This window comes from Pseudomonas akapageensis (genome assembly GCF_011355085.1).
In the GTDB taxonomy this organism is placed as follows: Bacteria; Pseudomonadota; Gammaproteobacteria; order Pseudomonadales; family Pseudomonadaceae; genus Aquipseudomonas; species Aquipseudomonas akapageensis.
Window position 1 is genome coordinate 1 of record NZ_VXCP01000010.1, and the last position, 48,974, is coordinate 48,974.

Annotated in this window: 44 protein-coding genes, 4 tRNA genes and 1 riboswitch; of the genes, 18 read left to right on the forward strand and 30 right to left on the reverse strand. The window is 59.4% G+C overall.

Annotated features, from left to right (window positions below; all coding sequences use genetic code 11):
* Window positions 1–165 precede the first annotated feature (165 nt).
* Window positions 166–242 (reverse strand) — tRNA-Arg (locus F2S13_RS07015).
* Between the two features lie 360 nt (window positions 243–602).
* Between F2S13_RS07015 and F2S13_RS07020 the strand changes: the two genes are divergently transcribed.
* Together F2S13_RS07020 and F2S13_RS29690 are read left to right on the forward strand one after the other, a co-directional pair.
* A complete protein-coding gene (locus F2S13_RS07020; RefSeq protein ID WP_166359750.1) occupies window positions 603–836 on the forward strand; it encodes a hypothetical protein in 234 nt (77 codons plus the stop codon).
* Between the two features lie 10 nt (window positions 837–846).
* Entirely contained in the window at window positions 847–1,032 is a 186-nt protein-coding gene (locus F2S13_RS29690; protein ID WP_343047360.1) for a PA3371 family protein, read from the forward strand.
* On the opposite strand, the gene phnN is transcribed toward F2S13_RS29690, so the two are convergent.
* Window positions 973–1,602, reverse strand: a complete 630-nt coding sequence (gene phnN, locus F2S13_RS07025) for a phosphonate metabolism protein/1,5-bisphosphokinase (PRPP-forming) PhnN (RefSeq protein ID WP_166359751.1) — start codon at window positions 1,600–1,602, stop codon at window positions 973–975. The genes F2S13_RS29690 and phnN overlap by 60 nt on opposite strands.
* 375 nt (window positions 1,603–1,977) lie before the next feature.
* On the opposite strand from phnN, the gene F2S13_RS07030 reads away from it, so the two are divergent.
* Window positions 1,978–2,304, forward strand: a complete 327-nt coding sequence (locus F2S13_RS07030) for an Arc family DNA-binding protein (RefSeq protein WP_166359752.1) — start codon at window positions 1,978–1,980, stop codon at window positions 2,302–2,304.
* 109 nt (window positions 2,305–2,413) lie between these two features.
* Here the strand turns inward: F2S13_RS07030 and mgtE are convergent, their stop codons facing one another.
* The 7 genes from mgtE to alaS form a co-directional block, all read right to left on the reverse strand.
* On the reverse strand, window positions 2,414–3,856 hold the full coding sequence (gene mgtE, locus F2S13_RS07035; RefSeq protein ID WP_166359753.1) for a magnesium transporter: 1,443 nt from the start codon (window positions 3,854–3,856) through the stop codon (window positions 2,414–2,416).
* 416 nt (window positions 3,857–4,272) lie between these two features.
* Window positions 4,273–4,349, reverse strand: a tRNA-Arg gene (locus F2S13_RS07040).
* A gap of 77 nt (window positions 4,350–4,426) precedes the next feature.
* Window positions 4,427–4,503, reverse strand: a tRNA-Arg gene (locus F2S13_RS07045).
* 107 nt (window positions 4,504–4,610) lie between these two features.
* Window positions 4,611–4,701: transfer RNA gene (locus F2S13_RS07050), tRNA-Ser, on the reverse strand.
* A gap of 72 nt (window positions 4,702–4,773) precedes the next feature.
* Window positions 4,774–4,962: a carbon storage regulator CsrA gene (csrA, locus tag F2S13_RS07055; protein ID WP_166359754.1), complete on the reverse strand. Its 189-nt coding sequence runs from the start codon at window positions 4,960–4,962 to the stop codon at window positions 4,774–4,776.
* A 176-nt stretch (window positions 4,963–5,138) separates the two neighbouring features.
* Window positions 5,139–6,374, reverse strand: coding sequence for an aspartate kinase (locus F2S13_RS07060; RefSeq protein WP_166359755.1), 1,236 nt, complete (start codon window positions 6,372–6,374; stop codon window positions 5,139–5,141).
* A gap of 98 nt (window positions 6,375–6,472) precedes the next feature.
* Window positions 6,473–9,097, reverse strand: coding sequence for an alanine--tRNA ligase (alaS, locus tag F2S13_RS07065; RefSeq protein ID WP_166359756.1), 2,625 nt, complete (start codon window positions 9,095–9,097; stop codon window positions 6,473–6,475).
* A gap of 246 nt (window positions 9,098–9,343) precedes the next feature.
* Window positions 9,344–9,497: riboswitch (FMN riboswitch) on the forward strand.
* Window positions 9,498–9,614: 117 nt separating this feature from the next.
* Between alaS and F2S13_RS07070 the strand changes: the two genes are divergently transcribed.
* Both F2S13_RS07070 and F2S13_RS07075 read left to right on the forward strand, forming a co-directional pair.
* Entirely contained in the window at window positions 9,615–10,121 is a 507-nt protein-coding gene (locus F2S13_RS07070; protein ID WP_166359757.1) for a 6,7-dimethyl-8-ribityllumazine synthase, read from the forward strand.
* Window positions 10,122–10,388: 267 nt separating this feature from the next.
* On the forward strand, window positions 10,389–11,162 hold the full coding sequence (locus tag F2S13_RS07075; protein WP_166359758.1) for a type III secretion system effector protein: 774 nt from the start codon (window positions 10,389–10,391) through the stop codon (window positions 11,160–11,162).
* Window positions 11,163–11,180: 18 nt separating this feature from the next.
* Here the strand turns inward: F2S13_RS07075 and astE are convergent, their stop codons facing one another.
* From astE to acs, 13 genes are all read right to left on the reverse strand, one after another.
* Window positions 11,181–12,188, reverse strand: coding sequence for a succinylglutamate desuccinylase (gene astE / locus F2S13_RS07080; RefSeq protein ID WP_166359759.1), 1,008 nt, complete (start codon window positions 12,186–12,188; stop codon window positions 11,181–11,183).
* Between the two features lie 12 nt (window positions 12,189–12,200).
* The gene (locus F2S13_RS07085; protein WP_166359760.1) at window positions 12,201–12,482 is read right to left on the reverse strand and encodes a topoisomerase II; all 282 of its coding nucleotides are present in this window, start codon (window positions 12,480–12,482) and stop codon (window positions 12,201–12,203) included.
* 13 nt (window positions 12,483–12,495) lie between these two features.
* On the reverse strand, window positions 12,496–13,845 hold the full coding sequence (gene astB / locus F2S13_RS07090) for an N-succinylarginine dihydrolase (RefSeq protein WP_166359761.1): 1,350 nt from the start codon (window positions 13,843–13,845) through the stop codon (window positions 12,496–12,498).
* A 24-nt stretch (window positions 13,846–13,869) separates the two neighbouring features.
* A complete protein-coding gene (gene astD, locus F2S13_RS07095) occupies window positions 13,870–15,336 on the reverse strand; it encodes a succinylglutamate-semialdehyde dehydrogenase (protein WP_166360167.1) in 1,467 nt (488 codons plus the stop codon).
* Window positions 15,333–16,358 carry an arginine N-succinyltransferase gene (astA, locus tag F2S13_RS07100; protein ID WP_166359762.1) on the reverse strand — a complete coding sequence of 342 codons (1,026 nt, stop codon included), beginning with the start codon at window positions 16,356–16,358 and terminating at the stop codon, window positions 15,333–15,335. The genes astD and astA overlap by 4 nt, the downstream gene beginning before the upstream one ends.
* 61 nt (window positions 16,359–16,419) lie before the next feature.
* Entirely contained in the window at window positions 16,420–17,439 is a 1,020-nt protein-coding gene (gene aruF / locus F2S13_RS07105) for an arginine/ornithine succinyltransferase subunit alpha (RefSeq protein WP_166359763.1), read from the reverse strand.
* 138 nt (window positions 17,440–17,577) lie between these two features.
* Window positions 17,578–18,798 carry an aspartate aminotransferase family protein gene (locus F2S13_RS07110; RefSeq protein ID WP_166359764.1) on the reverse strand — a complete coding sequence of 407 codons (1,221 nt, stop codon included), beginning with the start codon at window positions 18,796–18,798 and terminating at the stop codon, window positions 17,578–17,580.
* A gap of 247 nt (window positions 18,799–19,045) precedes the next feature.
* Window positions 19,046–20,026, reverse strand: a complete 981-nt coding sequence (gene argR, locus F2S13_RS07115) for a transcriptional regulator ArgR (RefSeq protein WP_166359765.1) — start codon at window positions 20,024–20,026, stop codon at window positions 19,046–19,048.
* A gap of 162 nt (window positions 20,027–20,188) precedes the next feature.
* Window positions 20,189–20,953, reverse strand: a complete 765-nt coding sequence (locus F2S13_RS07120; RefSeq protein WP_166359766.1) for an ABC transporter ATP-binding protein — start codon at window positions 20,951–20,953, stop codon at window positions 20,189–20,191.
* A gap of 67 nt (window positions 20,954–21,020) precedes the next feature.
* On the reverse strand, window positions 21,021–21,719 hold the full coding sequence (locus F2S13_RS07125) for an ABC transporter permease (RefSeq protein ID WP_166359767.1): 699 nt from the start codon (window positions 21,717–21,719) through the stop codon (window positions 21,021–21,023).
* A complete protein-coding gene (locus F2S13_RS07130) occupies window positions 21,716–22,405 on the reverse strand; it encodes an ABC transporter permease (RefSeq protein ID WP_166359768.1) in 690 nt (229 codons plus the stop codon). The genes F2S13_RS07125 and F2S13_RS07130 overlap by 4 nt, the downstream gene beginning before the upstream one ends.
* Before the next feature lie 90 nt (window positions 22,406–22,495).
* Window positions 22,496–23,272, reverse strand: a complete 777-nt coding sequence (locus F2S13_RS07135; RefSeq protein ID WP_166359769.1) for an ABC transporter substrate-binding protein — start codon at window positions 23,270–23,272, stop codon at window positions 22,496–22,498.
* 708 nt (window positions 23,273–23,980) lie between these two features.
* Entirely contained in the window at window positions 23,981–25,936 is a 1,956-nt protein-coding gene (gene acs, locus F2S13_RS07145) for an acetate--CoA ligase (protein WP_166359771.1), read from the reverse strand.
* A 429-nt stretch (window positions 25,937–26,365) separates the two neighbouring features.
* Between acs and F2S13_RS07150 the strand changes: the two genes are divergently transcribed.
* Entirely contained in the window at window positions 26,366–26,626 is a 261-nt protein-coding gene (locus tag F2S13_RS07150; RefSeq protein WP_166359772.1) for a DUF2790 domain-containing protein, read from the forward strand.
* A gap of 121 nt (window positions 26,627–26,747) precedes the next feature.
* Window positions 26,748–32,030, forward strand: coding sequence for a deaminase domain-containing protein (locus F2S13_RS07155; protein ID WP_166359773.1), 5,283 nt, complete (start codon window positions 26,748–26,750; stop codon window positions 32,028–32,030).
* Between the two features lie 25 nt (window positions 32,031–32,055).
* Here the strand turns inward: F2S13_RS07155 and F2S13_RS07160 are convergent, their stop codons facing one another.
* Window positions 32,056–33,612, reverse strand: a complete 1,557-nt coding sequence (locus tag F2S13_RS07160; protein ID WP_166359774.1) for a sigma-54-dependent transcriptional regulator — start codon at window positions 33,610–33,612, stop codon at window positions 32,056–32,058.
* Between the two features lie 284 nt (window positions 33,613–33,896).
* On the opposite strand from F2S13_RS07160, the gene phhA reads away from it, so the two are divergent.
* The 5 genes from phhA (at window position 33,897) to F2S13_RS07185 (ending at window position 38,000) form a co-directional block, all read left to right on the forward strand.
* Window positions 33,897–34,682, forward strand: coding sequence for a phenylalanine 4-monooxygenase (gene phhA, locus F2S13_RS07165; protein ID WP_166359775.1), 786 nt, complete (start codon window positions 33,897–33,899; stop codon window positions 34,680–34,682).
* 58 nt (window positions 34,683–34,740) lie between these two features.
* Complete coding sequence (locus tag F2S13_RS07170) at window positions 34,741–35,097, forward strand: 4a-hydroxytetrahydrobiopterin dehydratase (RefSeq protein ID WP_166359776.1); 357 nt, start codon at window positions 34,741–34,743, stop codon at window positions 35,095–35,097.
* Complete coding sequence (locus F2S13_RS07175; RefSeq protein WP_166359777.1) at window positions 35,097–36,293, forward strand: amino acid aminotransferase; 1,197 nt, start codon at window positions 35,097–35,099, stop codon at window positions 36,291–36,293. Before F2S13_RS07170 ends, F2S13_RS07175 begins: the two co-directional genes overlap by 1 nt.
* A 222-nt stretch (window positions 36,294–36,515) precedes the next feature.
* A complete protein-coding gene (locus F2S13_RS07180) occupies window positions 36,516–36,656 on the forward strand; it encodes a hypothetical protein (protein ID WP_166359778.1) in 141 nt (46 codons plus the stop codon).
* Between the two features lie 159 nt (window positions 36,657–36,815).
* On the forward strand, window positions 36,816–38,000 hold the full coding sequence (locus F2S13_RS07185; protein ID WP_166359779.1) for an MFS transporter: 1,185 nt from the start codon (window positions 36,816–36,818) through the stop codon (window positions 37,998–38,000).
* Here the strand turns inward: F2S13_RS07185 and arfB are convergent.
* The 7 genes from arfB to F2S13_RS07220 form a co-directional block, all read right to left on the reverse strand.
* Window positions 37,994–38,407 (reverse strand): alternative ribosome rescue aminoacyl-tRNA hydrolase ArfB, encoded by a 414-nt coding sequence (gene arfB, locus F2S13_RS07190; RefSeq protein ID WP_166359780.1) that lies wholly within the window; start codon window positions 38,405–38,407, stop codon window positions 37,994–37,996. The two genes, F2S13_RS07185 and arfB, sit on opposite strands and share 7 nt — an antisense overlap.
* Window positions 38,408–38,612: 205 nt before the next feature.
* Window positions 38,613–40,019, reverse strand: a complete 1,407-nt coding sequence (locus tag F2S13_RS07195) for an amino acid permease (RefSeq protein WP_166359781.1) — start codon at window positions 40,017–40,019, stop codon at window positions 38,613–38,615.
* A gap of 522 nt (window positions 40,020–40,541) precedes the next feature.
* Complete coding sequence (gene rluB / locus F2S13_RS07200; RefSeq protein ID WP_166359782.1) at window positions 40,542–41,753, reverse strand: 23S rRNA pseudouridine(2605) synthase RluB; 1,212 nt, start codon at window positions 41,751–41,753, stop codon at window positions 40,542–40,544.
* Window positions 41,754–41,923: 170 nt separating this feature from the next.
* Entirely contained in the window at window positions 41,924–42,700 is a 777-nt protein-coding gene (scpB, locus tag F2S13_RS07205) for an SMC-Scp complex subunit ScpB (RefSeq protein WP_166359783.1), read from the reverse strand.
* Window positions 42,701–42,705: 5 nt separating this feature from the next.
* On the reverse strand, window positions 42,706–43,404 hold the full coding sequence (locus tag F2S13_RS07210; protein WP_166360168.1) for a segregation and condensation protein A: 699 nt from the start codon (window positions 43,402–43,404) through the stop codon (window positions 42,706–42,708).
* A 131-nt stretch (window positions 43,405–43,535) separates the two neighbouring features.
* The gene (locus F2S13_RS07215; protein ID WP_166359784.1) at window positions 43,536–44,165 is read right to left on the reverse strand and encodes an L-threonylcarbamoyladenylate synthase; all 630 of its coding nucleotides are present in this window, start codon (window positions 44,163–44,165) and stop codon (window positions 43,536–43,538) included.
* A gap of 13 nt (window positions 44,166–44,178) precedes the next feature.
* The gene (locus tag F2S13_RS07220) at window positions 44,179–45,042 is read right to left on the reverse strand and encodes a PHP domain-containing protein (protein WP_166359785.1); all 864 of its coding nucleotides are present in this window, start codon (window positions 45,040–45,042) and stop codon (window positions 44,179–44,181) included.
* Window positions 45,043–45,108: 66 nt separating this feature from the next.
* On the opposite strand from F2S13_RS07220, the gene F2S13_RS07225 reads away from it, so the two are divergent.
* The 6 genes from F2S13_RS07225 to F2S13_RS07250 form a co-directional block, all read left to right on the forward strand.
* Window positions 45,109–45,705, forward strand: coding sequence for a septation protein A (locus F2S13_RS07225; RefSeq protein ID WP_166359786.1), 597 nt, complete (start codon window positions 45,109–45,111; stop codon window positions 45,703–45,705).
* A 1-nt stretch (window position 45,706) separates the two neighbouring features.
* Window positions 45,707–46,006 (forward strand): YciI family protein, encoded by a 300-nt coding sequence (locus tag F2S13_RS07230; protein ID WP_166359787.1) that lies wholly within the window; start codon window positions 45,707–45,709, stop codon window positions 46,004–46,006.
* Window positions 46,007–46,142: 136 nt separating this feature from the next.
* Window positions 46,143–46,553, forward strand: a complete 411-nt coding sequence (locus F2S13_RS07235) for an SH3 domain-containing protein (RefSeq protein WP_166359788.1) — start codon at window positions 46,143–46,145, stop codon at window positions 46,551–46,553.
* A gap of 7 nt (window positions 46,554–46,560) precedes the next feature.
* Complete coding sequence (locus tag F2S13_RS07240; RefSeq protein ID WP_166359789.1) at window positions 46,561–47,238, forward strand: response regulator transcription factor; 678 nt, start codon at window positions 46,561–46,563, stop codon at window positions 47,236–47,238.
* Between the two features lie 111 nt (window positions 47,239–47,349).
* The gene (locus F2S13_RS07245; RefSeq protein ID WP_166359790.1) at window positions 47,350–47,763 is read left to right on the forward strand and encodes a Spy/CpxP family protein refolding chaperone; all 414 of its coding nucleotides are present in this window, start codon (window positions 47,350–47,352) and stop codon (window positions 47,761–47,763) included.
* Between the two features lie 66 nt (window positions 47,764–47,829).
* On the forward strand, window positions 47,830–48,974 hold a 1,145-nt coding region (locus F2S13_RS07250; RefSeq protein ID WP_166359791.1), incomplete at its 3' end, for a sensor histidine kinase.

A 48,974-nucleotide genomic window follows, 5' to 3' on the forward strand; every position in this document is an offset into this window, starting at 1 on the left:
AACCGAGGCGCGCATTCTACAGATGCCATCTGACCCGTCAAGCGATTATTTCAAGATATTTGAAATTTTTTCTTTAGACTTCAAAAGCTTAACTTGTCGCCCCCTCACCCCGCGGCCTTGGTCGGCATCAAGAATCTTGCAGAGGATCGAAAAGCCAACAAAATATGGTGTCCCAGGGCAGGTTCGAACTGCCAACCTTCCCCTTAGGAGGGGGATGCTCTATCCAATTGAGCTACTGAGACACTGAAGGTGCGCGCAAATGTATCGCGCGGCGATGGACGGCGAGCATGTTAACCAGCGGGCCCGCATTTGTCATGTCGTCAATGGACTTTTTAACTGTAGCCGCAATCGGCACTGGAGCCCCTCACCCTCCCCCCTTCGCAGCACCTGCACAAGGTGCATTGCGAGGCGAGGGTCAAAACCATCGTGCATTTTGCAATCCATCAGAAGGCCATCATTGCAGTTTGCAATCGCCACCTCGTTCAGTGGCCTCGCATCCATTTGATCTTCATGTATTTTTCAGAACTTCGCATTTGGCATGAGGACTGCTCTCTCTACTCTACGAAATGGGTTTGGTTACCTCACCTTGTGGAGAACACCCAATGAACAGCGCCCTGTGCCTTCTCAATGCTCTTGCGATGGTTGCCCTGGTTTCCTTTCAGTTGCAGGCTGGCAACGACGAAGATATCGCCGTGATCTATCCTCATCATCAGGTCCTGGTGAAACCGCAGCTGGCGGTCATGAATCCGTCACCTGTTCAACGTCCAATACCGACCAACCAGCACATCTTTTCCAAAGCGCTGTACACCGAGCAAACCGAGCGCTTTATCTTTTGAAGGGGGTCTTATGTCGAAATCAGCTTTGGCGTTTCTTCTACTTGCCCTGACCAGTTTGCTAGTGGCCATAACCCCTCCCCTGGCTACGGGGGCCGCGGGCGATTTTCTGGGGACAGCCTGCGCGACGTTTGTCCTGCTATTTATCCTGGCGCTGATCAGGGGCCGCCGGATCAAGTTCAATCCGCTGCTGCGCTGAGTGCAGCCCCTCGGCCTCGAGCAAGGCGATCAGCCGCTCGACGGCCTGGCTCAATGTAGTGGAATTATCGAGCAGGCGTATTCTCATCCCCCCTTGCGCGGTGGCATCGTCCTGCTCGTCAAAATGCTGATTGCGGGCCAATCGGCGCTCGATGTCTTCCAGGCTCTCGCGCCCCCGGGCCAATAGCCGCTGGCGCAGAGCCGAATTATCGACGGTCAACAGGATGGGCAGCAGCTGTGGATAACGCTCCATTGCCTGCGCCAGGTAGGCACGCGAACCGTTGACTAGCACATGGCGCCCCTCGGCCAGCCAGTTATCGATTTGCACGGGAATTCCGTATTCAAGCCCGTTGGCTTTCCAGTGCATGGCAAACTCACCTTGCTGGCACATCTGCTCGAACCGTTCAGGGGAAACCCCGATAGCATCCTCACCCATGGCCTCGGCCGAACGGGTGATAACCCTGCGCACGATGGCCACGTTACGCTGCTGCAACGCATCACGCGCAGCAGCTATTACGCTGTCCTTGCCGGAGCCCGAAGGCCCCATCAGATAAACAAGACTGCCTGGCACAATGATGGCTCCTCCCCGCTTGCAGCGTGTCGGTCAGACACTATGCTGAACATAAGGTAGCTCGCGCGTTTCGTGCGTTTGACAGCACTCATACGGGTCAGGGCACCTCTCGAATCAACCCTGCGACAGCTCCGAATGGGTGACGGTGTTATAACTTTTCAAACCAGTGCACATTTCTGATAATTGGTGCTGGCAAATCGCCTTTATTCGGTTCAATATTTGTCACAGAATTGACGCCAAGGAACCGGCAACATTGAGGCATGATAAACACCTCTTTCACAATTCAGGTTGAACATTTAGTCGTAACGATGGTCGTAACCTCATCTTGCGGCCAATTTCGAGAACCGCTTCCCCTGAACTAAACCGGTCAATTATATGCGCCCAATGAAACAGGCAATTTATTCCAGCCGTACCGCTGACAAATTCGTCGTACGTCTTCCCGACGGAATGCGTGAGCGCATTGCCGAGGTCGCTCGCAACCATCATCGCAGCATGAACTCCGAGATCATCGCACGCCTGGAGCAAAGCCTCATTCAGGAAGGCGCTTTGGGCGACGAACTGAACATGCGTCTGGATAGCCCCGAGCTTTCCTTGCACGAGCGCGAACTGCTTCAGCGCTTTCGCCAACTCTCCCATCGCCAACAGAACGCGCTGGTCGCCCTGATCGCACACGATGTTGAAATGGCGGCTGACGCCTCCTGATTCTTCACGCCTTCAACTAAAAAGCCAGCTTAGCGCTGGCTTTTTTTTTGGCTGCGATCTCTATTGCTCCTCGTTCCCATGCTCCGCGTGGGAACGAGGAGACCCGTTTCTACAACAGGAAGATCGTCGCCAACCCCAGGAAGATGAAGAAGCCACCGCTGTCGGTGACCGCAGTGATCATCACACTCGAGCCCATGGCCGGGTCACGGCCAAGGCGCACCAGCGTCATCGGGATAAGTACCCCCATCAATGCCGCCAGCAACAGATTGAGCGTCATCGCCGCGGTCATGACCACGCCCAGTGACCAGCTGTGATACAGCATGTAAGCGACGACCCCGATCACACCGCCCCAGACCAGGCCATTGACCAGCCCCACCGCCAGCTCCTTGCGCATCAACCTGGCCGTGTTGCCCGGGCTTACCTGGTCGAGCGCCATGGCCCGCACGATCATGGTGATGGTCTGGTTGCCCGAGTTACCGCCGATACCCGCCACGATCGGCATCAGCGCCGCCAGGGCCACCAGCTTTTCGATGGAACCTTCGAACAGGCCGATTACCCGCGAAGCGACGAAGGCAGTAATCAGATTGATTGCCAACCACGCCCAGCGGTTGCGCAGTGAGCGCCAGACCGAGGCGAAGATATCTTCCTCTTCGCGCAGACCGGCCATGCTGAGTACTTCGCTTTCGCTTTCCTCACGAATCAGGTCGACCATCTCATCGATGGTCAGACGGCCGATCAGGCGGTCGTTCTTGTCCACTACCGGGGCGGAGATCAAGTCGTAACGCTCGAACGCCTGAGCAGCGTCGTAGGCGTCTTCTTCAGGGTGGAAACTGACCGGGTCGTTGGCCATGACCTCGGCCACCTGCTTTTCCGGATCGTTGACCAGCAAGCGCTTGATGGGCAGAACACCCTTGAGGATGCCGTCGTAGTCGACCACGAAGAGTTTATCGGTGTGCCCGGGCAACTCCTTGAGCCGGCGCAGGTAGCGCAATACGACTTCGAGGCTGACGTCCTCGCGGATGGTGACCATCTCGAAGTCCATCAAGGCACCGACCTGCTCCTCGTCATAACTCAGCGCCGAGCGCACACGCTCGCGTTGCTGGGCGTCAAGGGTTTCCATGAGTTCATGGACGACATCGCGGGGCAGCTCAGGGGCGAGGTCGGCAAGTTCGTCGGCATCCATTTCCTTGGCTGCCGCCAGGATCTCGTGATCGTCCATGTCGGCGATCAGGGTTTCCCGGACCGAGTCGGATACTTCGAGGAGGATGTCGCCGTCGCGCTCGGCCTTGACCAGTTGCCAGACGGTCAGACGGTCGTCCAGGGGCAAGGCTTCGAGGATATAGGCAACGTCGGCAGAGTGAAGGTCATCGAGCTTGCGTTGCAACTCGACGATGTTCTGCCGGTGAACCAGGTTTTCAACCAGGTCGTGGTGGTGACCTTCCTGGCGGTGTGTCAGGTCTTCGACGACGCGCTGACGCTGTAGCAGATCGACCACCTGAGCCAGGCGGTCCTGCAGGCTTTCCTGCGCTTTCTTTACTTCGATTTCAGTCATAGGCGAACTCCACTCCCAGCAGCGGAGCACGCCGGGAGGTTCAATCAGTCGGTTCTTGATTGTTGATACGAGCTATTGAGTAACTACTGGGTAAGTCCATGGAGGTATTCCAAAAGCCCCGGCGGGGCTGACGGGCGCAATGATACACCGCTTGGCGTATCTGGGCGCTGAAAATCTTGGCTGGATCAATTGCTTGCAACACATATCCCGGGATTCTCCGAGTACTTCAGTGCGACGACAGAGCCAGCAGAAAAAACACACATGCGCGTCAGAAATTTCAGCACAGTCATGAGACAAGCGTAGCAGCAGGAAGGTTTGGGACGGATGACATATCTTTCATCGTCCCCGCAGAACGCCAGGAAAATCCAAAATGCAGAAAGCAAAAAGCCCGCATTGGATGCGGGCTTTCTGTTGTATGGTGCACTCGACAGGATTCGAACCTGTGACCGCTCGGTTCGTAGCCGAGTACTCTATCCAGCTGAGCTACGAGTGCAGGGTTGGTATTTGATAAACCAGATCACCACTGGTTGAAGCCGAAGTTACTTACCTTACGATAAACAACCTCTTAAATGGTGCACTCGACAGGATTCGAACCTGTGACCGCTCGGTTCGTAGCCGAGTACTCTATCCAGCTGAGCTACGAGTGCATTTGTTGCCGCGCATTATAGTTCGTTAAATCTCTTTGTCAACCACTTTTTCGTTTATTTTCAACAGCTTAACGAAGAAGCTAGATTACAACGCCCTACAAAAATAATGGCGGAGAAGGGGGGATTCGAACCCCCGACACCCTTGTGAGGTGTACTCCCTTAGCAGGGGAGCGCCTTCGGCCACTCGGCCACCTCTCCGCAACACGGGGCGTATAATAACCAGCCTTTTCCCCGTTTGCAAACTAAAATTTGAAAAAAAATCGATAAAAATTAGTTACTTGGTTCCTGGTCCTTCTCTTTCTTGATGCGCAGGTAGATTTCCTCACGGTGTACGGCCACTTCTTTGGGGGCATTTACACCGATTCGCACTTGATTGCCTTTGACGCCAAGCACGGTCACGGTGATTTCTCCATCACCAATAATCAGGCTTTCTGCGCACCGACGAGTCAGTATCAGCATTACCTATCTCCTTCCGGATTGAGTTCAGGGATAACAGTCTGCAAAAAAAAGGGCATCGGCCTACAGCCGGACAGGCCGTAGGCTTACGCCTAAGTATTGACCAGGGTACGCAAAAGAACACCCTGCCCAAAAAAACGAAAAAGGCGCGGTCAGACCGCGCCCTGAAGCCAATGCGATTACTCGCCCTGGCGGGAAGGAGCATCCAGGTCGAAAGCGGTGTGCAGAGCGCGCACGGCCAGTTCCAGGTACTTCTCTTCGATGACGACCGACACTTTGATTTCCGAAGTGGAGATCATCTGGATGTTGATGCTTTCCTTGGCCAGCGCCTCGAACATGCGGCTGGCAACGCCAGCGTGGGAGCGCATGCCGACACCGACGATGGAGACCTTGGCGATCTTGGTGTCGCCAACGACTTCACGGGCACCGATTTCGCGCGCCGTGTTTTCCAGGACCGCTTGAGCGGCCGTGTAGTCATTGCGGTGCACGGTGAAGGTGAAGTCAGTGGTGTTATCGTGCGAGACGTTCTGCACGATCATGTCGACTTCGATGTTCGCGGCACTGATCGGGCCGAGGATCTTGAAGGCCACGCCGGGGGTGTCTGGCACGCCACGGATGGTCAGCTTGGCTTCATCGCGGTTAAAAGCGATGCCGGAAATGATCGGCTGTTCCATGGATTCCTCTTCATCAATGGTAATGAGGGTGCCCGGACCCTCCTGGAAGCTGTGCAATACGCGCAGCGGGACGTTGTATTTGCCGGCGAACTCGACCGCGCGGATCTGCAGCACCTTGGAACCGAGGCTGGCCATTTCCAGCATCTCTTCGAAGGTGATCTTGTCCAGGCGTTGAGCTTGCGAAACGACGCGAGGGTCAGTGGTGTAGACACCGTCGACATCGGTATAGATCTGGCATTCATCAGCCTTGAGTGCAGCGGCCAGCGCTACACCGGTGGTATCGGAGCCACCGCGACCCAGGGTGGTGATGTTGCCGTGCTCGTCGACACCCTGGAAGCCAGCCACGACCACGACACGACCGGCCTTGAGGTCGGCGCGAATCTTCTGGTCGTCGATCTGCAGAATCCGAGCCTTGTTGTGCGCGCTGTCCGTCAGGATCCGCACCTGGTTGCCGGTGTAGGACACCGCCGGTACGCCGCGCTTGATCAGCGCCATGGCCAGCAGTGCAATGGTCACCTGCTCACCGGTGGAAACAATGACATCAAGCTCGCGCGGCACCGGCTGGTCACTGACCTGTTTGGCCAGGTCGATCAGGCGATTGGTTTCGCCGCTCATGGCTGACAGCACAACCACCAGGTCATCGCCGGCTTCTCGGAATTTTTTAACCTTGTCGGCTACCTGCTCGATTCGCTCGACGGTGCCAACGGAGGTGCCTCCAAATTTCTGTACGATCAAAGCCATTTCAAAGCCGCCTCAGCCCGTGAAGGGCGCCCATTAAACAATCAACTCATGCAAAAACGCCAAGGCCCGTTACTAGACAACGGGCCTCGGTGGGTGAATCAGATGCCCTGCTCGACGAACGGCACGGTCAAGGCCAGCGCTGCATCCAGCGCACTCGCATCGACACCGCCGCCCTGCGCCATGTCAGGACGTCCACCACCTTTACCACCAACAGCCGCAGCTGCCTGTTTCATCAGATCGCCAGCCTTGAGCCTGGCGGTCAGATCCTTGGTCACGCCGGCAACCAGCACGACCTTCTCTTCGTGAACGCCACCGAGCAGGATCACGCCCTCCCCCAGCTTGTTCTTCAATTGGTCGACCAGCGCCAGCAGTGCCTTGCCGTCCATGCCATCGAGACGTGCCGCCAGGACTTTCACGCCCTTGACGTCGACTGCCGAAGCCGACAAGTCGTCACCCGCCGCGCTGGCAGCCTTGGCCTGCAATTGCTCGAGCTGCTTCTCCAGTTGGCGATTACGCTCGAGCACAGCCGACAGTTTGTCGATCAGGTTGTCGCGGCTGCCCTTGACCAGTTGCGCGGCTTCCTTGAGCTGATCTTCAGCTGCGTTCAGGTAAGCCAGCGCTGCTGCACCGGTGACCGCTTCGATACGGCGTACGCCAGAAGCGATGCCACCTTCGCTGATGATCTTGAACACGCCGATATCACCGGTGCGATCGACGTGGATACCACCACACAGCTCGACGGAGAAGTCACCACCCATGCTCAGCACGCGAACGCTGTCGCCGTATTTTTCGCCGAACAGCGCCATTGCGCCCTTGCGCTTGGCGGTCTCGATGTCGGTTTCTTCGGTTTCCACTTCAGTGTTCTTGCGCACCTCGGCGTTGACGATGTCTTCCAGCGCCTTGATCTGCTCAGGCTTGATGGCTTCGAAGTGGCTGAAGTCGAAACGCAGGCGTTGGCTGTCGACCAGCGAGCCCTTCTGCTGAACGTGCTCGCCCAGTACCTGACGCAATGCAGCGTGCAGCAAGTGGGTGGCCGAGTGGTTCAACGAAGTGGCGTGCTGGACCTCCGCGTCGACCTGGGCCTGCACTTGAACGCCGACACTCAGGCTACCGGTATCGACAACACCGTGATGCAGGAAAGCGCCGCCGGTCTTGGTGGTATCAAGCACGTCGAAACGTACCGCACCGGCTTGCAGGTAACCGGTATCACCGACCTGGCCACCGGACTCGGCATAGAATGGCGTCTGGTCGAGAATGACCACGCCCTCTTCGCCTTCGTTCAGCTGCTCGACGGCCTGCCCCTCTTTATAGAGAGCAACAACCTTGGCACTGCCAGCAGTGGCTACGTAACCGGTGAAGCGCGTGGCCTCATCGACCTTGACCAGGCTGTTGTAGTCCAGACCGAAAGCACTGGCCGAACGGGCACGCTCGCGCTGAGCCTGCATTTCACGCTCGAAGCCGGCTTCGTCGAGGGTCAGCTCGTGTTCACGGGCGATATCGCCGGTGAGGTCCATGGGGAAGCCGTAGGTGTCGTACAACTTGAACACCACTTCTCCCGGTATGACGTTGCCCTTGAGTTCGGCCAGGTCCTGCTCGAGGATCTTCAGGCCCTGCTCCAGGGTCTTGGCGAACTGCTCTTCTTCAGCCTTCAACACACGTTCGATATGCGCCTGCTGCGATTTCAATTCAGGGAATGCTTCGCCCATCTCGGCAACCAGCGCAGCGACGATCTGGTAGAAGAAGCTGCCCTTGGCGCCCAGCTTGTTACCGTGGCGGCAGGCGCGACGGATGATCCGACGCAGCACATAGCCACGACCTTCGTTGGACGGCAGTACGCCATCGGCAATCAGGAAGCCGCAGGAACGGATATGGTCGGCAACCACCTTGAGCGAGGCCTGGGCATCGTTGGTGCAACCGATGGCCTTGGCCGAGGCGGCCAGCAGGCTCTGGAACAGGTCGATCTCATAGTTGGAATGCACGTGCTGCAGCACCGCGCTGATCCGCTCCAGGCCCATGCCGGTATCCACCGACGGCGCTGGCAACGGATGCAACACGCCATCGGCGGTGCGGTTGAACTGCATGAACACGTTGTTCCAGATTTCGATGTAACGATCACCGTCTTCTTCCGGCGAGCCAGGTGGGCCGCCCCAGATGTCGGCGCCGTGATCGTAGAAAATCTCGGTGCATGGGCCGCATGGGCCGGTATCGCCCATGGTCCAGAAGTTGTCGGAGGCGTAAGGCGCGCCTTTGTTGTCGCCGATACGGACCATGCGCTCGGCCGGAACACCGACTTCCTTGGTCCAGATATCGTAAGCCTCGTCATCGCTGGCGTAGACCGTTACCCAGAGCTTTTCCTTGGGCAGGTTCAGCCACTTGTCCGAGGTCAGGAAGGTCCAGGCGTAGGTGATGGCATCACGCTTGAAATAGTCGCCGAAGCTGAAGTTGCCCAGCATTTCGAAGAAGGTGTGGTGACGCGCGGTGTAGCCGACGTTTTCCAGGTCGTTGTGTTTACCACCGGCGCGCACGCACTTCTGGCTGCTCACGGCGCGGGTGTAGGAACGCTTTTCCTGGCCCAGGAAGCAATCCTTGAACTGGTTCATCCCGGCGTTGGTAAACAGCAGGGTTGGGTCATTGCCCGGAATCAAAGAGCTGGAGGCGACACGGGTGTGGCCTTGCTCTTCGAAGAAGCGAAGGAAGGCTTCTCGGATTTCTGCGCTTTTCATAAGTTCTTCCACGGAGACGACGGCCTGCGTCAAATTGACGAAACGACGGCAAAGGGCCGCATTATATCGGGCCTGCGGCCGCGGTACAGTGTGTTTATACGTTGCAAACCGCCATTTGGAGGTTATGCGCGCAGTTTTATCAAGTGCGGCCTGATGAAATGGCATGCATTCGAGGCAATTTCGTTAGCGACCTATTCACATTGATGAAATCTATGGTAAAAACGCTGCGCTGCCATCACTTGGCGGCAACGTTCTCAGGGCGGGGTGCAATTCCCCACCGGCGGTAATTGCGCGCAACGCGCATAGCCCGCGAGCGCTTGCGGGGCAAGCCCCACAAGGTCAGCAGACCCGGTGTGATTCCGGGGCCGACGGTCATAGTCCGGATGAAGAGAGAACGGGATTGACGCCCAAGGGCCATGCCCGCAGCAAGTCGCTCAAGGTTTGCGCCGCAATACGCACCCTTGAATCCCATTCGATCCACATGCCCTGTTTTATACATAAACAGGAGTCAACGTAGATGCAACCCACAGCAATCGACAGCAAAAGCCACCCGAACGAGCGCATCGCCTTTATCCAGGCCTGCTGGCACAAGGATATTGTCGATCAGAGCCGTAACGGCTTCGTCGATGAGATGGTCAAACTGGGCTATCAGCAGAGCGATATCGATTTTTTTGAGGTCGGCGGAGCCTTTGAAATTCCACTGCATGCCAAACTGCTGGCGAAGACTGGCCGCTATGCGGGCATCGTCGCGGCGGGCCTGGTCGTGGACGGCGGCATTTACCGCCACGAGTTCGTCGCCCAGACTGTGATCAGCGGCTTGATGCAGGTCCAGCTGGAGACCGAAGTGCCAGTGTTCTCGGTCGTACTGACGCCGCACCACTTCCATGCCGGCGAGGAACATCACAAATACTTCTTCGAGCACTTCGTGCACAAGGGTGCGGAAGCGGCGAAGACCTGTGCCGATACGCTGCAGAAAGTGCGTGCACTGCGTCGTTTGCAGCCGCAGCAGAAGATGGCGGTGTAAAACCCCTACCCCCTCATTCCCACGCTCCGGGCGGGAATGCAGTTCCAGACGCTCCAGCGTCGAGCGACGCAGAGCGTCTGGAGAGGCATTCCCACGCAGAGCGTGGGAACGAGAGCACCGCCCAGTCAGCAACAATCAGCAAAAATCCAATCCCACCAAAAAGCACACCCGAGCAATCCGCTCGGGCGTGTAGATATATATGTACTCCTCGCGCTGTTTGCCAGGCACCTAATCTGGTCGCCCACCCCCCATCCGCGAGGAAATACCATGAATACCCCATGTAACACTTTGCCTATCCAGATCGACGGACGCCTCAGAACGCCACAAGCGATACCCGAAGAGCTCGATGAAGGCACCGCACTGTTCCGCGTCACACGCTATCGCTACCCGCTCTACAAGGATGAAGAAGTGTGCATCGAGCGCCTCATCCACGAGGCGCAAAATGACTGGGAGGAAGCAGGCACCAGCGACGAAATCGTCTTCTGGTCCAGGTCTGCAAAGGTTCAGCTGAGCAATCCGGGCGACACATTGCAGGTCGAGGTAAATGGGCGAACCTTTCTGCTGACGCCGGATAATCCCCAGCAGAGACTAACGTTGCAAATCACCGAAGACGTCGAGCAGTACAACGCCGCAGAGAACTTTTCCTGGCCGCTTCGCGTAGATACTGGTGCAAGAAAAACCAAAGGCACAATCGATACAGGTAGCAGAAACCTGCAGATTCATGGCACACCACAGTTTCAGCGGCGAGTGCTCGAACAGCTGGAATTATTGGAGGCATCGCCTGCACTGAAAAGGCTTTTGGATGAAGTGCGCGTGACCCTCGATGAACAGGACGACCCACTCACCATCGTGGAGCTATACGTCGGCACCGAATCGGTGTTCGGGCCGTGGGCAAGCGGCACCGACCTCACCAGCGGTGTCGTAATCCTGTACAACCCCTACGACAACAATTCCGATATCGATACCGCACTGTTCAAAGCCTTGTACCGTGCTTACGGCCTGATTACCGATGCAGTGCTCCCAGGCTGGCTTGCTCCCTGACGATAGCCCCAGCAACAATTACAACTTTGCAGCATCGGCCGGCACGATCAAAATCCCCGCCCGCAGACCATTCTTGACCTTCGGGTTGGGAAAAATGATGCGGGCCCCCTCTTCCTCCACGGTCCAACGCGTATCGGCCAGATCTTCAGCCAGCAGATAACCCTTGGACAATTCCGCGAAGTTCTCGATATCCGCCGGCAGGTGCAGGCGAAAGGCATCGCTGTGCTTGATGATTTCCCGAGCCACGCTGAATACCTGCAAGCCATCGAGTGCCGTGCTGTCCAAGGGCGGCTCGGTGCCTTCGATGATGTGCTTCAAGCCAGCCTCGAGACGGGTGAGATTGACCTGCTGGTTTTGCCCGAATGGACGCGCCTTGCCCAGTTCCAGGGTAAAGGCCTCGGCATCGAGCTGTTCATAGGTGTAGGCGGTAAAGGTGATGGACGTCTTGCTTTGCAGCAGGACCGCATCCATCCCGGCAGCATGTATCCGCGCCAGTTCGGTGCGCGAATGTTTGCGGCCTTCCTTGTACGGATAAAGGGCGAATTGCTCGATCTTGGATCCGCGAATCGCGGTGTGCAGGTCGTAATGCAGGCGGGTTCGGCCAGGCATGCTGAAAAAAGTGGCGGCCAGACGCTCAAGCTCACAGGCCCGTAGCGCCTCGGTGCCGCTGGAGAGCTCGTGGCGACCGTTGAAAAGCCGGTTGACGTCCTGCTCGATGTAGCGCTCGCCTTTGCGGATGGCTTCAGGGTTGCCGAACAGAAACAGAATGCGCACGCACGGTTTGATTTCACCACGGGCGATGCCGTGCAGCAGCTCATCGAGCAGTTCGATGGGCGCTGTTTCATTGCCATGTATACCGGCCGACAAGAGCAAGTCCATGCCGGTATCCCGAGCGTCGGGCGGACGCACTTCCAGTGCACCCTCGCCGAGCCAGCGCATACGCACGCCTTCGACTGTCAGCTGAGTCTTCTCCGCCGGTTCGCGACCGGCGAGGGTCAGTTCGAGCAGCTTGCCGAGGGCGAGCATAGGCGTTTTTCCTTAGTGTTTGCAGTCAGGACCGTGGACGTGGTCATCGTCACCTGCGTCGGCCGGCTCCATTTCCAGTTGCAGACTTACAAGATTAGTCGCCAACGGGCGCAGCAGCAGGTTGGCGTACTCGGCGTCGTCTTCTTCGACGTCGACGCCGATCAGCAGCTGGCCGCGGCCATCCTGCTGGATCCACACTTCCTTGCCTTGCCAGACCACGGCAAAGCGCGTGCAGGAGGTTTCCAGCTGAGTGCCGTCGGTGTCTTCAAGGATCAGCTGCAGGGCGTCGGACATGTCGAATTCTCTTTCAAGGTTGGAGTTGGAATGGATACACCGAACCCAGTTTAAGGATCTGGGTCAGTTCATCCAATGCCGTGCGGCACTCAAGCAGCAACTGCGGGTCGGCCAGGTCGGCTTCGGCCAGGCGATCGCGGTAGTGCTTGTCGACCCACTGGGTCAGTGTGTCGTACAACGGCGCCGTCATGATAACCCCTGGATTGACCGCCGCCAGTTCCGTTTCATTGAGTGCCACGCGCAAACGCAGGCAAGCCGGGCCACCACCGTTCTGCATGCTCTGCTTCAGATCAAAGACCTTGACCTCGGCAACCGCGCCATTCTGGCCGGTCAAGCGCTGCAGATAGTTCCAGACCCGCTCGTTGCCACGGCACTCCTCTGGCACGATCAACAGCATCTTGCCGTCGCCGCGCGAGAGCAGCTGGCTGTTGAACAGGTAAGAGCGTACGGCGTCCTCGACTGTCACTTCAGCCCTGGGCACGCAAATCGCCTGAAACTTGCCACCGCGTTTAGCCAGTTTAGCCTGCAGTTCGGCGAGCATGGCTTCGGTTTCGAGAAAGGCGTCCTCGTGATAGAACAACACCTCACCATTACCGACTGCGATCACGTCGTTATGGAATACGCCCTGATCGATGACAGCCGGGTTCTGTTGCGCGTAAACCACGCCCTCTTCGCTCAAGCCGTGCAGCCGGGCAACCGCCTGGGAGGCTTCCAGGGTTTGCCGGGCCGGGTACTTCTGCGGCGCCGGGTAACGGCTGTCGAAAGCGCTGCGCCCGTAGACGAAGAACTCGACGCCCGCTTCACCGTATTGACGGCAGAAACGCGTGTGGTTGGCCGCGCCCTCGTCACCGAACTGCGCCACCGCTGGCAATGCGGCATGGTGAGCGAAGTGCTTTTGATCGGCAAACATGGCCCCCAGCACGCGACTGGTGGTCGGGTGCTCGATGCTGCGGTGGTACTTGCAATTGAGGTTGGCTGCGGTGAAATGCACCCGCCCGTCAGCGGTGTCGGCACTCGGGCTGACGGTGGCGGCATTGGCTACCCACATGCTCGATGCCGAGCAGCTGGCGACCAGCAAAGGCATTGCCTGCTTGGCCGCCTGCTCGATGACCTGGGCATCGGTGCCGGCGAAACCCAGCCGACGCAAGGCCGCTACATCAGGACGCTCCTGGGGGGCCAGCACGCCTTGCTGAAAACCCATTTCCATCAGCGCCTTCATTTTCGCCAGGCCCTGACGCGCCGCTTCACGCGGGTTGGATGCCTGCTGGCTGTTACTCTGCGAGGCAACGTTACCGAAGGACAACCCACCGTAGTTATGGGTCGGGCCTACCAGGCCATCAAAGTTCACTTCAAACGATTTCATCGGCGAGGCTCCGTGGACCTGTTGTTATAGGGTTAGACCCGGGGTCAGGGTTGCAGGCAGGCTTACGCTGGCAGTTTCCAGCGAAGCGACCGGGTAGGCGCAATAATCGGCAGCGTAATAGGCACTGGCACGGTGGTTGCCGCTGGCGCCGACGCCGCCGAATGGCGCGCTGCTGGCCGCACCTGTCAGTTGCTTGTTCCAGTTGACGATGCCGGCGCGGCTTTGCAGCCAGAATTGCTGGTAGCGCGCATTGGAATCGGACAGCAACCCGGCGGCGAGGCCGTATTGGGTGTCATTGGCTTCGGCGATGGCTGCATCGAAATCGACGTAGCGAATCACTTGCAGCATTGGGCCGAACAACTCTTCATCGGAACGTTCAGCAACAGCCGTCACGTCGACGATGCCAGGCGTCAGCAACGCCGCCTGAGATTGTGGTTGAGTCATCTCCAGCAGGCTGACGCCGCCCTTGGCAAGCATTTGCGCCTGGGCATCGAGCAGGGCCTTGGCCGCGGCCAGGGAGATCACCGAGCCCATGAAAGGTGCCGGTTGCTGGTCGAATGCGCCGACCTGAATGGTTTTGCATACCTCCACCAGGCGCGCCAGCAGCGAGTCGCCCCAGGCGCCTTGCGGCACCAGCAGGCGGCGTGCGCAGGTGCAGCGCTGCCCAGCCGAAATGAAGGCCGACTGCACTATGGTGTAGACGGCAGCGTCCAGGTCAGCGACCCGATCGACCACCAACGGGTTGTTGCCACCCATCTCCAGCGCCAGGATCTTGTCCGGGCGACCGGCGAACTGTTGATGCAGAAGGTTGCCGGTGCGGCTGGAGCCGGTGAAGAACAGCCCGTCGATACCCGGGTTGGCCGCCAGGGCGATGCCGGTTTCCCGCGCGCCTTGCACCAGGTTCAATACGCCTGCCGGCAGCCCGGCTTCGATCCAGCATTTGACTGTCAGCTCGGCGACTTTCGGCGTCAGCTCGCTGGGCTTGAACACCACGCTGTTACCGGCCAGCAAGGCCGGCACAATATGACCATTGGGCAGATGGCCCGGGAAGTTGTATGGCCCGAACACCGCGACCACGCCGTGGGGCTTGTGGCGCAGGACAGCCGTGGCATCGGCCAGCGGACCGCTCTTTTCACCGGTACGTTCACGGTAGCTTTGCACCGAGATAGCGACCTTGTTGATCATGCTGGTCACTTCGGTTGCCGATTCCCACAGCGGCTTGCCGGTCTCTTCGCCAATGCAATGCGCGAGTTCATCGGCATGAGCCTTGAGGCTGGCAGCGAAGGCTTCGAGAATCGCAATGCGCTGATCGAGGGAACGCACGGCCCAGGCCGGAAAAGCCTGGCGCGCTGCGCTGACGGCGCTGTCGACTTGCGCCGCATTGGCGCCCTTGCCACTCCAGATCACCTGCTGGCTCACCGGGTTGAGCGACTCCAGTGGCTCGCCCTGACCTTCCTGCCAGGCACCTGCGATGTAATGCGTACTCATTATTTGGCCTCCCGGGCTGCGGACAGTTGCACGGCGCGAACCTGATCGCCGGCGCTCAGGCGCAGGCGCTTGGCCGTCTTCGGATCGACCACCAGGGTGCCGGCCGCCAGGCGTGCAGGTGCGGCGGTGATGCGGCAGTCCTCACGCTTGCGGTTGTGGATGATGAACGGCGTGGCGTCGTCGCCCGGGGTTCCGACGGCCAGCACCAGCGCCTGGCTGTCGTGCACGGCGCGGATCTTGCTGGTTTCGCACTCCACCGCAGGACCGGCATCGAAAATATCGACATAACCCTGGTAGCTGAAGCCTTCGCTCTTGAGCATGTTCAGGGCAGGTTCCGTGTCGGTGTGCACCCGGCCGATCACATCGCGCGCCGCTTGTGACAGGAAGCAGGTGTACAGCGGGAATTTGGGCATCAGTTCGGCGATGAACGCCTTGTTGCCCACGCCCGTCAGGTAATCGGCCTGGCTGAATTCCATCTTGAAGAAGTGCCGGCCCAGGCTCTCCCAGAACGGCGAACGGCCATTGGTATCGGACATGCCACGCATTTCGGCGATGATCTTGTTGCCGAACAGTTCCGGGAATTCGGCGATGAACAGCATGCGCGCCTTGGACAACAGACGACCATTGAGGCCGGTACGGGCATCGCTGCGCAGGAACAGCGAGCAGAGCTCCGAGTTGCCGGTGAGGTCATTGGCCAGGAACAGGGTCGGGATCTCGCGGTAGATGTTCAGCTCCTGGGAGGCACTCACGGTCAAGCCGACCCGGTAGTTGTACCAGGGCTCACGCAGCCCCACGGCGCCGGCGACAGCAGAGATACCGACAACCTGACCGTCGTCATCCTCGAGGACGAACAAATAGTCGGCATCGGCGCGCTCGGCCTCGCCGCGGAAGGTCTTTTCGGCCCAGCCGACGCGATGCGACAGGCGCTCTTCGTTGGCCGGCAAGGTGGTCAGGCCGGTGCCGGTGCTGCGCGCCAGCTCAATCAGCGCGGGTAAATCGCTGCTGCGTACGGGACGAACGATCATGCTTTCTCCTCAAGCAGGCGCCCTTGGACGCCCGCAGAACTCGACCTGTGAATGCCAGGAATCAAACCGCGACCAGGCGCACGCTGGCACCTTCGCCGACGCCCAGGGCCTCGGCTGCCTCAAGATTGAGGTTGACCGGCTTGCCCGGCACCCAATCGAGTTCGAGCAGCACCGCGCGGTAATCCTGCAATTGACCGTTGGCGACCAGATACAACCGCCCGCCCTTGACCACCGTTTCATCGATCTTCACCGGCACCACCCGGCTCTGGGCAATGGAGCGAATCCCCGACACCCGCGCATGCAGCGTCGGGCCACCGTCGAAGATGTCGATGTAGTGGTCAGTCTCGAAACCTTCGCGCATCAGGATGTCGAACGTCACCTGCGCACGTGGATGCACCTGGCCCATCGCCTCCTGGGCGGCGTCGGGCAGCAGCGGCACGTAGATAGGGTAATGCGGCATCAGCTCGGCCAGGAAGGTCCGGCTCTTGAGGCCACACAGGCGCTCGGCCTCGGCGTAGTTGAGGTCGAAGAAGTTGCGGCCGATTGCGTCCCAGAAGGGGGAGTCGCCATTCTCGTCGCTGTAGCCGACGATCTCGGTCACCACCGAATCGGCGAAGCGCTCCGGGTGGTTGGCCATGAACAGCAGGCGGCCACGGGAGTTGAGCTCGGTCCAGGACGTGCCGACCAACTCAGGCACCACATAGAAACTGGTCAGCAGGCTGTTACCGGTCAGGTCATGGCACTGCGACAGCACGTGAATCTTGTTATGGATCTTCAACTCACGCGAAGCGTGCACGAAGGTCTCGTTGCGAAAGCTGTAGAATGGCTCGGAATAGCCTGCCGAGGCGACGATCGCCGAACAGCCGACCAGGCGACCGTTGGTGCTGTCCTCGAGCACGAAGAAATAGCTCTCCTCACCGTTGAAGCTGACTTCGGCGGCGAAAGAGGCTTCGGACGCGGCAATCTTGTCGCTCAAGCGACCGGCGTCGTCAGGCAAGGAGGTGACACCAATCGGGCTGTCCGCAGCCAGACGCTGTACTTCGCCCAAATCAGCCATTTGCGCGGGGCGCATCACCAGCATGGTGTCACTCCTTTTCTAGGAAAACAGGTCGGCATCCGCCGACACAAGGGAACAGGGGATCGGGTGCGCAACAACGCACTCGATACGGGAATCAGGTCGACGGCCCCCAAGGGGCCGCCGAAGGTTGCCGCGGCCGGATCAGGCCTGGGTCAGTTTCACCACGGCACGCTCGAAGCGGTCCAGGCCTTCATCGATGTCGGCATCGTCGATGACCAGGCTCGGGGCGAAACGCACCACGTCGGGACCGGCCTGAAGAATCATCAAGCCTTCTTTTTCAGCAGCGTTGAACACGTCCTTGGCCTTGCCTTTCCAGGCATCGCTCAAGGCACAACCGATCAGCAGGCCCAGGCCGCGGATCTCGGTGAACAGGCCGTATTGCTGGCCGATCTTTTCCAGACGGGTCTTGAAGCGCTGATGCTTGGCCTTGACGCCAGCCAGCACCTCGGGGGTGTTGATGACATCGATCACCGCATTGCCGACGGCGCACGCCAGCGGGTTGCCGCCGTAAGTGGTGCCGTGGGTGCCCACGACCAGGTGCTTGGCCAGTGCTTCGGTGGTCAGCATGGCGCCGATCGGGAAGCCGCCGCCCAGGCTCTTGGCGCTGGACAGGATGTCGGGAATGACGCCGTAGTGCATGTAGGCGAACAGTTCGCCACTGCGGCCCATGCCAGTCTGCACTTCGTCGAACACCAGCAGTGCGTTGTGCTTGTCGCACAACTCACGGGCGCCCTGCAGGTATGCCAGCTCGGCTGGCAGCACACCGCCCTCGCCTTGCACCGGCTCGATCACCACCGCGCAGGTCTTGTCCGAGATCGCGGCTTTCAGCGCGTCCAGATCGTTGTAAGGGACGTGGGTGATGCCGGTGATCTTCGGACCGAAACCGTCGGAGTACTTCGACTGGCCACCGACGTTGACGGTGAACAGGGTACGACCGTGGAAACTGTTGATCGTGGCGATGATTTCGTACTTTTCCGGGCCGAAGCGGTCATGGGCGACACGACGCGCCAGCTTGAAAGCGGCTTCGTTGGCTTCGGCGCCGGAGTTGCAGAAGAACACACGCTCGGCGAAGGTGGCATCGACCAGCTTCTTGGCCAGGCGCAGGGCCGGCTCGTTGGTGAATACGTTGGAGACGTGCCACAGCTTGTTGGCTTGTTCGGTCAGCGCGCCGACCAGGGCCGGGTGGGCATGGCCGAGCACGTTCACGGCGATGCCACCGGCAAAATCGATCAACTCGCGGCCCGACTGGTCCCAGACTCGGGAGCCCGCACCGCGCACGGGAATAAAACCCGCGGGAGCGTAATTGGGGACCATTACCTGGTCGAAATCGGCACGTTGCACCTGATCTTGCTCAACGGACATCGGAGTCTCCTGAAGAGGAACGCCTGCCTGGAACTGGCGAGCGATGGGGGGATTGTAAGGACAGATTTCAGCTTGGCCTTGCCGCCAAGCGACAACTTCTTATAGCGCCAAACCCTGTTTTACCAAGGGTTGCGGCAATGCGACAAATAACGTCGCAAAGGCGCAGTTTAAACGCAGAGAGTGGATTAGGGGACTGGTTCTTGCTCGTTCCCACGCTCTGCGTGGGAACGAGAAGGAGAGTCGGCGATCAACCGCGCTCGGCAGGCGCCGAAGACAACTCGAAGGGGCTACTGCTGCGCCGCTGGTTACGGTCTTCACGCGGCGTCGCGCCGAAGAAGTTGCGGTACGCGCTGGAGAAATGCGGCCCGGAAGAGAAACCACAGGACAGGCCGATCTGAATGATCGACTTGCTGGTCTGCATCAGCATCTGCCGGGCCTTGTTCAGGCGCAGCTCCAGGTAATACTGGCTCGGCACGCGATTGAGGTACTGCTTGAAAATCCGCTCCAGCTGCCGACGCGAAACGCACACATGCTGGGCGATTTCGTCGGTGGTCAGCGGTTCTTCGATGTTCGCCTCCATCAACAGCACAGCCTGGGTCAGCTTCGGATGGCTGGAGCCCAGACGGTTCTGCAACGGAATACGCTGACGCTCGCCACCTTCACGGATACGCTCGACCACCAGCTCTTCCGACACCGCACCGGCAAGCTCGGCGCCATGATCGCGTGCCAGCACTGCCAGCAGCAGGTCCAGCACCGACATCCCGCCACAGGCGGTCAGGCGATCCCGATCCCAGTCGAACAGATGACTGGTGGCAATGACCTTGGGGAAGCGCTCGACAAAATCATCCTGCCAGCGCCAGTGCACGGCGGCACGATAGCCATCGAGCAAGCCCAGTTGCGCCAGTGGATAGACGCCAGCGGACAGACCACCGATCACGCAACCGGCGCGCACCAGCTGCTTGAGCGCATTGCCAAGGGTGGAATTGAGCGGTGCCGGCGGCTCATCAGCGAGCAGGAACAGTTTCTGACACCCCTCCAGGCGCCCCGTCCAGGGCTCTCCCGGCAAACGCCAGGCGCCTTCCTGGGGTGGCTCGGCCTGCAGGAACAGCAGCTCGTAGGCCACATCCGGGTGCACTTTTTGCGCGACTCGCAACGCCTCTTCCGCCAGCGCCAGGGTCAAGGCTTTGGTGCTGGGCCAGATGAGAAAACCGATTCGCAGGGTTGTCATGAAGTGCGGTCCGAAACCTGAAATGTGTCAACGCCAGAGGCAGTCATGCGCTCCGACAGCATAGAGCCTGGTCAGGCTACGCGGGGCGCATAGCATGACCTGTTTTGGTGCGGTGCGGCAGCCTGAAATGCACCAGGCTATCAGTTATTTTCAGGCTGCCCCTTACTTCAGGCTGCCGGACAGGAACTGCTGCAAACGCTCGGAACGAGGATTGACCAGCACTTCGCGCGGGTTGCCGGACTCTTCGACCAGCCCCTTGTGCAGGAACACCAACTGGTTGGAAACCTCGCGGGCAAAGCCCATTTCGTGGGTGACCACGACCATGGTCCGGCCTTCCTGGGCCAGGGACTGCATGACCTTGAGCACATCACCGACCAACTCGGGGTCGAGTGCCGACGTCGGCTCGTCGAACAGCATCACTTCCGGCTCCATCGCCAGCGCCCGGGCAATCGCCACACGCTGCTGCTCGCCGCCGGACATATGCCCGGGATAAGCGTCCTTGCGATGGGACACGCCGACCTTGTTCAGGTAGTGCTCGGCCTTTTCCAGCGCTTCTTTCTTCGACATGCCCAGTACATGGACCGGCGCTTCGATGATGTTCTCAAGCGCGGTCATGTGCGACCACAGGTTGAAGTGCTGGAACACCATCGACAGACGCGAACGCATGCGCTGCAGCTGCTTGGGATCGGCCGCCTTCATGGCGCCGTCCTTGTTCGCTACCAGCTTGAGCTCTTCGTTGTTGAGCAGGATCCTGCCGGCATGGGGCTGCTCGAGCAGGTTGATGCAACGCAGGAAAGTACTCTTGCCCGAGCCACTGGAGCCGATGATGCTGATGACATCGCCGGCCTTGGCTGCCAGGGACACACCCTTGAGCACTTCATGACTGCCGTAGCGTTTATGCAGGTCTTGGACTTCAAGTTTGTACATGCTGTCAGTTCTCACAAAGCAGTCAGTCGATGAGCGTGTGCCCGCGACGATGAGGTTGATACCCGGCTCAATGTTTACGCGGTGCCAGATAACCGAGCCAACGGCGTTCGGCCAGCTTGAACATCCGCACCAGAATGAAGGTCAGGCACAGGTAGAACACGCCCGCCGTGATGTAGGCCTCGAATGGCAGGTAGAACTGGGCATTGACGGTACGGGCCGCGCCAGTGATGTCGATCAGGGTCACGATGGACGCCAGACTGGTGGTCTGCAGCATCATGATCACTTCGTTGCTGTACTGCGGCAGCGCCCGGCGCAAGGCCGAAGGCAGGAGGATGCGCCGGTACATCTTGGCCCGCGACATGCCCATGGCCTTGGCTGCCTCGATTTCGCCGTGGGGCGTGGCCCGCAGGCTGCCAGCGATGATTTCAGCGGTATAGGCACTGGTGTTGATGGCAAAGGCCAGGCACGCACAGAAGGTCGCGCTCGACAGCCACGGCCACAGGAAGCTCTCGCGCACCGCCTGGAACTGCGCCAGGCCGTAGTAGATCAGAAACAACTGAACCAGCATCGGCGTACCGCGAATCACGTAGGTGTACAGCCAGGCCGTTGTATTGACCAGCGGTTGCCTGGAAACCCGCATCAACCCCAAGGGCAGTGCCACCAGCAGGCCGAACAACAAGGAAAGCGCCAGCAGCTTGAGCGTGGTCACCAGGCCGCTCAGATACAGCGGCAGGGCATCGAGAATGACGTTGTAATCGAAGATCATAGGTCAGCCGCCTTCACGCCTACCGAGTAGCGTTTCTCGAGGTAACGCAGGAGCACCAGCGAGACGCTGGTAATCACCAGGTACATCGCCGCCACTGTCAGGAAAAAGGTAAAAGGTTCGCGAGTGGCATCGGCCGCCTGCTTGGCCTTGAACATCATGTCTTGCAGACCGACGACCGAAATCAGCGCGGTGGCCTTGGTCAATACCAGCCAGTTGTTGGTGAAGCCGGGAATCGCCAGGCGAATCATCTGCGGCACCAGCACCCGGAAGAAAATCTGCAGGTTGCTCATGCCATAAGCAGAACCCGCTTCGGCCTGTCCCTTGGGGATGGCCATGAAGGCACCGCGGAACGTTTCCGACAGATAAGCCCCGAAGATGAAGCCTAGGGTGCCGATACCGGCCGCCAGCGGATTGAGGTCGATGTAGTCCTCGTAACCGAGCAAGGGTGCCACGCGATTGAGCAAGTCCTGACCGCCGTAGAAAATCAGCAGAATCAGCACCAGGTCAGGAATGCCACGAATCACCGTCGCATACAAATCGCCAAGCCAGGCCAGCCAGCGCACCGGCGACAGGCGCAGCGCGACCCCGATCAGACCCAGAACGATGGCCAGGGCCATGGACAACAAGGCGAGCTGAAGCGTCAGCCATGCGCCATCGAGGATGACAGCCCCGTAGCCTTTCAACATGTTTCAGGTCCTCGAACGTAGGGATGAAAAAATGGCGCAAACTTCAGTGAACCTGGTGCTTGCGCCATCTCGGACTTACTTGCGAACTATTTACTTGCCGTAAATATCGAAGTCGAAATACTTGTCCTGGATTTGCTTGTACTTGCCGTTCGCGCGAATGGCAGCGATTGCATCATTGAACTTCTTCAAGTCAGCCTCATCGCCCTTGCGCACAGCGATACCGATGCCGTCGCCGAAGTATTTTTCATCGGTGAAGGCCGGGCCTACGAACGCGTAACCCTTACCGGCGTCGGTTTTCAGGAAGCCGTCATTCAACAGCGTAGCGTCTGCCACGGTACCGTCGAGGCGGCCGGCAGCCACGTCCAGGTAGATTTCGTTCTGCGAACCGTAAGGCTTGATCTCGGCACCCAATGGCGCGAGAACTTCCTTGGCGAAGCGCTCATGAATGGAACCGCGCTGCACGCCGATATTCTTGCCCTTGAGCTCGGCCAGATTGTCGCCGACCTGAGTACCGGCCTTCATCACAAGGCGTGCCGGCGTGTTGTAGTACTTGTTGGTGAAGTCGACCGACTTCTTGCGATCTTCAGTGATCGACATGGAAGACAGGATGGCGTCGATCTTGCGCACTTTCAGTGCAGGAATCAGGCCGTCGAACTCCTGCTCGACCCAAACGCACTTGACCTTCATTTCTTCGCACAGGGCATTGCCGATGTCGTAGTCGAAGCCAACGATGCTGCCATCCGGCGCCTTCGAGGCGAACGGTGGGTAAGCCGCTTCGATACCGATCTTCAGCGGTTTTTCATCGGCGATAGACGACAGCGACAGCACGGACAGCGCCAGGGCGCCAAGAAGCGCGAGTTTTTTCATCTCAGGACTCCATCGGTAAAGGGCGGAACAAAGCAGAGTGAGCGGCGAGCCCAGTATGCGAATGAGTACAACAGAGAAAACAGTGCCCGGCGCCCTCGGACAAGACATCAGAACGCCACGAGCCAGTGACCGGCATTTTAACGACAGCCCCGAAGTCGATATTTCTTCAATGCGACAACTAGTTACAGAAGCGCCGGAAATGTGACTTGGGATAATTGACAGCTTCCGCAGAGTATGCAAAAGCAAAAGAAGAAGAACCTGTCTACAAAGCAATAAGCGGGCCTATTATTGGCAAACCCGTCTATTCCGGCAAGTCCAGCGAGCGATCTTGTTCCGCGCGCCTGCAAGAAGCGCAAAAAATCCGGGCGATCGTGTCGCTTGACCCCAACATTGTGGCGCGCCGGTGACAGCATTGGTTACCGACAGATTCTCAAGTAACAGTAGGACGTTTCTTTATGTTTGCCGATTTCTCCCGGCATTAAAAACACCCCTTCGCGGAAATCCAGAACTGACACCGTTCAACTGTAGCCGCTGCCGCAGGCTGCGCTGGAGTCCCGCAGGGGCTCCCCGGCGATCTTGAGATCTTGCGCCTGCTGCGCAGGCGAGCGCAGCCTTCGGCAGCGGCTACAGAGATCGCGTTGATTATCGGACATAAAAAACCCCGCCCGGCAGATTTGCCGGGCGGGGCCTTTATGGTGCCTGGGTCTATCAGGCGGCGTTCATGGTCTTGTGCGTGTCGATCAAGTGCTGCACCACGCTCGGGTCGGCCAGGGTGGAGATGTCGCCCAGGGCGTCATACTCGGCCGTGGCAATCTTGCGCAGAATGCGCCGCATGATTTTCCCGGAGCGGGTCTTGGGCAAGCCTGGCGCCCACTGGATGACATCCGGCGAGGCGATCGGACCGATCTCCTTGCGCACCCAGTTCTTCAACTCGATACGCAGTGCTTCGCTGGCTTCTTCGCCACCGTTGAGGGTGACATAGACGTAGATGCCCTGCCCCTTGATATCGTGCGGCACGCCGACAACAGCAGCCTCGGCGACTTTCGGGTGGGCGACCATGGCACTTTCGATCTCGGCCGTGCCCATGCGGTGGCCGGAGACGTTGAGCACGTCATCGACCCGGCCCGTGATCCAGTAGTAGCCATCTTCGTCGCGACGGGCGCCGTCGCCGGTGAAATACATGCCACGGAAGGTCTTGAAATAGGTATCCACGAAACGGTCGTGATCGCCATACAGGGTTCGCGCCTGGCCTGGCCACGAATCGAGAATCACCAGGTTGCCCTCGGCAGCACCCTCGATCAGGTTGCCCAGGTTGTCCACCAGCGCCGGTACCACTCCAAAGAACGGACGGGTCGCCGAACCCGGCTTGAGGGCGGTAGCGCCCGGCAATGGGCTGATCAATACGCCGCCGGTTTCGGTTTGCCACCAGGTATCGACGATCGGGCAGCGTTGCTTGCCGACGGTGTTGTAATACCAGTTCCAGGCTTCCGGGTTGATCGGCTCGCCTACCGAGCCGAGCAGGCGCAGGCTCGAACCATCGGCGCCTGCAACGGCGGCCTGACCTTCGGCCATCATCGCGCGGATGGCGGTCGGTGCGGTGTAGAGAATGTTGACCTTGTGCTTGTCGACGATCTTCGACACGCGGGTGATGTCCGGGTAGTTCGGCACACCTTCAAACAACAGAGTGGTCGCACCGTTGGCCAGCGGGCCGTAAACGATATAACTGTGGCCGGTCACCCAGCCGACGTCCGCGGTGCACCAGTAGACCTCGCCCGGACGGTAGTCGAACACGCGCTCATGGGTCAGCGCGGCATAGACCAGGTAACCACCGGTGGTGTGCTGCACGCCCTTGGGCTTGCCGGTGGAGCCGGAGGTGTACAGGATGAACAGGGCTTCTTCGGCGCCCATTTCCTTTGGCGCGCAATGGCTGGATGCGACCTTCATCAGGTCTTCGTACCAGATGTCGCGATGCTGGTGCCAGGCAATGTCGCCACCGGTGCGCTTGCACACGATGATCTTCTGCACGCTGGCGGTTTCAGGGTTGGTCAGCGCAAGGTCGACGTTGGCCTTGAGCGGGGTGCGCTTGCCGCCACGCAGACCTTCGTCGGCGGTGATCACGACTTTCGACTTGCAGTCGATGATGCGCCCGGCCAGGGCTTCGGGCGAGAAGCCACCGAACACTACCGAGTGGATCGCACCGATGCGGGCACAGGCCAGCATCGCCACCACGGCCTCAGGGATCATCGGCATGTAAATGGTGACCACGTCGCCACGGTGCACATCCTGACCGCGCAGAGCGTTGGCGAACTTGCAGACTTCGGTGTGCAGTTCGCGGTAAGTGATATTGCGATGTTCGGAAGGATCGTCGCCTTCCCAGATAATTGCGACTTGATCGCCGCGCTCGGCCAGGTGACGGTCGAGGCAGTTGTAGGAAACGTTCAGAGTGCCGTCGGCAAACCACTTGATATCGACATGGTGATCGTCGAAGGAGGTCTGCTTGACCTTGGTAAAGGGCTTGATCCAGTCGATGCGCTTGGCCTGCTCGCGCCAGAAGCCATCCGGGTTGATCACCGACTGCTGGTACATGGCCTTGTAGGTTGCCTCATCGGTCAACGTAGTGGCCGCAACCTCGGGACGAACGGGATACAGAGAAGCCGCACTCATCTTTGTTACCTCGGTGGAATAGTTGTTTTTGTATGGGCTGTTTGTAACTGTACCAGACCCGATGAGCCATTCGACGTTGGTAGTAACGCCCCACACATCTGGCTCACTGCGCAAGCCGCGAGCGCTCAAGTCCGGCGCCTGCGGACGGGGGAAGGTGCGACATTCTGCCTCACAGGCAAAAAACCGGGGACCACCCAGAACGATTGTTGCCGGATCCGTAAAAAGTGTTTATCAAAAGCCGCTCTGTTTAGTCGTTAGTACGCCACCTAGAATTCAGCTCGCCGTCCAAGGCAACCTGATTAACACATGCAACAGCCCCCACGAAGGCACGTTAATCACGCATTAACCTCATAACTTAACTCTGGCACCACACGTAGCTCCACAAGAGCTACGTGACCTCTTACGACCGCAAAACAAGGTAAATTCGAGATGAAAGCTTTACTGGTATTGGCACTGAGTACTTTTTGCGTCAGCGCAATGGCCGAAGAAGTTACAACCGATGTCGCCGAACAGATACCCGTTGAACACTACACCTACTCGCAACAGCTGGACATTGCCAAGGTCCTCTCGATGAGCGAAATCCCCAACGTCTGCGAAGTGGTCCCGGCACGCATGACCTACGAAGACTCCACCGGCAAAAAACACATTCTCGAATACCGCGTCATGGGCAACGGCTGCTCCAACGGTTGATCCGCTCGTGTGGCCAGCGCTTCATGCCCCACGCGCAAGAAGCGCGGCCTAAATATATACCCGCTTACATAAATTTAGATTTGGATACTTGAAGGGCCATCTGAAAAGGAGCCCGAACAGTATGGACATTTCCACACCTGTCACAGCCACTGAACGCTTATCACAACTGGACGACACGACATTCCTGCTGAACATCACAATAGCCCTGTCAGTAGACGACGACATCGCCAATGAACTCGATTCGCCCTCGACTGAATTGACAAGGTTGGAACCCGATATTTCGCCAGATGTACCGCTTGCGGGATACCCCTATTTTCAGGCCACTCGCCTGACCCTCCGCTATCTACTGGGAAATGATACAGACTTCCCAGGCAACCTCGACTCACCGTCGCCGAAACTGCTGCTCCTGTATGACAGCGCCTCGACACACGCACTTGTCGCCTCTGTATTGAATGTTGCTCAAAGCGCCGTCGAACCCGGTCTGGTGCACGCGTTTTTTGCTCGCATGGCCTGGATCGATGAATCGTCGGTCACCACGCCACTGGCCAAGGCCCAACTTGAGCATCTGCTGTATCGCATTTCGCCCCTGAGCAATGAGGCTCGCCTGCTCGGTGCAGGCGACTTCTCCGAGCTTGGGCAACTGCTGTCAAGCGTGCCAGAGGACCTGCGTATGTGGATGCTGCAGTTCAAGCATGGCCTGCGTTGGAAGCCGGCCAGCGAGTGGTTGACGCACTGTCCGGTAGAAACGCTGCAACAAGGGCTGGTTCGTCACGAAAAAACCCAACAGCAATCTGCGCTAACAATTCTGGCAACCGTCATCGAACGCCTGCTGCCGACTGCCGGTCAGTTTCAGGATGAGCCACTGGCAACATCGCTGACCATGCGGCTGGCCTCACCACTAACGCAGCAATTGATAGAAGCGACCGTCCAGGCCATTTATCCGGCGCCCGCGATCGCAGACAGCTTGAGGCTCGAATGGGGCTCGACGCTGGATAACAGCGTCCGTCGCCAGTTCTTTCAGAAACTTGCACTCCATGCTCTGAACTCGAACGATGAGCCATGGGTACGGCTGGCGCTCGACAATGCCCGCAGCGCGCCCGGTATGCAAGCCTTCTCCTTCGCAACCCTGCTGGCGCAAAAACACCCAACCTTGAGTACGGAGTGCTGCCTGAGGCTCGGCTCCCTATGGCTACCGGAACCCGTGGAGCAAGCCAGCGCCGAACTCGAACCACTATCGAACGCACAGGTTTTGAGCCCTGAGCTTCCAGCCTTCACCGACTGGTGCCCGGTTTCGTCAATCGATGATCTGTTCAAACGCGTCGGCATGGAGTTGCTCTGCGAGTTCAAGGACGGAAAACATCACTTGCGTCTGCCAGCCTGGGAGACCTGGCAGGCGATGATGCAATCGAGCAACTTCGCGACGCTGTTCCAGCCGCTACTACGGAAATTGGGTTGGTATGGTGCACGCCCTGGGGAAGCCGCATCACCGCGCGCCACCCAGGCACTGGGAGCCAGGGCGATCACCGAGCATTTCCTGGGCCCCTGGGATCAATCGGCCCAATCAATCGAACGCAGCTTTCGAGACAATTGGGTGACCGAGTTCAGCCATGCACAATTGCGCCAGGAACTCACCCGCGCCATTGCCGAGCGCAACCCGAACATCTCCCCCGCCTCATTGAGCATGCTCGAGTACCTGCTACTGCGGGAAATCGCTCCCGAACTACTCGTTGCAGACGTTCCGGACTGGCTCTACTACGGTCGATCCTTGCAAAGCGTTGCCCTGATACAGGGTGCAAGGCTGCTTGAGGCCATTTCACCTGGCGCCGCCTGCAGGGCTGGGTCCGATCAGGTCGTTATGCTCGCCAGGGACTTGAGCACGAGCGAGGACGCCACGGTGCAACGCCTATGGAGCCAAACCCTGGTGTTGCCCGCCTTACGCTATGCCATGGCGCACGGGGCAATAGACGCCCTGGCCGAAAACGATATTCAAAATGCCACCCATCAGCAGATTGAAGCAGCCCTGAGCTTCCTGAAGGCAGAGCAGCAATCCCTTGCTCAAGCGGCGGTCGGGTTGAATGGAAAAACCCCGGATCGGAAAACGCTGGCGGAGAAACAATTGCGCTTGGCCGGTGTTGACTCTTATTACTGGGACAAAGGTATTGGAGGTCATGAAACCTGGGCCTACCTTGAGAGTTGCGGCCTGGAGAAAGCTTCAAGTTATGCCTGGAACCATACCCTTGCCAGCCCTGGCGCCGCGAACGATGTCGGCGCGCCCAACGAACGACCGATCATCATGAGTCTGCTGCAGCTGGTAATGATGGGCCAGATCAATCGAGCCGGAGAAACAACGGTCCCGCAGCTCTACGATGACGCTTTCACCACCTTCTGCGATTCCTGGCAGAGCACCCATGCCAAACTCATCAAGCGCCTGTTCAAGGAGCTGCCGGCGAGCTATCGAACCCAACTGCATGCGTCTACCTGCGAAGTCAGCCTGGTGAAATTCGCTGAAGAGGAAGGCTACCAAGGCCTGTTCATTCGCTGTCAGAGCGGCGATCACCAAAGTGATTTCGACCAGCATCAGGCCACGAACGAATACTATTTCGAGATCGTCCCCAGCGCAGGTGCTGCCCGTAAATGCAGGCAAGGATTTGAATATGTATTCATCCCTACCTCCGGATTTCATGGCAACCTTGCCGACCTTTATGCTAATCAAATAGAGAAACAAGTAAGAGAACAACAGGGTCGCATTAAGCCGTTGCTGCCCTTCGACAGCGATGCCTACTTGAAAGGAACACCTTCGCGTTCCAGCCAGGACCTTCACACCCCCCTCAAGGGCGAACTGGTTCCCGCCGCAGAATCGGTATACGGCGCCGACAGCAGTGAAGATGCCTTTCTCCAGTCCCTTGCAGAAGCCGCAGCAAAGCATTTGTACGCCACCCCGCTGGCGAAACTCAAGATAGAGCACACCCACACCACCACCTGGGAAGAGGTGATAGCTCAGGACAAAAAGATAGTGGACTGCGTCGCCCGCCTGGTGCTGCCGTTCTACGGCTGTATCAAGGATCTGGCTGACAGCGATCGCTCCACAGGCGTGATCGTAGGGTGCGTACTGGATGCCGCCACCGCCCTGATCCCCCTCGGCCAGTTCATCGGTGCGAGCGCAAAAATCGCCATTGTCGCCGGCGAGTTGACCATTAGATCGGCTTGCGAGGAAATGTCCGCGGCGCTGAGCGAGTTGGTCGTCGAACTTGCCCAGCAAAGCCCGCTGCTACTTTTCAGGGATTTGTCGCGAGCAGCGATCTGGTTGTCCACCAAGGCCTGGGAAGAACTTGCACAGTCCGCTACCTGGCTGAAAGCTCTTATCAAGAACAAGCCATTCCTGCATGTGACCGAAAGCGGTACCTACACTATGCCGCTTGAAGCGTTTCACGACTGGCAGGCAAGCAATCCTCTGGACGATCTGGTGACCGTAGACAAGAGCGAAAATAGCCTGGTGCGCAACCTGGGCACCGAGAAAAACCCAGGCAACAGACTGCTCGACTCCTACAGCGATCGGCCCTATGGCCCGGCGCTTACCGAGGCAGAGGCATCGCAAGGCGCATCACTGACAGCACTGCACGCGACACATTCGATCACCCCGCCAATCTATCCCGGGCGAGTGCTATACGAACTGTCCGAGGACGGTGTCATCAGCATCAAGGTTCCGGAAGAATGCGCAGTTCGAGTTCGATACAAAGGTCAGGGTCAGTATGATCTGAGCATCGACGATCATCTCTATCGCCTCGATACAACACGCAACGACAGCAGCCTGATCCGGTTGTCTGACTCGCGCATCAGCGAGTCTTCAACGCTTACGGAAGAGGACGTCATTTGCCGACGTACGCGCGATTTGATTGAAGATCTCGCTTGCGTCGCCTACACCAAATTGACGAGTGTCCCGATCGAACAATTACCCCCTGTCCCTGGGGAGCAATTGACACTGGGCAAGGAAGTCAGCCTGGCCTTCGAAAGCCGAGAGTTCCACCTCGATCGACGAACGATTGCGGCAACCGGGCAAGCACCGGAACGCACACTCAATGTCCTGGTCCACGAAGGAAAATTCTGCAAATGGGATCATGAGGTGATCCCGGCCAAAGGGCGTCGGCCCGCAAAAACCTCATCACAAAGGAAAATATTGGTACTGAGCCCGGAGGAACGCTCCTCGCTGGGATTGCCCTCTGAACCCGGCTACCTGCCGGAGATCACCGGGCGCATGTCGACTCAACGCAAGTTCGGCCTGACCAAGGACCTCAGTGGCAATGAGGCCAAGCGCATCAATCCCTTCGTACCGGTGGTAGAACTGGACCAGGTGACCGCCGAGATTGCCGACAAACGCATCTTGCGGGGAATCAGCCACAGCCTGAACGGTCAAAAAGTCGTCTACGTCGAAGCCGATACAGGGCAAATCTACAAGGCAATCCAGGGTCCGGACTTATTGACGTTCAGCCGAGTCACCGATCGTTTGGAAATCAATGAGTACTTGCGGCTCTCTGAACAGTATCGCTTTGTCGCCGAGCGACCCTATAGCCTCAAGGACAGGGAAAACATCGCAAAACTACTGTTTGACGTAGCTGTTCAAAAACAAAACCACGGTATCGAAGCCTGGTTGGCACAAGCACCTGCCAACAGGCAATACGCCACCTATGTACAGTGGTGCATCGACAATAACGAGGAAAATCAACTGCTTCACTTTGCAGAAAATATTCTGTCTGGTGAAGACGCCCAGATGAATCTGGTAGAAGAAACCAGGAGCATCATTCCCGACTGGGAAAAACTGGCCGAGCGATCAGGCGCTAATCAACTCCATACTGCCGGCATCTTGAACAACCTCCTGCCAGCACAAGGTAAAGAGGCGTTGTGGACCCCACTGAAGCTCTCCCAGGCGGATACCACCGAGCTGATTGGCAAACAACTGGCCGGGGGCAATCTGGCCTACGCCTCGATCCGTACAAAAGCGGGTGAGCGCTATGTCTATTACGCACTATCGGGGGGTAAACAGACCAAGGGCATACGCCTCAAACCTTATGTACAAGGACTCAACAGCCGTACGATGGGTGGTGTGACCTATGTAGATGCTGGCGCTCTCATGAAAAATCGCTCACCGGATCCGGATTTCACCAGCCTCCCGGTTGTCCGCCACGCCGACAAGCTGACCGTCAGTACGTTCGACCGTTACCTCGATTCGGAGCGCCTGATCGCCACCGTCGTCAAGGAGAACTTCCATGGTCAGGAGCTTGAACACATCAAGATTTTCACTCGATGGGATACCTGTCGATCCTGTGGTGGCGTCGTACTGCCACAACTGAAACTCGCATTTCCCGACACCGACTTCTCAGTGACCTATCTGCAAGAGTACGTTGTCTAGCCCCCTGCCTGTTCAACGACGCTGGTCAATCAGACTTGCCCACCTCGTAGGTACGCAGCTTATTGGCGATAGTGGTGTGCGATACACCCAATCGCTTGCCCAACGCACGACTGCTCGGATACTCAGCGAGCAGTCGCTCCAATACCGCCTTTTCAAAGCGCCCGACAATCTGCTCCAGACTCCCCTCCAGGGAAAACTCGCCCAACGGCTGCCGGGCGTTGTAATCGGGCAGGCGAATATGCTCGACCTTGACCACCCCGCCTTCGCACAGGGAAACCGCCTGGAACAGCACGTTCTCCAACTGCCGCACGTTGCCCGGCCAATGGTAATGGCTGAGCCGATCCATGACGGCAGGTGCCAGCCTGGGCAACGGGCAACCGATCTGCCGGCTGGCCTGATCGAGAAAATGCTCGACCAGCGGCGTCAGGCCGTCGAGGCACTCACGCAGCGGCGGAATATGCAGGGACAGGACGTTGAGCCGGTGATACAGATCCTGACGGAATTCGCCACGGGCACAGAGCTCGGACAGGTCGACCTGGGTGGCACAGATCACCCGCACATCCAGATAGACTTCCTCGTCGCTACCGACTCGACGGAAACAACCATCCTGCAGAAAACGCAGCAGCTTGACCTGTAGGCGCGGGCTCATCTCACCCACGCCATCGAGAAACAGGGTGCCGCCCGCGGTCAGTTCCAACAACCCCAATTTGCCCTCGGCCCGGGCGCCTTCAAAAGCACCGGGACCGTAGCCGAACAATTCGGTTTCGGCCATGGATTCGGGCAGCCCGGCACAGTTGAGCGCCATCAGGGGCGCCTGCCCACGCGGGCTGGCCAGATGGCAGGCACGCGCGAGCAATTCCTTGCCGGTCCCGGTTTCGCCCTCGATCAATAGCGGCGCGTCCAGCGGTGCCATGCGTCGCGCTTCACGGACCACCGCAGCCATGACCTTCGAGCTCTGGAAGATACTGTCGAAACCACGCAACTCCTGCTTGCGCACATGGTAGATACGCTCACCGATACGGTCGGCCCGGTGCAGGGTCAGCACCGCCCCGGCCAGCGCTTCGCTGTCATCGTGCTCTGACTGCAGAGGGGCGATGTCGGCCAGAAACACATCGCCCTTGACCTTGACCCGCAAGCCATTGATCCGCGACTTGCTGGCCCGCACCAGCTCCGGCAGGTCGAAGTCTTCGGCGTAACGCGACAGCGGGATGCCCGGCACTTCATCCACGCGCACCCCGAGCAACTGCGCCGCCGCGCGGTTGGCCGCGACGATCGAGCCGCCCATATCGATCGACAGCACCGGAAACTCCAATGCCCCGAGCAGAGCGTTGAGCTCCATATGCCGCCGCTCGCTGGGCATCAGCCCAACCCGTTTGACACCGAATACTCCGGCAATGGCCTCGAACTTCGGCCGCAGCGCCTGGAACTGCAGGTTGATTAGATTCGGGCAATGCAGGTAGATCGCATTGCCGTGCTCGCCACCCACTTCGCCACGGGCGACGTTGATGCCGTACTCCACCAGCAGATTGAGAATGTCGCGAAGGATGCCGATGCGGTTCTGGCAATGGACTTTGATACGCATGGAAGGGCCCAGAATGAGTGATGGCGGGCTGAAGAGCACTCCGAGAGGCGTTTTTTTACCGAAGAGCGCCGATATTTGGAAAGAATATGTGACAGCTGTAGGACCTTTCAACAGCGCCGACGGCAGTATTTTCGGGTTTTCGGGAAAATCGTAAAGTTTTCGTTACGAAAATGCGACAACCAGACGCTTCGACGGGCCTGGAGACGGGTGAAACTCATCGCGTCCTGGGTTATCACTAAGTCAACGCAGTACAGAACAATAAAGGCCTTGAGCAGGAGTGCAGTATGAAGCAGACGAAGTACGTGGCTCGCGAACCTGATGCCCATGGATTCATCGAGTATCCGCCGCAAGAGCACGCCGTCTGGAACACCCTGATCACCCGTCAGTTGAAGGTGATCGAAGGTCGTGCATGCCAGGAATATCTGGATGGCATCGAACAGCTCGGCCTGCCCCACGACCGCATCCCGCAACTGGGCGAGATCAACAAGGTGCTGAGCGCGACCACCGGCTGGCAGGTGGCACGAGTACCGGCACTGATTCCCTTCCAGACCTTTTTCGAATTGCTGGCGAACAAGCAGTTCCCCGTGGCGACCTTCATTCGCACCGAAGAAGAGCTCGATTACCTGCAAGAGCCGGACATCTTCCACGAGATCTTCGGCCACTGCCCGCTGCTGACCAACCCGTGGTTCGCCGAATTCACCCACACTTACGGCAAGCTCGGCCTCAAGGCCACCAAGGAACAGCGCGTCTACCTGGCCCGCCTGTACTGGATGACCATCGAGTTCGGCCTGGTCGAGACACCTCAGGGCCGACGCATCTACGGCGGCGGCATCCTCTCCTCGCCCAAGGAAACCGTCTACAGTCTATCGGGTGCACCGGAACACCAGGCCTTCGACCCGCTTGAATGCATGCGTACCCCGTATCGCATCGACATCCTGCAACCGCTGTATTTCGTGCTGCCGGATCTGAAGCGGTTGTTCGACCTGGCGCATGAGGACATCATGGGCATGGTTGAACACGCCATGCAGCTGGGTCTGCACACCCCTAAATTTCCGCCGAAAGCCGCCTGAGCGCGCATAGGCAAAGTCATAAAAGCCACATCATAAAAACAGTTTTCAGGAAGCCACCATGAACGCCTTGAACCAAGCCCATTGCGAAGCCTGCCGCGCCGACGCTCCCCAGGTCAGCGACGAAGAACTGCCGGTACTGATCAAGCAGATCCCGGACTGGAACATCGAAGTACGCGATGGCGTGATGCAACTGGAAAAGATCTTCCTGTTCAAGAACTTCAAACATGCCCTGGCCTTTACCAATGCCGTCGGCGAAATCTCCGAAGCCGAAGGCCATCACCCTGGCCTGCTGACCGAATGGGGCAAAGTCACCGTCACCTGGTGGAGCCACTCGATCAAGGGCCTGCACCGCAATGACTTCATCATGGCGGCACGTACCGATGAAGTCGCCAAAGGCGCCGAGGGCCGCAAATAATGCACTTCGGCCCGATCGAACGGATACCTGGCGATCCGATCCTGGGCCTGATCGAGGCCTACGCCAAGGATACGAACCCGAACAAATTCGACCTGGGCGTAGGCGTCTTCAAGGACGCCATGGGCCTGACGCCCGTACTCGCGGCGGTCAAGCAGGCCGAACAACGCCTGCTCGACCGGCAAACCAGCAAGACCTATATCGGCGGTCATGGCGACAGTGCCTTTGGCCAACTGCTCTGCGAACTGGTGCTGGGCCGTGAGTCGAAGCTGTTGCGCGAACTGCGTGTTGGTGCGACCCAAGCCCCCGGGGGCACGGGAGCGCTGCGCCTGAGTGCGGACTTCATCAAGCAGTGCCTGCCCGGGCGCGGCATCTGGTTGAGCGATCCGACCTGGCCTATCCACGAGTCGATCTTCGCTGCGGCGGGCCTCAAGGTCGCGCACTACCCTTACGTCGGTCAGGACAATCGCCTGAATGTCCCGGCAATGCTCGCCGCGCTGGAAACCGTGCCCAAGGGCGACATCGTGCTGCTGCACGCCTGCTGCCATAACCCGACCGGTTTCGATCTGTCCCATGCGGACTGGAAACAGGTACTGGACGTGGTTCGCCGGCGTGAACTGCTGCCACTGATCGACTTCGCCTACCAGGGCTTCGGCGACGGCCTGGAACAGGACGCCTGGGCGGTACGCCTGTTTGCCGAGGCACTGCCCGAATTGCTGATCACCAGCTCCTGCTCGAAGAATTTCGGTCTGTACCGCGAGCGTACCGGGGCACTGCTGGTGTGTGCAGGCGATGCGCAGAAATTGCTGGATGTGCGCAGCCAATTGGCCTTCACCGCCCGCAACCTGTGGTCGTCGCCGCCCGATCACGGTGCCGCTGTAGTCGCGGAGATTCTGGGCAACCCGGAGCTCAAAAGCCTGTGGATCGATGAAGTCGAAGGCATGCGCGTGCGTATCGCCCAATTGCGCGCTGGGTTGCTGGAGGCGCTGGAGCCTTACGGCCTGGCGGAGCATTTCGCCCATATCGGTGTGCAGCGCGGGATGTTTTCCTATACCGGGCTGACCCCCGCGCAGGTGCAGCAATTGCGTGACAAGCACAGCGTGTACATGGTCAGTTCAGGCCGCGCCAACGTCGCAGGGATTGATGCTTCGCGGCTGGATGCGTTGGCAAAGGCGATTTCCGAGGTGTGTACGGCGTGAAATCGATCGCTGGCAAGCCAGCTCCCACAGGGTTCAGTGTTGATCAAAAAAATTGAAAACATGATGAGATCAACTGTGGGAGCGGGCTTGCCCGCGATAAGTCCCGAAAAGACAACACAAAATCCCCTACCAGTCGGCAGTTAAAATCTCCCCGCCATGAAAACTGCTGTACCCTGCCAGTGCTTTTTTTCAATCAACCAGCACTTGCGAGGAGCGACGACGATGCACGAAATCCCCAACCTCCCCTTCCCAAGCCTGCACGAACCCGAGCAGTCCCAGCCTTCCCAAACCGCCGGCAACGAGCCCGCATTCAAGGCTGAAACCGAAGCCGAAGAAACCCTGAACGCTGACAGCCAAGGCTGACGAGCGCTCCCGACAGGCCGTGTGAAAGCCGTCGCTGCCCATGCCAGTGCGTTTTCACACAGCCCAAAAGCTTTTTTTCTCCCGCAAAATGTCCAATTTGGCCCCCTTCCGGCATATCATAGCCAGCTAAGCATTTCCCCCCTCCCTGCGAATCCTTCCATGCCTGATACCCAGCGCCCCATGGCGGTCACGCTGCAAGTCGTGTCCATTGTCATGTTCACCTTCATCGGCTACCTGAATATCGGCATCCCGTTGGCGGTCCTGCCCGGCTATGTTCACAGCGACCTGGGCTTCGGTGCGGTGATCGCCGGCCTGGTCATCAGCGTGCAGTACCTGGCGACACTGCTCAGCCGCCCTTATGCCAGCCGCATCATCGACAATCAGGGCAGCAAACGCGCTGTGCTTTACGGGTTGACCGGCTGTGGCCTGAGTGGCGTGTTCATGTTGCTGTCCAGTTGGCTGCAAAGCACGCCAATGCTGAGCCTGATCAGTTTGCTGATCGGTCGCCTGGTGCTTGGCAGCGCCGAAAGCCTGGTGGGCTCGGCCTCGATCGGCTGGGGTATCGGCCGGGTCGGCGCGCAGAATACGGCCAAGGTGATTTCCTGGAATGGCATTGCCAGTTATGGCGCATTGGCCGTTGGCGCACCGCTTGGCGTGGTACTGGTGCAACAGTTCGGCTTGTGGAGCATGGGCGTGAGCATCATATTGCTGGCTGTCATCGGCGTCGCCCTGGCCTGGCCGAAACAGTCGGCTCCCATCGTGGCCGGCGAGCGCATGCCGTTCCTGCATGTGCTCGGTCGCGTGCTGCCCCATGGTTCGGGACTGGCCCTGGGCTCGATCGGCTTCGGCACCATCGCCACCTTCATCACCCTCTATTACGCCAGCCACGACTGGGACAACGCGGCGTTATGCCTGAGTCTGTTCGGTGGCTGCTTCATCGGCGCACGCTTGCTGTTTGGCAACCTGATCAACCGCATCGGTGGATTCCGGGTAGCCATTGCCTGCCTGTCGGTGGAAACCCTTGGTTTATTGCTGCTGTGGCTTGCGCCCAGCATGGAGTTGGCCCTGGCGGGTGCGGCACTGAGCGGTTTCGGTTTTTCGCTGGTATTTCCGGCACTGGGCGTCGAGGCGGTCAATCTGGTGCCCGCTTCCAGTCGAGGCGCCGCAGTGGGTGCCTACTCGCTGTTCATCGACCTTTCGCTGGGGATCACCGGGCCGCTGGCGGGGGCCATTGCGGCGGGGTTCGGCTTCGGTTCGATCTTTTTGTTCGCCGCGATCGCCGCGCTTGGTGGCCTGGCCATCAGTCTCTATCTGTATCGCCAAGCGCGCCGTTCACGTCAATAGTCCACCTTGCCGCGCCCGGCCTTGATTGTGCCGCGCTTGCTCTTGGTCTCCAGCCTGCGGGTCTTGGAGCCCAGGGTCGGGCGGGTTGGCCGCCTGGCCTTCTCGACCTTGGTCGCGCCCACGATCAACTCGCGCAAGCGTTCCAGTGCATCAGCACGATTCTGTTCCTGGGTCCGGTATTGCTGGGCCTTGATGATGATCACGCCTTCACTGGTGATGCGGCTGTCGCGCAGCGCCAGCAGTCTCTCCTTGTAGAAAGGTGGCAAGGACGACGCCTGGATATCGAAACGCAGGTGCACGGCACTGGAGACCTTGTTGACGTTCTGCCCCCCGGCGCCCTGGGCACGGATGGCGGTCAATTCGATCTCGGCATCGGGCAGATGCACAGCGTTGGAAATCACCAGCATGGGGCACACTTCGTCAAAGGCAGAATGGTCAGGATACGCGTTGCAACGCGCAAAACAAAAAACCCGGCGCGCTGGCCGGGTTTCGGGAGAAAGACGCACAACTTGTAGCCGCTGCCCAAAGGCTGCGCTCGCGTGCGAAGCAGGCGCAAGATCTCGAGATCGCCGGGGAGCCCCTGCGGGACTCCAGCGCAGCCTGCGGCAGCGGCTACATGGCGCCCACCGCCTGCGCGGCACCGCGCTTGTTCTTGATCACATAGCAGCCCCACATGACCACCAACCACACCGGAATCGCATAGACCGACACCTGGATCCCCGGGATCAGCAACATGATGCCGAGGATGAACACCACCCAGGCCAGACAGATGTAGTTGCCATAGGGATACCATAGCGCCTTGAACAGCGGGGACTGCTTGGTCCGCACCATGTGCTGGCGGAACTTCAGGTGCGAGTAGCTGATCATCGCCCAGTTGATGACCAGCGCCGCGACTACCAGCGACATCAACAGCTCCAGCGCATGCTGGGGCATGAAGTAGTTGAGCAGCACCGCCACCAGGGTCACCACCGCCGAAGTCAGGATCGCCCGTACTGGCACGCCGCGCTTGTCGATTTTGGCCAGCGCACGAGGGGCATCGCCCTGCTCGGCCATGCCGAACAGCATGCGCGCGTTGCAGTAGGTGCCACTGTTGTACACCGACAATGCCGCGGTCAGGACCACGAAGTTGAGGATGTGCGCTGCGGTATCGCTGCCCAGCATCGAGAACACTTGCACGAACGGGCTGCCGCTGTACGCGTCGCCGGAAGCGTTGAGGCTGCTCAGCAGGCTGTCCCAGGGGGTCAGCGACAGCAGAACCACCAGAGCACCGATGTAGAAAATCAGGATGCGGTAGATCACCTGATTGATCGCTTTCGGAATCACGGTCTTCGGCTTGTCGGCCTCGGCAGCGGTGAAGCCGAGCATTTCCAGGCCGCCAAAGGAGAACATGATGATGGCCAGGGCCATGACCAGGCCGCTGACGCCGTTAGGGAAGAAGCCACCGTGTTCCCACAGATTGCTGACCGACGCCTGCGGGCCACCGCTGCCGCTGACCAGCAGGTAGCTGCCCAGCGCGATCATGCCGACGATCGCCAGGACCTTGATGATCGCGAACCAGAACTCGGCCTCGCCGAAGACTTTGACGTTGGCCAGGTTGATCAGGTTGATCATCACGAAGAAGGCCGCCGCAGAAACCCAGGTCGGGATCTCCGGCCACCAGTAATGCACGTACTTGCCGACCGCCGTCAGCTCGGACATACCGACCAGGATATACAGCACCCAGCAGTTCCACCCCGACAGGAAGCCGGCGAAACCGCCCCAGTATTTGTGGGCAAAGTGACTGAAGGATCCGGCAACCGGCTCTTCGACGATCATCTCACCCAGCTGGCGCATGATCATGAAGGCAATGAAGCCGCAGATCGCGTAGCCAAGAATCATCGACGGACCCGCCGACTTCAGTACCCCCGCCGAGCCCAGGAACAGCCCGGTACCAATCGCACCACCAAGGGCGATCAGCTGGATGTGGCGATTTTTCAGGCCGCGTTTCAGCTCACCTGATTGCGAGTTTTGTCCACTCATTAATGGAGTCACCTGTTTGTTTTTGTCTGTGACGGGATCGGACCCACCGCGCTCGTGGCGCAGCGGAGTGAACAAGGCGGATAGCCTCGAATTTAGTGGGTCACAGTGAAAACGCGGCGCATTGTACACCTGTGCCATAAGCAAGGTTCAACACGCGCTTCACTGTTCCTTGAGGACGGTGTATCTGACTGCGGCGAAGGTTTTGGAACAAGGAGGTGGGAGTGGCGAAAAAGAGGTCTTGGCGAGGTTTGCGGCAGAAATTTCTTACAGCCGCTTCGGACAGGCCGATTGCGCGGCAATTTGAGGCGGATTTGTAACGATTTATTTACGGAGTGGTTCAGAGAGTTGCCAGGGCATAAATGCAAAACGCCAACCCTGGGGTTGGCGTTTTGGTTTTGTGTTCCTCGTTCCCACGCTCTGCGTGGGAATGCATCCTACGACGCTCTGCGTCGTGCAGGTCGACGCGGAGCGTCTGACACGGCATTCCCACGCGGAGCGTGGGAACGAGAAGCGGTCGCAGAATTACTCAGGCTTAGGCTTGCGACGACCGAAACCAGGACGCTGCCCACTACCAGCCGGCGGCCCACGACGCTTGCCCGACGGCCCTTCTTCGACCAGCACGATCCCCGGACGCTTGTGCGCGGGTTTTGCCGGACGCTTGTTGGTCTCGCTCGGGCGCTCGGCCACCGGCGTACCGCGACTCGAATCCTTGCGTGGTGCCTCTCTACGCGGCGAGTCCTTGCGCGGAGCTTCGCCACGAGGCGTGCGCACCGGGCGTTGCTCTTCAGTGCGCGGTGCACGCGGTTCGCGCGCCGGGCGCTCGCCGGCCGGGGCATCGTTGGCCGGGCGCAAGGTGCGCACGCGCTCACCACGACCTACCGGACGCGAGGACTTGCGCTGCATCCGCTCGAGCTTGTCCTTGGACTTGGCGTTCATCGAAGGCATGGCGACAGGCGTCAGGCCGACTTCGGCCGCCAGGATGTCCACTTCGCCCTGGCTCATCTCGCGCCAGCGACCCATCGGCAGGTCGGAGTTGAGGAACACCGGACCGAAACGTACGCGTTTCAGGCGGCTGACCACCACGCCCTGGGATTCCCACAGGCGACGTACTTCACGGTTGCGGCCTTCCATCACCACGCAGTGGTACCAATGGTTGAAGCCTTCACCGCCAGGTGCTTGCTGGATATCGGTGAAACGTGCCGGGCCGTCTTCCAGAATCACGCCGTTCTTCAGACGCAACAGCATGTCGTCGTCGACTTCGCCACGCACACGCACAGCGTATTCGCGGTCCATCTCGTAGGACGGGTGCATCAGGCGGTTGGCCAGTTCACCATCAGTGGTGAACATCAGCAGCCCGGTGGTGTTGATGTCCAGGCGGCCGATATTGATCCAGCGTCCTTCCTTTGGCCGAGGTAGGCGATCGAACACCGTCGGGCGACCTTCCGGGTCGTCACGGGTGCAGATCTCACCGTCTGGCTTGTTGTACATGATGACGCGGCGAACGGTCTCGGACGCTTCTTCGCGCTTGATGACCTTGCCATCGACCGAAATCGCGTCGTGCAGGTCGACGCGCTGGCCGAGGGTAGCCTCCACGCCATTGACCTTGATCCGGCCCTGGGCAATCCAGGCCTCGACGTCGCGGCGCGAACCCACGCCAATGCGCGCGAGTACTTTTTGCAGTTTTTCGCCGGCGGGGCGAAATTCCTGGTCGTCTTTCTGATCGTGTTCACTCATCTGGGCACCTCCCGGTGTGTCGATGCAGGCCTGGGCCCGCTGTATTGAAAACCTGTTACTGGCGAACGAATCGCCAAAAGGTCGCGAATCATACGCTCATGGCGACCGACGCGCATCTGAGACTAGACGAAAAAGTCTCTGTCACGGGTTTTTCCGCCAGCCGGGAGCCATCAGTCCTGACGGGTCTCGGGCTCGGTCTCGAGTTCTGCTTTCTCGTCGGCCACATCCTGCGCGGGCTCGAGCAAGTCGTCGAAGTCGGTCTTGAGCCCCTCCTCCATGCTGTCGAGCTCGACGAGCAGGCTGCGAAAGCTGGTTTCATCGCGCGGCGCCGCAGGCTCGGCGCTTTCATCGGCCAGCGCCTGCAAGTGAGCAGGTACCGGGGCATCGTCGAACTCCAGCGCCGGCGCAGGCTCGAGCTCACGCAGCTCGGCCAGAGGCGGCAATTCATCGAGATTCTTCAGGTTGAAGTGGTCGAGAAAAGCCTTGGTGGTCGCGAACATCGCCGGGCGCCCCGGCACTTCGCGGTACCCGACAATGCGAATCCATTCACGTTCGAGCAGGGTCTTGACGATGTTGCTGTTGACCGCAACACCGCGCACATCCTCGATCTCGCCACGGGTGATGGGCTGACGATAGGCAATCAGCGCCATGGTTTCGAGCAGGGCGCGAGAATAGCGTTGCGGGCGCTCTTCCCAGAGTCGGCCGACCCAGGGGGCGAACTTCTCGCGGATCTGCAAACGGTAGCCGGACGCCACTTCCACCAGTTCGAAGGCCCGGCCCTCACACGACTTGCGCAACAATTCGAGCGCCTTCTTGAACACCGGCGGCTCGGGCCGCTCGGCCTCTTCGAAAAGCTCATACAAGCGCTCGAGTGATTGCGGCTTGCCCGAGGCCAGCAAGAAAGCTTCCAGCAATGGCGCAAGTTCGCGCGGTTCATTCAGGTTCATCGGTGTCACTCAGCTCGGGCACGGACATGAATTGCCGCAAATGGCTCATTTTGCACCAGTTCGATCAAGGATTCCTTGACCAGCTCGAGAATCGCCATAAAGGTCACGACAACGCCCAGTTTGCCCTCCTGGGCCGTGAACAGCTCGACAAAGGGCACGAACCCGCCACCCTTGAGCCGCTCCAGCACTTCGCTCATGCGTTCGCGGGTGGACAAGGCTTCGCGGCTGACCTGGTGGCTTTCGAACATGTCGCCCCGACGCAACACCTCCGACATCGACAGCAGCAACTCTTCCAGGCTGACATCGGGCAGCAACTTGCGCGCCAGGGCCTTCGGTGCATCCAGCTTGGGCACGTACAGGTCGCGACCCACCCGGCTCAAGCCGTCGATGCCTTCGGCGGCGGCCTTGAAGCGCTCGTATTCCTGCAGGCGCCGGATCAACTCGGCACGCGGATCGTCTTCCTCGGCTTCGACTTCGGCCGACCGGGGCAACAACATCCGTGACTTGATCTCGGCGAGCATGGCGGCCATCACCAGGTACTCGGCGGCCAGTTCCAGGCGCACGGTCTTCATCAGCTCGACATAGCCCATGTACTGTCGGGTGATCTCCGCCACCGGGATGTCGAGGATATTGATGTTCTGTTTGCGGATCAGGTACAGCAGCAGGTCGAGCGGCCCCTCGAATGCCTCGAGAAAGACTTCCAGCGCATCGGGCGGGATGTACAGGTCGAGCGGCATTTCGGTGAACGCCTGGCCATAGACCAGCGCAAATGGCAGTTCCTGCTGGGCATCGGCCTGGGGGTCCACGGACTGACCGCTGTCGGTGACCGGCGTACTCACGCTTCGACCAGAAAGGGTGCCGGGTCGCCACAGCCGACCCGGATGACTTCCGGCTCATCGTTGGCCAGGTTGATCACGGTCGAGGCCTCGACACCACCGAAGCCGCCATCGATGATCAGGTCGACCTGATGTTCGAGCAATTGGCGCATTTCATAGGGGTCACTCATGGGCATGGTCTCGCCGGGCATGATCAATGTCACGCTCATCAAGGGCTCGCCCAGTTCCTCCAGCAGCGCCAGCGCGATGGGGTGGCTCGGTACCCGCAGACCGATGGTCCGGCGCTTGGGGTGCAGCAACAGGCGCGGTACTTCCCGTGTGGCGTTGAGGATAAAGGTGTAGGGCCCGGGGGTATGGGCCTTGAGCAGGCGGAACGTGCCGGTGTCGATCTTGGCGAACAGGCCCAACTGCGAAAGATCGCAGCAGATCAGGGTGAAGTTGTGATTGTTGTCCAGTTGGCGCAGGCGCCGCACCCGCTCTACCGCATTTCTGTCGCCGATCTGGCAACCCATGGCGTAGGACGAATCAGTCGGATAGATCACCACCCCGCCCTTGCGGATGATTTCCACCGCCTGTTTGATCAGGCGCGCTTGCGGGTTTTCCGGATGAATCTGGAAAAATTGACTCACGTTCTCTACCTGTTCAGACGGCGGCAATAGGCTGTTCATGTTTGAATCGACACCATAAAGGTGGCAAATCCTCTGGTATAGGCCGGTAGGTACCGATCTCGGACCAGGTGCCGGGGGCATGGAAATCACTGCCGGCACTGACCATCAGACCGAACTCTCGAGCCAATATGGACAGGCTGCCGACCTGCTCGGCCGGCTGCATTCCGTTGACCACCTCGATGGCGTGGCCACCTGCTTGAATATAGTCGGCAATCAGCTTGCACCGCTTGCTTCGGGTGAAATCATAGTGCATGGGATGGGCCAGGCTGACCCAGGCACCAGCTTGGCGCAGGGTCTCGACAGTGTCTTCGAGCGTCGGCCAATGCTGCTTGACGTCACCCAACTTGCCCGCCCCCAGCCACTTGCGAAACGCTTCGGCGCGATCCTTGACGAAGCCCGAATTTACAAGGAAATCAGCGAAATGCGGTCGCGCCGGGGCGTTGCCGCTGTCGCCCAGGGCTTGCTGGATGGCGCGGGCACCTTCCATCGCTCCGGGCATGCCCTTGAGTGCCAGTCGTCGGCTGATTTCTTCGGCGCGCAGCCAGCGACCATGGTGCAATTGCTCGATTGCCTCGACCAACGGTGCTGCTGCCAGATCGAAACCGTACCCCAGTACATGGATGGTCGCCCCACCCCAGGTACAGGACATTTCCACCCCGCTGACCCATTGCATACCCAGCGCAAGCGCCGCGTCACGGGCTTCCGGCAGCCCTTCGAGGGTGTCATGGTCGGTCAGGGCCAGGACCCGCACGCCGTTTTCATACGCACGCGCAACCAGTGCCGAAGGCGCCAGGGCGCCATCGGAGGCCGTGCTGTGGCAGTGCAGATCAACATTCATAGGTGGCGCTTTCGCTGTTATCGATGTTTGTTATTATGCCGGCACATCCTGCTTCTGGCTGCCACTGTGAAACAATTCATCGATTTCATCCCGCTGTTCCTGTTCTTCATCGTCTACAAGATCGAACCCCGCGCCGTCGACATCGCCGGCCAGACCCTCACCGTCGGTGGCATCTACAGCGCCACGGCGATGCTGATCATCAGCTCGCTGGTGGTCTATGGCGCACTGTTCATCAGCCAGCGAAAACTGGAAAAGAGCCAATGGCTGACACTGGTGGCCTGTCTTGTATTCGGCAGCCTGACGCTGGCTTTTCACAGCGAGACCTTCCTCAAATGGAAAGCCCCCGTCGTCAACTGGCTGTTCGCCCTGACGTTCGCCGGTAGCCATTTCGTCGGTGATCGCCTGTTGATCAAGCGCATCATGGGCCATGCACTGACCCTGCCCGACCTGATCTGGACACGCCTGAACCTGGCCTGGATCGTCTTCTTCCTGTTCTGTGGCGCGGCCAACCTGTTCGTGGCCTTTACCTTCCAGAGCTACTGGGTCGACTTCAAGGTGTTCGGCAGCCTGGGCATGACCGTTTTGTTCCTGGTTGGCCAGGGCATCTACCTGTCCCGCCATATTCACGACAGCGACACCACCACCCCGAAAACCGAGGACTGACATGCTCTACGCAATCATTGCCACAGACGTTGCCAACTCGCTGGAAAAACGCCTGGCCGCTCGTCCCGCGCACCTGGAGCGCCTGCAACAGCTCAAGGGCGAAGGCCGTGTCGTACTGGCAGGTCCGCACCCGGCAATCGACAGCAACGACCCTGGCGAGGCCGGATTCAGCGGCAGCCTGATCGTCGCCGAGTTCGAATCACTGAGCGCCGCCCAGGCCTGGGCCGACGCTGACCCGTACATAGCGGCGGGTGTCTACGCCAATGTCGTGGTCAAGCCGTTCAAGCAAGTCCTGCCGTAACCTGCCCGACAGGCCTGGGTGAAATGCACACCGCCTTTCACCCCCGGCCGCCACAACGATTATTCTCTGTATTGCTCATTATTCTCGCTTGATTGCCGACAACGTGCTGAACACTCGATTGGAATCAGGAGTTCCGATGCGCCAAGGTACGTTGTGTCTGTTAATTTCGCTGATGTTGCTGGCCCCTGAGGTACCGGCTGAAGAAACCGCTACGTCGGGGCAATCGGCACCCTTCTCGTTGAGCGCCGGAAGCCAGATCAGCGAACTTCAACAGCGCCTGAAGGAAAGCGAGCGTCAACGCGAAGAGTTGAGCAAGCAGCTGCAATCCACCGACAATGAGCGCGAAAGCGCCCAGCTGACCAGGTTGCGCCAGGAAAATCAGCGCCTGAAGCTGCAGCTCAAGGAATCCCAGGCCACCACCCTCCCCCGACTGCTGACCGATCAGCAGCAATGGTTCCTGATTGGTGGCGCGGTCGCCTTGTTGGCAGCAGTGTGCGGTATCCTCGTCAGCGGCGGACACAGAAAGCGTCGGCAATGGTTGAATTGAGTGAGTCATGAGCGAGCTGTTACTGATTGATGATGACCAGGAGCTGTGTGAGCTTCTGACCAGTTGGTTGAGCCAGGAAGGCTTCCAGGTACGGGCCTGCCATGACGGCCAGAGCGCCCGTCGCGCTCTGGCCGAACACGCGCCAGCAGCTGTAGTGCTCGACGTCATGCTGCCCGACGGCAGTGGTCTGGAGCTGCTCAAGCAACTGCGCAACGAGCATGCGGATCTACCCGTATTGATGTTGTCGGCACGCGGTGAGCCACTGGACCGGATTCTTGGCCTGGAACTGGGTGCCGACGATTATCTGGCCAAGCCTTGTGACCCTCGTGAATTGACCGCTCGCCTGCGGGCCGTATTGCGCCGCAGCCACCCGACAGCTGTTGCCAGCCAGATGGAAATCGGCGACCTGTGCTTCAGTCCGGCGCGTGGCGTGGTCAGTATCGACGATCACGAACTGAGCCTGACCATTTCCGAGAGCCGCCTGCTCGAAGCGCTGCTGCGCCAGCCGGGTGAGCCGCTGGATAAACAGGAACTGGCGCAGATCGCCCTGGGGCGCAAGCTGACCCTGTACGACCGCAGCCTGGACATGCACGTCAGCAACCTGCGCAAGAAGATCGGTCCGCACCCCGATGGCCGCCCGCGTATCGTAGCCCTGCGCAGCCGCGGTTATTACTACAGCCTGTAAAACGCTGCAGTCTTTACCGAAGCTTTACGCTTGGCTGACCGCCGTTGACCTTGATCTCCCTAAACTGAGCTCATCCGGTAACTGACCGGGATCCAGACAAGGAGATCCACCATGCGCAAGACCCTTATCGCCCTGATGTTCGCTGCTGCCCTGCCGACCGTCGCCATGGCCATGCCTGAAGGTGGCCAGGACGGTGGCTATCATCACCGCGGCCACGGGATGTTCAGCCAGTTGGACCTGAGCCGGGAACAGCGCCAACAGATCGGTAAACTGATGGGCGAGCAAATGCACAGCCGCCACGAAATCACCGAGCGCTACCTGGAAAAACTGCCAGCCGCGGACCAGAAAGCCCTGAAGGACGAGCTCAAGGCCAAGGAAGACAAGACTCAAGCCGACATTCGCGCCCTGCTCAAGCCCGACCAGCAAAAGCAGTTCGACGAAATGAAAAAGAAGGAAGCCGAGCGTCGCGCCGAATGGGCCGAGTTCAAGGCCTGGAAAGCTGAAAAGGCCAACAAGGCCCAGTAAAGTTCACAGCCAAACCGCCCGACTCGCCTGCCAGCAAGTCGGGCTTCGCTTATTCGAGGTGCCACCTTGCGTTCAATGTTCTGGCGGGTCCTTGCCAGCTTCTGGCTTGCCATCGCGCTCGTCGCCGGGCTCTCTCTGCTGCTCGGGCACATGTTGAACCAGGACGCCTGGATTCTCAGTCGCCATCCGGGCATCAACACCCTCGCCCAGACCTGGACCGAGCGCTACGAAAAAAATGGCGCCGAGGATGCCCAGGATTACCTGGAACAGCGCAGGCGCAAGTATCACATCGATGTCCAGGTACTCAACGAGAACGGCGATGCCGTGGTGCCGGGAACCTTCCCGCGCCGGGCCGCGGCCTTCGAGGCGCGCCAGCGTAACGACGACCGACAGCTGCCCTGGCGTCGCCTCACCGTCGAATACACCAGCCCCGAAAGCGGTGAAACCTATCTGCTGATCTACCGCATTCCTCATCCGGAACTCGACGCCTGGCATCGCGAAAGCCTGCTCTGGCCACTCAGCGCCCTGGGTATCGCACTGGTGGTGCTGACCTTGTTCAGCCTGCTGGTGACGCTGTCGATCACCCGCCCCCTCAGTCGATTGCGCGGCGCCGTGCATGATCTGGGACAGACGACCTACCAGCAGAACAGCCTGGCGCAACTGGCCAACCGCCGGGATGAGTTCGGGGTCCTGGCCAATGACTTCAACCGCATGGGTGCGCGGCTGCAAAGCCTGATCGGCAGCCAGCGGCAATTGCTGCGCGATGTGTCCCATGAGCTGCGCTCCCCCCTGGCGCGCCTGCGCATCGCCCTGGCCCTGGCGGAGCGGGCCGAGCCCGAGCAACGGGAAAAACTCTGGCCGCGCCTGACCCGTGAGTGCGATCGCCTGGAAGCCTTGATCAGCGAAATTCTTGCCCTGGCGCGGCTCGATGCCGAGCATGCCAGCGCCGAACCGATCGACCTGCCGTCGCTGCTGCTCAGCGTGCAGAAGGATGCCCAACTGAGCGCACCGGAGCAGGAGATTCGCCTCGATGAAGAGCCCGGGCTGAGCCTGCAAGGCTGGCCGACCATGCTTGAGCGGGCACTGGACAATCTGCTGCGCAATGCATTGCGCTTCAATCCGCAGGACCAGCCTATCGAGATCAAGGCCAGCAAGAACGGCGACAGGATCGTGCTGAGCGTGCGCGATCATGGTCCGGGGGTTGCCAGCGA

What these genes read in the sequence shown, in the direction of transcription:
- F2S13_RS07120 (WP_166359766.1), bottom strand. Translation starts at nt 20,953, where the DNA reads ATGTACAAACTTGAAGTCCAAGACCTGCATAAACGCTACGGCAGTCAT.
- F2S13_RS07125 (WP_166359767.1), bottom strand. Translation starts at nt 21,719, where the DNA reads ATGATCTTCGATTACAACGTCATTCTCGATGCCCTGCCGCTGTATCTG.
- aruF (WP_166359763.1), bottom strand. Translation starts at nt 17,439, where the DNA reads ATGCTGGTGATGCGCCCCGCGCAAATGGCTGATTTGGGCGAAGTACAG.
- rluB (WP_166359782.1), bottom strand. Translation starts at nt 41,753, where the DNA reads ATGAGTGAACACGATCAGAAAGACGACCAGGAATTTCGCCCCGCCGGC.
- F2S13_RS07075 (WP_166359758.1), top strand. Translation starts at nt 10,389, where the DNA reads ATGAATACCCCATGTAACACTTTGCCTATCCAGATCGACGGACGCCTC.
- F2S13_RS07235 (WP_166359788.1), top strand. Translation starts at nt 46,143, where the DNA reads ATGCGCCAAGGTACGTTGTGTCTGTTAATTTCGCTGATGTTGCTGGCC.
- F2S13_RS07030 (WP_166359752.1), top strand. Translation starts at nt 1,978, where the DNA reads ATGCGCCCAATGAAACAGGCAATTTATTCCAGCCGTACCGCTGACAAA.
- astB (WP_166359761.1), bottom strand. Translation starts at nt 13,845, where the DNA reads ATGAAATCGTTTGAAGTGAACTTTGATGGCCTGGTAGGCCCGACCCAT.
- phhA (WP_166359775.1), top strand. Translation starts at nt 33,897, where the DNA reads ATGAAGCAGACGAAGTACGTGGCTCGCGAACCTGATGCCCATGGATTC.
- F2S13_RS07240 (WP_166359789.1), top strand. Translation starts at nt 46,561, where the DNA reads ATGAGCGAGCTGTTACTGATTGATGATGACCAGGAGCTGTGTGAGCTT.
- F2S13_RS07060 (WP_166359755.1), bottom strand. Translation starts at nt 6,374, where the DNA reads ATGGCTTTGATCGTACAGAAATTTGGAGGCACCTCCGTTGGCACCGTC.
- F2S13_RS07230 (WP_166359787.1), top strand. Translation starts at nt 45,707, where the DNA reads ATGCTCTACGCAATCATTGCCACAGACGTTGCCAACTCGCTGGAAAAA.
- F2S13_RS07195 (WP_166359781.1), bottom strand. Translation starts at nt 40,019, where the DNA reads ATGAGTGGACAAAACTCGCAATCAGGTGAGCTGAAACGCGGCCTGAAA.
- F2S13_RS07160 (WP_166359774.1), bottom strand. Translation starts at nt 33,612, where the DNA reads ATGCGTATCAAAGTCCATTGCCAGAACCGCATCGGCATCCTTCGCGAC.
- F2S13_RS07175 (WP_166359777.1), top strand. Translation starts at nt 35,097, where the DNA reads ATGCACTTCGGCCCGATCGAACGGATACCTGGCGATCCGATCCTGGGC.
- F2S13_RS07185 (WP_166359779.1), top strand. Translation starts at nt 36,816, where the DNA reads ATGCCTGATACCCAGCGCCCCATGGCGGTCACGCTGCAAGTCGTGTCC.
- F2S13_RS07220 (WP_166359785.1), bottom strand. Translation starts at nt 45,042, where the DNA reads ATGAATGTTGATCTGCACTGCCACAGCACGGCCTCCGATGGCGCCCTG.
- F2S13_RS29690 (WP_343047360.1), top strand. Translation starts at nt 847, where the DNA reads ATGTCGAAATCAGCTTTGGCGTTTCTTCTACTTGCCCTGACCAGTTTG.
- F2S13_RS07180 (WP_166359778.1), top strand. Translation starts at nt 36,516, where the DNA reads ATGCACGAAATCCCCAACCTCCCCTTCCCAAGCCTGCACGAACCCGAG.
- alaS (WP_166359756.1), bottom strand. Translation starts at nt 9,097, where the DNA reads ATGAAAAGCGCAGAAATCCGAGAAGCCTTCCTTCGCTTCTTCGAAGAG.
- F2S13_RS07170 (WP_166359776.1), top strand. Translation starts at nt 34,741, where the DNA reads ATGAACGCCTTGAACCAAGCCCATTGCGAAGCCTGCCGCGCCGACGCT.
- astE (WP_166359759.1), bottom strand. Translation starts at nt 12,188, where the DNA reads ATGCTCGCCCTCGGCAAGCTGCTCGAACTGACCCTCGCCGGTCGCGAA.
- F2S13_RS07245 (WP_166359790.1), top strand. Translation starts at nt 47,350, where the DNA reads ATGCGCAAGACCCTTATCGCCCTGATGTTCGCTGCTGCCCTGCCGACC.
- F2S13_RS07070 (WP_166359757.1), top strand. Translation starts at nt 9,615, where the DNA reads ATGCAACCCACAGCAATCGACAGCAAAAGCCACCCGAACGAGCGCATC.
- argR (WP_166359765.1), bottom strand. Translation starts at nt 20,026, where the DNA reads ATGACAACCCTGCGAATCGGTTTTCTCATCTGGCCCAGCACCAAAGCC.
- acs (WP_166359771.1), bottom strand. Translation starts at nt 25,936, where the DNA reads ATGAGTGCGGCTTCTCTGTATCCCGTTCGTCCCGAGGTTGCGGCCACT.
- F2S13_RS07155 (WP_166359773.1), top strand. Translation starts at nt 26,748, where the DNA reads ATGGACATTTCCACACCTGTCACAGCCACTGAACGCTTATCACAACTG.
- F2S13_RS07020 (WP_166359750.1), top strand. Translation starts at nt 603, where the DNA reads ATGAACAGCGCCCTGTGCCTTCTCAATGCTCTTGCGATGGTTGCCCTG.
- scpB (WP_166359783.1), bottom strand. Translation starts at nt 42,700, where the DNA reads ATGAACCTGAATGAACCGCGCGAACTTGCGCCATTGCTGGAAGCTTTC.
- F2S13_RS07085 (WP_166359760.1), bottom strand. Translation starts at nt 12,482, where the DNA reads ATGTCCGACGCCCTGCAGCTGATCCTTGAAGACACCGACGGCACTCAG.
- F2S13_RS07110 (WP_166359764.1), bottom strand. Translation starts at nt 18,798, where the DNA reads ATGTCCGTTGAGCAAGATCAGGTGCAACGTGCCGATTTCGACCAGGTA.
- F2S13_RS07135 (WP_166359769.1), bottom strand. Translation starts at nt 23,272, where the DNA reads ATGAAAAAACTCGCGCTTCTTGGCGCCCTGGCGCTGTCCGTGCTGTCG.
- F2S13_RS07150 (WP_166359772.1), top strand. Translation starts at nt 26,366, where the DNA reads ATGAAAGCTTTACTGGTATTGGCACTGAGTACTTTTTGCGTCAGCGCA.
- csrA (WP_166359754.1), bottom strand. Translation starts at nt 4,962, where the DNA reads ATGCTGATACTGACTCGTCGGTGCGCAGAAAGCCTGATTATTGGTGAT.
- mgtE (WP_166359753.1), bottom strand. Translation starts at nt 3,856, where the DNA reads ATGACTGAAATCGAAGTAAAGAAAGCGCAGGAAAGCCTGCAGGACCGC.
- astA (WP_166359762.1), bottom strand. Translation starts at nt 16,358, where the DNA reads ATGATCGTTCGTCCCGTACGCAGCAGCGATTTACCCGCGCTGATTGAG.
- F2S13_RS07130 (WP_166359768.1), bottom strand. Translation starts at nt 22,405, where the DNA reads ATGTTGAAAGGCTACGGGGCTGTCATCCTCGATGGCGCATGGCTGACG.
- arfB (WP_166359780.1), bottom strand. Translation starts at nt 38,407, where the DNA reads ATGCTGGTGATTTCCAACGCTGTGCATCTGCCCGATGCCGAGATCGAA.